At 45.4% G+C, this 57,671-nt stretch carries 44 protein-coding genes, 1 tRNA gene and 1 riboswitch (1 of these 46 running past the window's edge); of the genes, 18 read left to right on the top strand and 27 right to left on the bottom strand.

Annotated features, from left to right (window positions below):
• The 3 genes from AC6R0R_RS00225 to AC6R0R_RS00215 form a co-directional block, all read right to left on the bottom strand.
• Nucleotides 1-271: the 5' portion of a putative urea ABC transporter substrate-binding protein gene (locus AC6R0R_RS00225; protein ID WP_500625255.1), read on the bottom strand. It extends 803 nt beyond the left edge of the window; the window shows 271 of its 1,074 coding nt (coding positions 1-271); the start codon lies at nucleotides 269-271; its stop codon lies off the left edge, out of view.
• A gap of 64 nt (nucleotides 272-335) precedes the next feature.
• Nucleotides 336-433, bottom strand: a riboswitch (guanidine-I (ykkC/yxkD leader).
• Between the two features lie 209 nt (nucleotides 434-642).
• Nucleotides 643-1,137 carry a P-loop nucleotide/nucleoside kinase family protein gene (locus AC6R0R_RS00220; RefSeq protein WP_500625254.1) on the bottom strand — a complete coding sequence of 165 codons (495 nt, stop codon included), beginning with the start codon at nucleotides 1,135-1,137 and terminating at the stop codon, nucleotides 643-645.
• Nucleotides 1,138-1,521: 384 nt separating this feature from the next.
• Nucleotides 1,522-1,596, bottom strand: a tRNA-Gly gene (locus AC6R0R_RS00215).
• Nucleotides 1,597-1,834: 238 nt separating this feature from the next.
• Here AC6R0R_RS00215 and AC6R0R_RS00210 point away from each other — a divergent pair.
• Nucleotides 1,835-2,356, top strand: a complete 522-nt coding sequence (locus AC6R0R_RS00210) for a DUF2058 domain-containing protein (RefSeq protein ID WP_500625253.1) — start codon at nucleotides 1,835-1,837, stop codon at nucleotides 2,354-2,356.
• Nucleotides 2,357-2,398: 42 nt separating this feature from the next.
• Here the strand turns inward: AC6R0R_RS00210 and AC6R0R_RS00205 are convergent, their stop codons facing one another.
• From AC6R0R_RS00205 to AC6R0R_RS00195, 3 genes are all read right to left on the bottom strand, one after another.
• Nucleotides 2,399-2,527 (bottom strand): hypothetical protein, encoded by a 129-nt coding sequence (locus AC6R0R_RS00205; protein ID WP_500625252.1) that lies wholly within the window; start codon nucleotides 2,525-2,527, stop codon nucleotides 2,399-2,401.
• Between the two features lie 154 nt (nucleotides 2,528-2,681).
• A complete protein-coding gene (locus AC6R0R_RS00200) occupies nucleotides 2,682-4,682 on the bottom strand; it encodes a methyl-accepting chemotaxis protein (protein ID WP_500625251.1) in 2,001 nt (666 codons plus the stop codon).
• Nucleotides 4,683-4,909: 227 nt separating this feature from the next.
• Nucleotides 4,910-5,449, bottom strand: a complete 540-nt coding sequence (locus AC6R0R_RS00195; protein WP_500625250.1) for a DUF3332 domain-containing protein — start codon at nucleotides 5,447-5,449, stop codon at nucleotides 4,910-4,912.
• Between the two features lie 429 nt (nucleotides 5,450-5,878).
• Here AC6R0R_RS00195 and AC6R0R_RS00190 point away from each other — a divergent pair, with 429 nt between their 5' ends.
• From AC6R0R_RS00190 to AC6R0R_RS00160, 7 genes are all read left to right on the top strand, one after another.
• Nucleotides 5,879-7,111, top strand: a complete 1,233-nt coding sequence (locus AC6R0R_RS00190; RefSeq protein ID WP_487903392.1) for an L-lactate MFS transporter — start codon at nucleotides 5,879-5,881, stop codon at nucleotides 7,109-7,111.
• Nucleotides 7,112-7,195: 84 nt separating this feature from the next.
• Nucleotides 7,196-8,833 (top strand): VRR-NUC domain-containing protein, encoded by a 1,638-nt coding sequence (locus tag AC6R0R_RS00185; RefSeq protein ID WP_500625249.1) that lies wholly within the window; start codon nucleotides 7,196-7,198, stop codon nucleotides 8,831-8,833.
• 64 nt (nucleotides 8,834-8,897) lie between these two features.
• Nucleotides 8,898-11,255 (top strand): fatty acid cis/trans isomerase, encoded by a 2,358-nt coding sequence (locus AC6R0R_RS00180; RefSeq protein WP_500625317.1) that lies wholly within the window; start codon nucleotides 8,898-8,900, stop codon nucleotides 11,253-11,255.
• Between the two features lie 38 nt (nucleotides 11,256-11,293).
• Nucleotides 11,294-11,482 (top strand): hypothetical protein, encoded by a 189-nt coding sequence (locus tag AC6R0R_RS00175; RefSeq protein ID WP_487903389.1) that lies wholly within the window; start codon nucleotides 11,294-11,296, stop codon nucleotides 11,480-11,482.
• A 259-nt stretch (nucleotides 11,483-11,741) separates the two neighbouring features.
• A complete protein-coding gene (locus tag AC6R0R_RS00170; RefSeq protein ID WP_500625248.1) occupies nucleotides 11,742-13,490 on the top strand; it encodes a formate--tetrahydrofolate ligase in 1,749 nt (582 codons plus the stop codon).
• A 141-nt stretch (nucleotides 13,491-13,631) separates the two neighbouring features.
• Entirely contained in the window at nucleotides 13,632-15,521 is a 1,890-nt protein-coding gene (locus AC6R0R_RS00165; RefSeq protein WP_500625247.1) for a putative nucleotidyltransferase substrate binding domain-containing protein, read from the top strand.
• A gap of 8 nt (nucleotides 15,522-15,529) precedes the next feature.
• On the top strand, nucleotides 15,530-16,249 hold the full coding sequence (locus AC6R0R_RS00160) for a 3'-5' exonuclease (protein ID WP_500625246.1): 720 nt from the start codon (nucleotides 15,530-15,532) through the stop codon (nucleotides 16,247-16,249).
• 94 nt (nucleotides 16,250-16,343) lie between these two features.
• On the opposite strand, the gene AC6R0R_RS00155 is transcribed toward AC6R0R_RS00160, so the two are convergent.
• Nucleotides 16,344-17,921, bottom strand: coding sequence for a BCCT family transporter (locus tag AC6R0R_RS00155; protein WP_500625245.1), 1,578 nt, complete (start codon nucleotides 17,919-17,921; stop codon nucleotides 16,344-16,346).
• 426 nt (nucleotides 17,922-18,347) lie between these two features.
• On the opposite strand from AC6R0R_RS00155, the gene AC6R0R_RS00150 reads away from it, so the two are divergent.
• The gene (locus AC6R0R_RS00150) at nucleotides 18,348-18,824 is read left to right on the top strand and encodes a MarR family winged helix-turn-helix transcriptional regulator (protein ID WP_500625244.1); all 477 of its coding nucleotides are present in this window, start codon (nucleotides 18,348-18,350) and stop codon (nucleotides 18,822-18,824) included.
• A 34-nt stretch (nucleotides 18,825-18,858) separates the two neighbouring features.
• Here the strand turns inward: AC6R0R_RS00150 and AC6R0R_RS00145 are convergent, their stop codons facing one another.
• Complete coding sequence (locus AC6R0R_RS00145) at nucleotides 18,859-19,314, bottom strand: Lrp/AsnC family transcriptional regulator (RefSeq protein WP_500625243.1); 456 nt, start codon at nucleotides 19,312-19,314, stop codon at nucleotides 18,859-18,861.
• Between the two features lie 142 nt (nucleotides 19,315-19,456).
• Between AC6R0R_RS00145 and AC6R0R_RS00140 the strand changes: the two genes are divergently transcribed.
• A complete protein-coding gene (locus AC6R0R_RS00140) occupies nucleotides 19,457-20,410 on the top strand; it encodes a DMT family transporter (RefSeq protein ID WP_500625242.1) in 954 nt (317 codons plus the stop codon).
• Nucleotides 20,411-20,430: 20 nt separating this feature from the next.
• Here AC6R0R_RS00140 and AC6R0R_RS00135 read toward each other — a convergent pair whose 3' ends face one another.
• Complete coding sequence (locus AC6R0R_RS00135; RefSeq protein WP_500625241.1) at nucleotides 20,431-20,688, bottom strand: hypothetical protein; 258 nt, start codon at nucleotides 20,686-20,688, stop codon at nucleotides 20,431-20,433.
• A gap of 124 nt (nucleotides 20,689-20,812) precedes the next feature.
• Here AC6R0R_RS00135 and AC6R0R_RS00130 point away from each other — a divergent pair, with 124 nt between their 5' ends.
• The 6 genes from AC6R0R_RS00130 (at nucleotide 20,813) to AC6R0R_RS00105 (ending at nucleotide 25,489) form a co-directional block, all read left to right on the top strand.
• Complete coding sequence (locus AC6R0R_RS00130; protein WP_500625240.1) at nucleotides 20,813-21,130, top strand: DUF1289 domain-containing protein; 318 nt, start codon at nucleotides 20,813-20,815, stop codon at nucleotides 21,128-21,130.
• Between the two features lie 297 nt (nucleotides 21,131-21,427).
• A complete protein-coding gene (locus AC6R0R_RS00125) occupies nucleotides 21,428-21,619 on the top strand; it encodes a hypothetical protein (RefSeq protein ID WP_500625239.1) in 192 nt (63 codons plus the stop codon).
• 302 nt (nucleotides 21,620-21,921) lie between these two features.
• Nucleotides 21,922-22,866: a ribosome biogenesis GTPase YlqF gene (gene ylqF / locus AC6R0R_RS00120; RefSeq protein ID WP_487903378.1), complete on the top strand. Its 945-nt coding sequence runs from the start codon at nucleotides 21,922-21,924 to the stop codon at nucleotides 22,864-22,866.
• A gap of 13 nt (nucleotides 22,867-22,879) precedes the next feature.
• Complete coding sequence (locus AC6R0R_RS00115) at nucleotides 22,880-23,872, top strand: CobW family GTP-binding protein (RefSeq protein ID WP_500625238.1); 993 nt, start codon at nucleotides 22,880-22,882, stop codon at nucleotides 23,870-23,872.
• A 131-nt stretch (nucleotides 23,873-24,003) separates the two neighbouring features.
• Nucleotides 24,004-24,423 (top strand): Zn(2+)-responsive transcriptional regulator, encoded by a 420-nt coding sequence (gene zntR, locus AC6R0R_RS00110; protein ID WP_500625237.1) that lies wholly within the window; start codon nucleotides 24,004-24,006, stop codon nucleotides 24,421-24,423.
• Nucleotide 24,424: 1 nt separating this feature from the next.
• Nucleotides 24,425-25,489, top strand: a complete 1,065-nt coding sequence (locus tag AC6R0R_RS00105) for an SO_0444 family Cu/Zn efflux transporter (protein WP_500625236.1) — start codon at nucleotides 24,425-24,427, stop codon at nucleotides 25,487-25,489.
• On the opposite strand, the gene AC6R0R_RS00100 is transcribed toward AC6R0R_RS00105, so the two are convergent.
• From AC6R0R_RS00100 to AC6R0R_RS00015, 18 genes are all read right to left on the bottom strand, one after another.
• Complete coding sequence (locus AC6R0R_RS00100; RefSeq protein ID WP_500625235.1) at nucleotides 25,486-26,673, bottom strand: MFS transporter; 1,188 nt, start codon at nucleotides 26,671-26,673, stop codon at nucleotides 25,486-25,488. The genes AC6R0R_RS00105 and AC6R0R_RS00100 overlap by 4 nt on opposite strands.
• A gap of 704 nt (nucleotides 26,674-27,377) precedes the next feature.
• Nucleotides 27,378-28,655, bottom strand: coding sequence for a hypothetical protein (locus tag AC6R0R_RS00095; RefSeq protein ID WP_500625234.1), 1,278 nt, complete (start codon nucleotides 28,653-28,655; stop codon nucleotides 27,378-27,380).
• The gene (locus AC6R0R_RS00090; protein WP_500625233.1) at nucleotides 28,655-29,905 is read right to left on the bottom strand and encodes a hypothetical protein; all 1,251 of its coding nucleotides are present in this window, start codon (nucleotides 29,903-29,905) and stop codon (nucleotides 28,655-28,657) included. The genes AC6R0R_RS00095 and AC6R0R_RS00090 overlap by 1 nt, the downstream gene beginning before the upstream one ends.
• On the bottom strand, nucleotides 29,898-32,990 hold the full coding sequence (locus AC6R0R_RS00085; protein ID WP_500625232.1) for a DEAD/DEAH box helicase: 3,093 nt from the start codon (nucleotides 32,988-32,990) through the stop codon (nucleotides 29,898-29,900). Before AC6R0R_RS00085 ends, AC6R0R_RS00090 begins: the two co-directional genes overlap by 8 nt.
• 5 nt (nucleotides 32,991-32,995) lie before the next feature.
• Nucleotides 32,996-33,820, bottom strand: a complete 825-nt coding sequence (locus tag AC6R0R_RS00080; protein WP_500625231.1) for a serine/threonine protein kinase — start codon at nucleotides 33,818-33,820, stop codon at nucleotides 32,996-32,998.
• Nucleotides 33,811-35,859: a protein kinase family protein gene (locus AC6R0R_RS00075; protein ID WP_500625230.1), complete on the bottom strand. Its 2,049-nt coding sequence runs from the start codon at nucleotides 35,857-35,859 to the stop codon at nucleotides 33,811-33,813. The genes AC6R0R_RS00080 and AC6R0R_RS00075 overlap by 10 nt, the downstream gene beginning before the upstream one ends.
• Nucleotides 35,860-35,887: 28 nt before the next feature.
• The gene (locus tag AC6R0R_RS00070) at nucleotides 35,888-36,772 is read right to left on the bottom strand and encodes a hypothetical protein (protein WP_500625229.1); all 885 of its coding nucleotides are present in this window, start codon (nucleotides 36,770-36,772) and stop codon (nucleotides 35,888-35,890) included.
• Nucleotides 36,772-38,526: a DUF3696 domain-containing protein gene (locus AC6R0R_RS00065; RefSeq protein ID WP_500625228.1), complete on the bottom strand. Its 1,755-nt coding sequence runs from the start codon at nucleotides 38,524-38,526 to the stop codon at nucleotides 36,772-36,774. Before AC6R0R_RS00065 ends, AC6R0R_RS00070 begins: the two co-directional genes overlap by 1 nt.
• A gap of 708 nt (nucleotides 38,527-39,234) precedes the next feature.
• Nucleotides 39,235-39,771 carry a HEPN domain-containing protein gene (locus AC6R0R_RS00060; protein WP_500625227.1) on the bottom strand — a complete coding sequence of 179 codons (537 nt, stop codon included), beginning with the start codon at nucleotides 39,769-39,771 and terminating at the stop codon, nucleotides 39,235-39,237.
• A 161-nt stretch (nucleotides 39,772-39,932) separates the two neighbouring features.
• Entirely contained in the window at nucleotides 39,933-41,480 is a 1,548-nt protein-coding gene (locus tag AC6R0R_RS00055) for a VWA domain-containing protein (protein ID WP_500625226.1), read from the bottom strand.
• Nucleotides 41,473-42,996: an AAA family ATPase gene (locus AC6R0R_RS00050; protein ID WP_500625225.1), complete on the bottom strand. Its 1,524-nt coding sequence runs from the start codon at nucleotides 42,994-42,996 to the stop codon at nucleotides 41,473-41,475. Before AC6R0R_RS00050 ends, AC6R0R_RS00055 begins: the two co-directional genes overlap by 8 nt.
• Before the next feature lie 319 nt (nucleotides 42,997-43,315).
• Nucleotides 43,316-43,975, bottom strand: coding sequence for an amino acid adenylation (locus AC6R0R_RS00045; RefSeq protein ID WP_500625224.1), 660 nt, complete (start codon nucleotides 43,973-43,975; stop codon nucleotides 43,316-43,318).
• An 82-nt stretch (nucleotides 43,976-44,057) separates the two neighbouring features.
• Nucleotides 44,058-44,948, bottom strand: coding sequence for a hypothetical protein (locus AC6R0R_RS00040; RefSeq protein ID WP_500625223.1), 891 nt, complete (start codon nucleotides 44,946-44,948; stop codon nucleotides 44,058-44,060).
• Nucleotides 44,948-46,414 (bottom strand): DUF3696 domain-containing protein, encoded by a 1,467-nt coding sequence (locus AC6R0R_RS00035; RefSeq protein ID WP_500625222.1) that lies wholly within the window; start codon nucleotides 46,412-46,414, stop codon nucleotides 44,948-44,950. Before AC6R0R_RS00035 ends, AC6R0R_RS00040 begins: the two co-directional genes overlap by 1 nt.
• Before the next feature lie 53 nt (nucleotides 46,415-46,467).
• Nucleotides 46,468-47,670 carry a restriction endonuclease subunit S gene (locus AC6R0R_RS00030; RefSeq protein WP_500625221.1) on the bottom strand — a complete coding sequence of 401 codons (1,203 nt, stop codon included), beginning with the start codon at nucleotides 47,668-47,670 and terminating at the stop codon, nucleotides 46,468-46,470.
• Complete coding sequence (locus tag AC6R0R_RS00025) at nucleotides 47,667-49,244, bottom strand: type I restriction-modification system subunit M (protein ID WP_500625220.1); 1,578 nt, start codon at nucleotides 49,242-49,244, stop codon at nucleotides 47,667-47,669. Before AC6R0R_RS00025 ends, AC6R0R_RS00030 begins: the two co-directional genes overlap by 4 nt.
• A 103-nt stretch (nucleotides 49,245-49,347) precedes the next feature.
• Nucleotides 49,348-52,797 carry a DEAD/DEAH box helicase family protein gene (locus AC6R0R_RS00020; RefSeq protein WP_500625219.1) on the bottom strand — a complete coding sequence of 1,150 codons (3,450 nt, stop codon included), beginning with the start codon at nucleotides 52,795-52,797 and terminating at the stop codon, nucleotides 49,348-49,350.
• Nucleotides 52,798-52,859: 62 nt separating this feature from the next.
• Nucleotides 52,860-54,344, bottom strand: a complete 1,485-nt coding sequence (locus AC6R0R_RS00015) for a sigma-54 interaction domain-containing protein (protein ID WP_500625218.1) — start codon at nucleotides 54,342-54,344, stop codon at nucleotides 52,860-52,862.
• 190 nt (nucleotides 54,345-54,534) lie between these two features.
• On the opposite strand from AC6R0R_RS00015, the gene AC6R0R_RS00010 reads away from it, so the two are divergent.
• On the top strand, nucleotides 54,535-55,716 hold the full coding sequence (locus AC6R0R_RS00010; protein ID WP_500625217.1) for a TniQ family protein: 1,182 nt from the start codon (nucleotides 54,535-54,537) through the stop codon (nucleotides 55,714-55,716).
• Nucleotides 55,717-57,639, top strand: a complete 1,923-nt coding sequence (locus AC6R0R_RS00005) for a type I-F CRISPR-associated protein Csy2 (protein WP_500625216.1) — start codon at nucleotides 55,717-55,719, stop codon at nucleotides 57,637-57,639. It begins immediately after the preceding gene.
• Nucleotides 57,640-57,671 lie beyond the last annotated feature (32 nt).

Below are 57,671 nucleotides of genomic sequence, written 5' to 3'. Positions count from 1 at the left end.
TGGCATCGAACTGACCTGTCGTGAACTGGTTGATCGACTCTATATAGTCGTTCACCTGCACGACATCGATGTCAATGCCATATTTGTCTGCCCATTTGTCTATGATCCCAGCATGATCGGCATAATCCCACGGCATCCAACCAACGTAGATGGACCAAGCCAGCGTAAATTTCTCTTTCTCTTGAGCAAGTGCGATAGGTGAAAAAGCGGATGCCAGTAGCGAGGTACCAACAACCGATGCGAGTAGGCTTTTTTTGATTTGAGCTTTCATTTGAATCTCCTCCATGAGGTCACTGAATATCAACACAAGAGACGCAACCAATTAGTTTGGTTCAATCTCCCGGGCTTCTATCCCTCCGTGTGACCTCTTACGAGGTTGACAACTCTTGACCCAGACACTGTTTCAACAGCCGGAACCCTAGATGTCTATTTCCCAAATTGTATGTTAGCCAGACAACGTTACCCGCTAACTATGCGCTCTTGTGAACTGATATAGAGTATTACAAAACTCATGCCAACCATTAAGGTATATAAAATCAACAACTTAAAATCGATTAGCTTCACTCAACCTCTCTAAATGAGATCATGCTGGTGCATAAGCCCTACATTGGTGCATTGACAATCCGGTCACTCTTTAACGCCTTATTCCATGCATGATTGAGTATCCTGATAAACCCAAACAACATTTTCATCCGATAGTGGTATTTCAAACCAAGACCAGAACAACTCCAACATTTCAGGTGTCATTTCATACGACTTGGCATCCAAATTTGAATTGCGCAAAAGCGCCCTTTGCCGACATGTTTCAAAAGGTACGTCAAGGTAATGCACTTCACTCTCAACCCCCTTTTCTGATGCCCAGCGAATAAAAGTATCCCGGTCAAATTTGCGCCAGAAACCAAAATCGAAAATAACTGGTACACCGAGAGTAAAAAGCTGAAGAGCAGAATCTTTAAACAAGTCTTGAAGCGCAGCTAAACGACTGTCGAAGAGTTCACGCTCCATATGCTCACCATATAAAGGAATCATCCATTCATCTATGGAGAAACGAAAAGCCCCATACTTTTTTGCTAGTTCCTTGGAGTAAGTCGTTTTACCTGAGCCGATAAAACCGCATACGAAATAGATCTTGGTCATAATTTCTCTTTAGCTAATAATATCCAACAAAAGTGTGAGGCGCGCGATCGCAACACTCTAGCCGTACGTCCTTACCACTCAACTTGGTCCAGTATGAATAGTAGCTTGCCGATGACCAACATGTTTCCCGACGCTTTCAATTTACGCCGAGGGGATGATTTCCACGCTATCGATAAATGTAAGTAATGATGGGCTGAAGAATATGAGGTTATAGTACCTAAACGACACCTAAGACCTCTTCGCGATAGGGGACACCAAATTGGCCACCATTTGGCCACCGGCATAATAAGCAACGTCCCGAGCTTGAATTTCAGACATGAAAAAACACGCAATAAAGCGCTTAATATTCAATAGATTGGGGTAAAAATATTGTTTGGGAATGATTGGAGCGTACTGCGGGAATCGAACCCGCATCATCAGCTTGGAAGGCTGAGGTAATAGCCATTATACGAAGTACGCATCTTCGGAAAGCGTGTTTACTATGCCATATCCGATGAAAAAGAAAAGCCTAATTTCCAGTTATTTAGCTCGTTCGGACGCTTTTTGTACGTAACGGGCAAACTTTCATCGACGCATCGTCTCTTTGCCCTTTTTCTGCGTTGGGCGGCTCACCCAATTCGGTCGGTATCCTTTATTTGTCGTGTTTTGCTCGCTAGAATAAAGCCAATTTTAGATAGCTATCCGAGAACCGATTGCCATGGCAAAACTCACCCTTCAAGAGCAAATGCTCAAAGCTGGCTTAGTCAATGAGAAGAAACTCAAGAAAGCCAAGAAAGGCTCAAAAAAATCGCGCGTTCAAGCGCGTGAAGTGAAAGCCGCCGTCGAAGAGCAAAAAAAAGCGCAAGTTGAACGTGATAAAGCGCTCAGCAAAGAACAAAACGAACAGCGCTTGAGCAAAGAGATTCGTGCCCAAGTGAAACAACTGATCCAGATGAACAAGCTAGACTTGGGCGATGGTGACATTAAGTACAACTTTACCGATGGCACATTGGTCAAATCTCTCTATGTGACGGAACTGGTGCGAACCCAGCTTAGTAAAGGCATTCTTGCGATTGTACGCGAAGATGAGTCTTACGTTGTGATTCCAAGTAGCGTTGCAAACAAAATTGCTCAGCGTGATGAGAGTGTCATCGTTGATCAAAAAGAAGCGGATGAAGAGACCATCGCAGAAGACGACCCATATGCAGAATTTGTCGTCCCTGATGATTTAATGTGGTAATTAACGCCAACCTAAACAGCGAACTTGCCCATCGTGAGTTCGCTACTCTTGCTCAGTGGTCGACGCCTCTATCGTTCGGCTCACGACACAGTCCTTACCCTTGGCTTTTGCCTCATACATTAAGTGGTCCGCATCGGATAGAGTAATGCCCTTGTGGGTCTTCGAGTACATTACGCAGCCCACGCTCACAGTCACGTGGCAGCGCGCTTTTCCTGCGCCCATCGTGAATTACCCACAAACTTAGCGCAACAATACACATAATTGAGAATTGGATCTCACTAAACAAGTGGGGGCATTACCCCAGCACGTTTGCGCTACGCGTCTATTACTCAGTTTTAAAACGCTGCATCTCGCCATTAAGATCAGAAATGCCTTGCTTGACGGTATCCGTGACCTGTGAGGACGACACAGAAATCGTCGCCACGTCTTCTGCGGATGCGATCACCTGCGCCATGATCGACTGTATCTCTTGCGTTGCTGAAGATTGTCTTTGCGCGGCATCCAACAAGGCATTCATTTGTTGGCTCACCTGTTCGATTTGGTCGGTAGTCTGGCTCAGCGTCCCATAGGCTTGTTGGGTTTGCGCTGCGCCTTGCTGCGCTAGATGGCGGCTTTGTTCTATCTCACTGACCACTTGAGAGGTCGACGTCTGAATCGCATTGACGATAGCGTTGATTTCAGAGGTCGATTCCGTGGTTCTTGAGGCAAGCAAACGCACCTCATCAGCCACTACAGCAAAACCGCGCCCGTACTCACCCGCTCGCGCCGCTTCTATCGCAGCATTCAACGCCAGTAGATTGGTCTGCTCCGCGAGTCCTTCAATCACCTCTGTTACGCGACCAATCGCTTCACTCTCTTTACTCAACTCAGCAACTCGCTGATTGGCCGCTTCAATACGACTATGCAGCTCATCCACTGTGGTGCGATTATTTTCGAGTGCTTCACCACCGAGTCGAATCTGCTGGCGTGATTGCGCCAAACTCTCAGCCGATTGCTGCACTTGAACTGAAGTGGTTTGGGCACTCTCACTGACATCGGCCAGTTGATTGCCAACATCGCTCATTTTCTCTTTTTGCAGCGCCACTTGAGACGCAGTTTTTTGGTTGGCTTTGAGCAGGTCATTCATGCTGTCGTTGACCGACTGAGCCTTGCTTGATACACCATGAACAATCTCATTCAGCGCCGTGTTCATGGTATTGATTGATAGCATCAAGCTCGCGAGCTCATCGCTCCCTTCGATACGCAATGGGGATTGAGAGACATCCCCCGAGGCTATGGCCTGCGCGCGCTTGGAAACAATTTTCAAACGGCGGCCGATGTTATTGCCCATCGCTTGTGACAAGCTCACCGCCACAATCACTACAGCAATGATTGAACCAACCAAAACACTGATGACTGTCGTCACGGAGGTAAATATCCCCTCACCGCTTATGTCCGCTTTTTGCTGTTGTATCTCGATCAAGGCTTCAAGCTGACGGTCTAGATCATCCACCGCGGGAATCAGTTCATTGGCCATCACTTGGTTTGCCTGATTCCAATCGGTGGAGAGTCGCTGAGCAACCACTTGATCCGCTAGTGGATAGTAGAGCTGCTGCATCTCTTTAAACAGCTCCCACAAACCTTGATCACTGCTTGACAGTAAGGTGAGTTTGGATTCGATTTCCTTGACCGGTTTGGCATGCAGGTCAAGCCACTCATGGTACTTGTCTAAGTGCTCTTGTTTACCGTACTGGAGAAAATCTCGCATCGCCGACAGCGCATTTGCAAATGAGGTATAACTGTCTGCATACAAGCGGAATAGGCGCTTGCGCTCTCCGCCCTCTTTATTGCCCGCTTCATCGTTAATCAGACCCTGCAACTGATCCAACGCCACTTCGGCAATCGGCGCCGCTTCATATATAAACAATGAGTGAGCCGGTAAATTTTCGTCACTGTGACTGAGTTGGGCGATACGTGAAAACAGTGCGCTGGTGTTCTGCCAAGCCGCATTGATCTGCTGGTATTGCGCCTCACTCACTAACGGCTCAAGTGTAGGCAAGGCGTTATTAAGTCCCTCCATCGCTTGCTGTAGTTGCTGGGATTGTTGCTCTCCAACACGCTCGTCCCCACCCAATAGCATATAGGCACGTAACGTCGATACGGTGGCTTGAAGTGATTGCTGAATGGAACGCGCAGCATCGACAGTCGGAAGGTCGGTCGATAGCAGCGAATCGGTATGCTGTTCGACAGTGTTAACACTGCGAAAAATAAACAAAGCGGATACGATAAAAAGTACTGCAAGTGACACAAAACTAAGACGTAACTTCCCTGATATCGTGAGTTTCATCCTTAAACTCCTAAAGTTAGTTTCGCTGCAACTATATCCTGTTCAACCGGATTGTTAAACAATAGTGAACAAAAACTTACTACTTTCGTTTTAGGTGGGATTAGTGATGCGCGATCGAAAAGGCGTTAAATCTGAGGACCAGTGTGGCAGGCGTTGACTCGGATAATAGACTTATAGACGTGATAGAACCCAAAAATCGCCCCAGAAGATTCTAAGGCGAGACTCGATTAGATGTGCGTGCTCACCACGTACTGTTCTAATTCTTGGTTTGATACAGTTGTGATCAACTCATCATTCAAGTAAAACGCCACACTCTCATCAACTTTGACGCCAGTAATCGTTTTGCTTGTTCCATCTAGGTAAGCGATGTCCATTTGTACGGTATTGGCGTCAATGGATTGAATCGTTGTGCTTTCAATCTCTTTCGCACTGGAAAGCGGGACATCCGTTAGAGACTTGTCCAACTTATCGTTTACCTTGATGTAGTTGTCGGTTGGCGTATCCACTACCGCAGGAGACTTCCCAGTGATTGGGTTAGTGCCCGTCCAAAACTCCACCGCGTTGACGATAAACAGGTCAGCGACACTGGCAATACCGTAAACCGGTGACAGCAAAACAAACAAACCTTCACGGCCGTAGCGGTTATCTACCGCTTCTAGGTTGAATTTAGTGACAAGCCCAGTTGTCGCCATTTGTCCCATACAACCCGTCAGTGTGCTAACGCCTAACGCGGCAATCACCGCGACTTTTACTTTGCTTGATTTCATTATTGTCGTTCCATTGTTGATGATGGCGCGCATGCTAACGACAGAGTCATCGGTTTGAAAGAGATCGCATCAACTTTTTACCGAATACTGACATGTTAAGTGTCTAATTACTCAGCACTTCTATTATTCCGACAAGATGATTAGTGCTTATCCTACACGTCACACCAATAGCCCACTGACAACTTAGATCATAAACCGCGCAAATTGTAACCAGAACAGTCATCAATTGTTGCGTCATTTTTAACAACAAAACAAACGCTTAACATCTCAATATTTATTTTCTATTTTGTCCCAAAAAGAGATTCCAATCACATATAGATTGGTTATAATTCGCGCCCGTTGCGTCTTATGTTGATAAACGCAAACAAAATTTGAGTATTCCGCCATTAACCCGCCTCTTCCCCCAGAAGAGACTCACAGAGAAGAATAATGAGCAAGATTGATAAAGCATCACGCATCCTGCTAGCAGGTTTCTGTATCAACCTCTGCCTTGGCATCTTGTATGCTTGGAGCGTATTTAACAAGGCACTCGTCACAGAAGCAGGCTGGAGCGCCGCTGAAGCTTCTGCCCCTTATGCCACTGCAACCATCACTTTCTCTATCTGTCTTTTAGTTGCAGGCATTCTTCAAGATCGCATGGGTCCACGTCTGATCCTAATTCTAGGTACAGTACTGACTGGTCTAGGTATGATTGCGTCTGGTTTTGCGACCACCCCGCTGATGCTTAACATCACCTTTGGTGTGATTACCGGTGCCGGTATCGGTTTTGGTTATGCATGTTTGTCTCCATCGGCGATGAAGTGGTTCCACTCGTCGAAGAAAGGTATGGTTAATGGTTTGATCGCAGCAGGCTTTGGCTTGGCAGCGATTTATCTTGCTCCTGTGACGTCTGCGCTGATTGACAGCATGGGCATTCAGACCAGCTTTATGGTGCTTGGTGCTGGCGTACTCGCGATTGCGGTTCCTCTTGCTGCCACCATCAACAACCCACCAGCAGGCTACACGCCAGCAGAACCAAAAGTAAAAGCGGGCGCGGCGCCAAAAGCAGTAAAAACCTCTGAGAACTTGTCTTGGAAAGCAATGCTGAAAACGCCTCAGTTCTACTCGCTTTGGGTTATGTACGCGTTTGCCGCATCTGTAGGTTTGATGATCATTGGTAACATCACCACCATCGCAAGTGTTCAAGCAAACCTGCCAAATGCGGTTTACCTAGCGTCTATCCTTGCGGTCTTTAACTCTGGGGGTCGTGTTGCTGCGGGTATCTTGGCTGACAAAATTGGTGGTGTGCGCACTCTGCTTCTCGCATTCGTGTTGCAAGGCATCAACATGGTGCTTTTCGCCACCTTCAAATCAGAGTTCACACTGATCATCGGTACGGCGATAGCAGCGGTGGGTTACGGTACACTGCTAGCGGTATTCCCAACCTTGACAGCGGAATTCTACGGCCTGAAAAATTACGGTACGAACTACGGCGTACTCTACACTGCATGGGGTATCGGCGGTGCAATTGGTGCGGCAGTCGTTGGTTTCTCTATGACGCACGGCGAAGCATACGGCCTTGCTTACACCATCTCAGCAGTCATGATGGGGGTTTGTATCGTGCTAGCGCTAGTGACCAAACCGCTATCTGAAGCTAAAGTTGCTGAGTTGAAAAATGCCTAAACATTGATTTGTTTTGCAAAAGGCTTACCCTGATCGGTAAGCCTTTTTTGTATTTCAAAGTAATGTAGGACGAGACAGATTGCTATGGACGCTCAACCCACGCTCGCGCCCCATTATTACCTCGACAATTTTATCAAGCTCACTTCGCATGCTCAGCAGTGGTACAGCGACCTGCTACATGAGGACGAGCAAGCGTGGTTGGCTCGCTTTAATATGCAGAGCCGCGATGCTCAGTGCTTGCTGGTTCGATTACTGAGCCGTAAAGGCGAATGGTTTCGCAGTGATAAGTTACACTATCCAGAAATCAGCAGTATCACCGAGGCGTTAAGCACACTCGAGCAACACGGTTTTATCCTTATTAATGGTCCGATTGATAAGCAAACCTTAGCCACGTCATTACTGACCAAACCCGAAATCGTCGCTCTGTTTTCACCGCTCAATAAGCAGCGAAAGAAAGAAGCCTTGGTGGCTGAGCTGCCCCGCGAGCCTTTTCTCACCGCTTCCGCGTTAGATTTTGACTGGATCAAGCTTGAGCATGGCAGCATGCTCGATCTGCTTCTCACGCTGTTTTTCGCCAATACCCACCAAGATTTAAGTCAATTTGTCCTCGATGACTTGGGCCTTCATCGTTACGAACCCTATCCTCTGAGCCGCGAGCGGCGCTTTTTTCCAATCAGAGACGATGTCGATAGTCTGCTGCAACTCAGTCAGTTGAGTGAGCAATACCAACAAGGCGACAGAAAATGCGCCGACACACTGGTCACGCTAGCCGACCAGATCCCCACTTCGCATACTCACCCTTACGTGGAGCGCAAACGTCAGCACCTCATCAACGATATCGCGCGCGATCTTGAGCGCGTCCAGCGTCTTGACGATGCGCTGACGCTGTATCAGCAAACTGAGCTTCCTCCCACCCGTGAGCGACAAGCGCGCATTCTAGATAAGTTGAATAGAGATTTTAGTGACGTTGTCACTAAAATGTTACATACACCAAGAGACCAAGCTGAGTACGAAGTCGCGCTCAAGTTGCAACAACGATTAAAGCGCAAGCAGGGAGAGCGCGTACCCAGGGCGCAAAAGCCTGCGCACGATGCGATGCACGTTGCGCTTGACCTCTCTCGAGAACGGGTTGAGTTGGCGGTGAAAGCTCACTTAGAAGCGCAAGGTTGGCAGGTCTATTTTTGTGAAAATGCGCTCCTCAATGGCTTGTTCGGCTTGGCATTTTGGCCAGTCATCTTTGCGCCCGTCGAAGGGGCATTCATCAATGCTTACCAATATCGCCCGCTTGATCTCTACCATTCAGATTTCGCAAGCAAACGCCGCGAAGAGATTGAGCAAGTGATGCAAACTCTGCAAGGGCGCGACTGGTCAGCACTGCTCACGACCTATCGGGACAAATACGCCACCAACAATGCGTTTGTACAGTGGTCGCTATTGGACGACGCACTGCTTAACCTAGCGTTAAACACCATTCCAACACCCACACTGATCGCTTTGTTTCGCATTTTATTGAGCGATCTTAAGCTGTATCGCAATGGCCAGCCGGATCTGATTGCCTTTAAAGAGGGTCAATATCAATGGATAGAAGTCAAAGGACCCGGTGACAAACTGCAAGATAACCAATGGCGCTGGATTGAACACTTCACACGGCTTGAAGTACCTTTTTCGGTCTGTTATGTCACGCACCAGACGGAACCTTATTCGAGCGAAAATGCGCATTAATTTGCACTATCGCTCAGTTTTTGCTGCAATTCATCTATCACTGACCAGCGGAATCATCCAAATCATGAATCCAAAAAAGATCTTGAGCCTACTTACCGTACTCTTTTTTGCCGGCTGTGCCACCTATGCTGGCCTGAATTACGATCAGCTGTTTGGCATAGAGCAAGTGCGCGAGCGCCGAGTCGACGCGAGCGATACACGACACGATTTCTTTCATGCTCAAGTCAAACCTATTCTTGATAAACGCTGTGTGGTTTGCCACGCCTGTTACGACGCCCCTTGCCAGCTCAAGATGTCATCAGTTGAAGGAATAGAACGAGGTGGCAGCAAAGAACTGGTCTATCAAGGTACGCGACTGACTGCCGCAAGCCCGACGCGTCTGTTTGAAGACGCGCAAACCACACAACAGTGGCGCGAGCTCGGCTTTCACCCGATTTTAAACGAGCGCAATCAAACGCCAACCGCCAACCTAGAGGCGGGCTTGATGGCGAAAATGTTGATGCAAAAAGAGGCGCACCCACTACCCAAACAAGTTCAACTTGAAGGTTTTGATTTTGCTATTGACCGAAGCCAAGTGTGCCCAACCATGGATGAGTTTGAGCAATACCAAGCGGATCACCCAACTTGGGGAATGCCCTACGGCATGCCGAATTTACCCCAACAGGAATACGCGACTCTCATGGCCTGGTTGCAAGGCGGCGCGACGATGAGCGCTCCGCTGCCGCTTAGCCACGAGCAGCAGCAACATGTTGATCAGTACGAAGCACTGCTTAATCTGCCTTCTCGTAAAGGTCAGTTGACTGCGCGCTATCTCTATGAGCACCTGTTTCTCTTCCATCTTTATTTCTCTGAGATAGACGATGCGCAGCCGAGATTTTTCACTATCGTACGCTCAGCAACCCCACCGGGCGAGCCGGTTCAGCGCATTGCCACTCGCAGGCCGTACGATGATCCGGGCGTGGCGCGCGTATACTACCGCTTGATCCCTGAGCAAGGCACTATTGTCGATAAGACGCACATGCCCTATGCGCTTAATCAGCAGCGCTTCCACAACTGGAAAAGCTGGTTTATTGATGCTGAGTATGACGTCGCGACCTTACCCAGTTATGAGCCTGATGTCGCGGCGAATCCCATGACGGCCTTTATCGATCTACCCGTCAAAGCGCGCTTCAACTACTTGCTCGACAGCGCACAAAATACCATCAACGCCTTCATCAAAGGGCCGGTATGCCGAGGACAATTGGCGCTCAATGTCATCAATGACCGATTTTGGGTGTTTTTCTTAGATCCCGATAAATCGGATATTCCGCAAGTGAATGAGTTTTATCGCTCGCAAGCCGACAACCTAAAACTTCCCGCTGAACTGGAAAGCAATACGCTGCCGATTGCCAATTGGGTCAGTTATTCCAAGCAGCAAGCGCGCTATTTGAAAGCGAAATCTGAGTTCACCAATCAGTGGTTTAAAGACGGCAAACACCTGACCACCGATATCATCTGGACAGGCGGTGGCACGAACCCCAATGCCGCTCTCACGGTATTTCGCCATTTTGATAGTGCGTCGGTGGTCCAAGGGTTAGTCGGCACGCCACCAAAAACCGCCTGGGTGCTTGATTATGCCTTGTTGGAGCGCATTCATTACCTCCTTGTGGCAGGCTTTGATGTCTATGGCAACTTTGGCCACCAATTGATGACGCGCATGTTTATGGACTTCCTGCGCCTAGAGGGAGAAAGTAATTTTGTCGCCTTACTTCCTCAAGAGGTTCGTCATCAAGAGCATTCGAGCTGGTATCAAGATCAGAGCGCTCAGTTGAGTGATTTCTTACAACGCAACGTCGAACCCTTCAACCAACCGACGCAAGTGCGCTATGCCAGCGATGATCCGAAAGCGGAGCTGTATGACATTCTCCAAACCCAACTCAGCCCCGTACTGTCTAACCGTTTCAAGATTGAGCAAACAGGTCTAAGCAAGCGCAGTGAAGCAAGCCTGAGACGTATCGATGCAATACAAGGTGAAGGTCTGGTCCATTTGCCACAAAGCCTAATGATCATGGTGCGCGCGCCAAGCGGACAAGAGCAGTTGTTTACTCTGCTACACAATAACGCTCACACCAATATTTCCAGCTTGTTTAATGAGGAGAGTAACCGTGATTTCGCCAATGATGATTTAACCTTAGTGCGCGGAGTGATCGGTAGCTATCCGGCTGCGTACCTATCGTTGGAGGAATCTGAGGTCGATCAGTTGGTCGAATCATTAGAAGCACTGCGAACCGAAGACGATTACATTAAGATACTGGATCAATTCGCGATTCGCCGCAGTTCTGATGAATTCTGGCCGTTCAGTGACCGCGTGCACGAGTGGTATAAAGCGGATCAACCGATCGAATTTGGATTGCTGGACTATAATCGTTTTGAAAACAGATAAACCTTTTAATTGGGTTTAACGTGTTATCGGAGGTAGTTATGGGACTTCAAGACAATATCCGAGCATTGGAGCAACAAATCTATGTCGCGTGCTCCGAAGGTGATTACGACACCGTACAGATGTTAGAGCACCAACTCGACAGCTTGAGAAACCGGTCATCTCACACCCGTGATGACTCCCCTTATGCACCCGAAGGGAAGCTCTATCCGGAAGACGACTGGTACTAACTATAGTTGCTCAGTCAACTGGGCCACCTCACTCGCCCTGCCTTGCAGGGCGTTTTATTTTTCTGCTACTCGCTCTGTTCGTTGCAACATTGTTCGTTGAGTTGTTGGCCTACATGCGCAACCCAATTTGCTTAGGCGTTCTTCGCCCAATCCGCTAAAATATTCCGTCACTAAAAAGCGCTTTACAACGCAAGATTACACGCTATCATTCGTGCGCAAACGTTTGCCTCACTTTTTGAGTCTGTATTTTGAGGGTTTTATGCTGTCCGATATTGAAATCTGTCGCACGACATCACTGCAATCTATCGATCAGGTTGCGCTTAACGCTGGATTAACGGAATCAGAGTTTCACAGCCAAGGAAAATATAAGGCCAAAATCTCACTGAGCACACTGAAAAGGCTCGATGATCAACCTACAGGCAAGCTAATCGTCGTGACCGCGATTACTCCAACCCCTCTTGGCGAAGGCAAAACCGTCACCACGATTGGCCTTGCGCAAGGCTTGAAAAAGTTGGGGCGCTCAGTAATGGCGTGCATTCGTCAACCTTCTATGGGGCCCGTGTTTGGCGTCAAAGGTGGCGCAGCGGGCGGCGGTTACTCTCAAGTCGCGCCGATGGAAGAGTTGAACTTGCACCTCACTGGCGATATTCATGCTGTGAGCGCTGCTCACAACCTCGCGGCGGCCGCCATTGACGCGCGCCTGTATCATGAACAGCGCAACGGCTATGACGATTTCGAAACGCGCAGTGGACTCAAAGCACTGCGTATTGACCCAGAGCGCATCGTGTGGAAACGCGTAATGGATCATAATGACCGTGCACTGCGCATGATCCGCGTGGGTCAGAACGAGCCAGGTAAAACCATCAACGGGTTTGAGCGCCAAGATGGCTTTGACATCTCAGCCGCATCGGAACTGATGGCCATTCTAGCCCTTGCCAGCAACCTGAGCGATTTGCGTCAGCGCATCGGCCGCGTCGTACTAGCTTATGACCTCGATGGGCAGCCCGTGACCGCAGAAGATTTGCAAGTCGCCGGCGCTATGGCGGTCTGCATGAAAGACGCCATCGAACCCACATTAATGCAAACGCTAGAAGGCGTACCGACCTTGATCCACGCAGGTCCTTTCGCCAATATTGCTCACGGTAACTCTTCCATCATCGCAGACAATATCGCCACCAAGTTGGCCGATTTCACGGTCACCGAAGGCGGCTTTGGTTCAGACATGGGCTTTGAAAAAGCGTGCAACATCAAAGCGCAACTCTCTGGCAAAGCCCCTGATTGCGCCGTCATTGTGGCAACGTTGCGCGGACTTAAAGCCAACTCTGGCTGTTACGACTTAAAGCCAGGCCAAGCCTTGCCCGACGCCCTGTTCCATGATGATAAAGACGCGCTGCACGCTGGATTTGAAAACCTCAAATGGCACATCGACAATGTCAACAAGTACGGCGTGCCGGCCGTTGTAGCCATCAACCGATTCCCGCAAGACAGCGAACAAGAGCTCGCTGAGCTGAAAGCGCTGATCGAAGCTCTGCCAAACAATGTCGCCGTTTCTATCAGCGAAGGCTTTGCCCTTGGTGGTGAAGGCACTCGTGAGCTTGCCGCCAAGGTGGTGGAACAAACGCAGACGAACGCGAGCTTTAAGCCACTGTATCAACTCTCCCAATCACTGGAAGAGAAACTGATGGCGGTAACAGAAACAGGCTATGGCGCGGCGTCCATCACGCTCAGTGAGCTGGCGAAAGCGCAACTGGCCCAGTTCAAGCAGCAGGGCTTTGATCACCTTGCCGTCTGTATGGCAAAAACGCCCATGTCCATCTCAACTGATGGCGCAGTCAAAGGGGCGCCTAGTCACTTTGATGTGCCAGTACGGGAACTCAAGCTGTGTGCAGGTGCCGGTTTTATCTACGCCCTGTGTGGCAATGTGATGACGATGCCTGGTCTCCCTGATAAACCGGCGTTTATGAATCTTGATCTCGACGATGACGGCAACATCATCGGGCTGAGCTAAACCTTAGCGAGTTAGAGTTTCATTTTAGTTGTAACCAGGCTTAGGCACTGTGCCTAAGCCTTTATTTTTTAAGCCACTGCGCCACTTTCCACCCTAGATGTTGTACCATTGACATTCAGTCAGCCAACAGTGGATCCCGTCATGGAAGCCGAACTACTCGAAATCAAAAACTTCCTCGCCCAACACCCGCCTTTCGATGAACTCGAAGATGAGGTGCTCAACACCGTCACGAAAAGCATAGAAATCTCTTATTTTCGTGAAGATACGCCTGTCATTCACTTTGGCGATGAAATTCACGACCTGTATATGATTCGCAGTGGCGTCATTGAAGTCTACCGCCGCAAAGGGGAGCTCTATAACCGAATCGATGAGGGCGCCTTATTTGGCCAAATGGGGCTACTGACCAACAACAAAGTCCGCTTCCCGGCGAAAGCGATCACCGACACCCTACTCTATTGCATTCCCGAAGCGGTGTTCCAGCACCTCTACGACAACTATGAATCCTTTGCCGATTTTGTTGAAGTGCAAGACAGTGCACGTCTGCGCCATGCGATTTCCACCTCAACCGAGCAAAACGATCTCACCACATCCAAAGTGCGCACCTTGCTGACCGGTGAAGCACCGTACATCTACAAAACTGAGTCGATTCAAAATGCGGCAATCAAGATGGCCGATGAGAATGTCTCTTCATTGTTGATTTATGATGCTGATATCGTCGAGAGCGATGAAGAAGACACCAACCCATTAGTCGGGATCATTACCGATCGCGATTTGTGCACACGGGTGCTCGCGCAGGGTCTTAACCCCGCAGACCAAGTGGCGGACGTGATGACCACCGAACTCATCTCCCTTGATCACAACGCCTACGTTTATGAAGCCATGCTCACCATGCTGCGCTACAACGTGCACCATTTACCTCTGCTAAAAGACAAAAAACCGATAGGCATCATCGAGGCTACCGATATCGTTCGCTACGAGTCGCAAAACTCTCTGCTACTGGTGAGCACCATCTTCCAGCAACAAAGCATTGATGAATTGACGGTGTTATCCCAACAAGTGAAGGACAGTTTCGTCCGTCTGGTGAACGAAGACGCCAACTCGCACATGGTCGGCAGCGCGATGTCGGTGATTGGTCGCAGCTTTAAGCAACGTATCATCGAGTTGGCGGAAGAAGAGCTCGGCGAAGCGCCCATTCCCTACTGCTTTGTCGCACTGGGATCGATGGGGCGGGATGAGCAGCTATTAGTTACCGACCAAGACAACGCCATTATTCTCGATAACAGTTTCGATAAAAATCTGCACGATGACTATTTTGCACAGCTCGCCAAACGGGTCTGTGATGGGCTTGATCGCTGCGGCTACCAATACTGCACCGGCGACATTATGGCGACAAACCCCGACTGGCGAATGACACGCACCGAATGGGAAGAGTGTTTTGCCGATTGGATTGACGATCCAAACCCTAAGGCGCTGCTCAATGCCTCTATTTTCTTTGACTTAGATGGCGTGTATGGCAGGCTCAAGTTCGCTGAGCAGCTCAATGGTTTTATCGTCCGCCGCGCCCGTAAGAACAACCGTTTTCTCGCGTGTTTGGCGCGCAATGCCATGAACCGCACCCCACCACTTGGCTTTTTTAAAGATTTTGTGATGGAAAAAGACGGTCAGCACAAAAACTCGATCAACTTAAAACGTCGTGGCACCGCGCCACTCGCTGACCTTATCCGTGTGCATGCACTGGCGGTTGGCTCTCGCTCAAGAAATTCATTCGAACGTCTTGATGACATTCAAGAAGCGGGTATTTTGCCAAAAGGTAAAGCGCGAGATTTGCGTGACGCGTTGGAATTTATCTCCATGGTACGTATCCGCCACCAAGCCTATGATGTGGAAAATGAGATTGAACCAGACAACAACATCGAGCCTGAGCACTTGTCTGATTTTGAACGACGCAACCTCAAAGATGCGTTTCAGATATTGAGTAATGCGCAGAACTTCCTCAAGTTCCGCTATCAAGCGAGCAACAACTTTAAGTAGGCGACACTATGCTAAATCGACTCAAATTCGCTGGCAGCATAGACTGGCCGAACAAGTTCCAACAAAAGCTCGCACTGACTCAAGATGAGCGACTGCTGCGCTACTACCAAGCGGGTGTGCCTGCGCTCGACACCCCAATTAGCGAGGTGAAGTTTCTTGCGATGGATTTTGAAACCACCGGCCTTGATGCCAATCAAGATGACATCATCACCATAGGGACTGTGCCCTTTGATCTTAATCGAATCTACATGAATCAGGCCAAGCACTGGACCGTTCGCCCCCGTCAGCAGTTAGCGGAAGAGTCGGTGGTCATTCATGGCATTACCCACTCAGATGTGCTGGACGCTCCGGATTTGTCTGCTGTGTTTGATCAAGTATTAGAGCAAATGGCGGGTAAGATCACCGTGGTTCACTATCAAAAAATCGAACGTGAGTTTTTCGATCAAGCGCTGCGCACTCGCATCAATGAAGGCATTGAGTTTCCAGTGGTCGATACCATGCAACTTGAAATCGAATGGCAGAAGAAACAGACCCAGGGCATCATCAATCGGATTAAAGGCAAAAAACCACAATCGGTCCGTTTAGCGGCCAGTCGCACACGTTACGGTCTGCCACAATACACGCCACATCATGCCCTGACCGATGCGATCGCAACTGCTGAGCTTCTTCAAGCGCAAATCGCCTATCGCTTTGCACCTTCAACGCCCATTGGCAAACTGTGGATTTAATTGGCTTTAAGTCGTGGATTTCGATTTTAGCGAGGCATAAAAAACGGGAGACCTTCGAGTCTCCCGTTTTATTTTCACTTATTGGTGGAATAAGTTACTGGTTGTATTTCTCAGTACGCATACCGAGTATCAAGCTGACACACATCAACAGCAGGACAATCGTGAACGGCAGCGCGGTTGAAATCGCACCCGCTTGGAGCGCTTGAATCGCTTCCGTACCACCAATCCAGAGTAGCGCAACCGCAATCGCCCCTTCCATGAAGGCCCAGAATACACGTTGCAGGACAGGCGCATCCACTTTACCACCAGCGGTAATGCTGTCGATAACCAGTGAGCCTGAGTCCGATGAAGTGATAAAGAACACCAAGACCAGTACCACTGCAATCACAGAGAGCATCGTGCCCATTGGCAGCACATCAAACATCTGGAACATAGCTAGCGACACATCCGTCAAGCCGTTGGCACCTAGCTCACCAATGTTGTTGACCACTTGATCAATCGCAATGCCACCGAAGACCGACATCCAAAGCAAGGTAACGGCGGTAGGGACAAGCAATACTGCGGTCATGAACTCGCGCACAGTACGACCTTTAGAAACGCGCGCAATGAACATACCGACAAATGGCGACCATGAAATCCACCAAGCCCAGTAGAAAACAGTCCAACCTTGGAACCAAGCAACGTCTTCACGACCATGCGGGTTACTTAACGGGATGATGTTTTCAACGTACGCCATCAGCGTTGTGCCGATGTTGCCAAACGTAACCGCATAACCAATCAGAGCCACCAAAATCAGCAGCACGAACGCTACCAACATGTTGATGTTACTGATCACTTTTACGCCACCGTCGATACCACGAACAACCGATACCACCGCCAGTAATGTCACAATAGTAATCACGACAATCTGTAGCCCTAGGCCGGCATCAATACCGAAGACATGGTGAATACCACTGGCCGCTTGTTGCGCGCCAAGACCAAGAGACGTTGCCAAACCAAACAAGGTAGCCAAAACCGCGAGGATGTCCACCACGTGACCTGCCCAGCCCCAAGCGCGATCGCCCAGAAGTGGATAAAAAATTGAGCGAATTGAGAGCGGTAAGCCTTTGTTGTACGCAAAGAACGCAAGTGACAGTGCCACCACGCCATAGATAGCCCATGGGTGCAGACCCCAGTGGAACATGGTTGCGCCCATAGCCAGTTTGGCGGCGGCTTCTGTGTTGGCTTCCACACCCAGTGGCGTTTCATACCATCCGGTGAAGTACGCAACGGGCTCTGCCACACTCCAGAACATCAGTCCGATACCCATACCAGCAGCAAACAGCATAGAGAGCCAGGAGATGAACGAATAGTCCGCCGTCGCTTGTTGACCGCCCAGTCGGATTTTTCCAAGCGGTGAGACAATCAACGCCAGGCAGAAGATCACGAAAATGTTGCCCGACCAAATGAACAGCCAATCAAAGCTGCCAATGATTTGCCACTTTAGGCCATCTAACGCAGATTTAGCCGACTCCGCATCAAGCACTAGCGTCGCTACCAAGAACAACGCGATCAAACCCGCGCTGATCCCAAAAACAGGGTTGTGAACATCAAACCCCCATTTTTGCACATTATCTTGCCCGACGGTGTAGTCGGTGCTATCGATACTGTACTTATCTATACCCTTAGTCATCGTTCCTCTCTTAGATGATTAGTGCGTGTGTTCGAGCTTGTTGACATAAAAATCATTAGTCGTAAAACTAATATCTTGCGCTTTACGACGCATTCCTAACGAAGTTCAAGCTCGTCGCGAACGCACATATTGTACTCACCCATATAAAATGTTCCATTAAACCTCGGTTAAACGTTCACTTTTCACCCAAAAAGGTTAGCAGAAGTTCAATTTTTAAACAAAACCCTTACTCAACGCTGACATGGTTTTGTTTGAATTCTAAACATTTGAACTCTACTAAATTCATCACTACACTTCTTCTTAATGATAATTTACACGATGGGTGGTCAGTCAAACGCCTGAAAGAACGTTGATCTTTACACTTCAAATGATTCACTAATTAAGGTATTTTCCCCGCTCCATCGCGACGTTAATAGAGGTATCAAGTTGGATAAGCACGAAGAAGTCTTGGTTTCACTCCGCCAAATCATGCGCGCTATTGATTTGCACTCGAAGAAACTGAGTAAAGAGTCAGGCCTAACCGGGCCACAATTAATACTTATGCGTTCGATTCGAGAACTCGGTGAAGTGACCATTCGTGAGCTATCTAACCACACTAACATGAGTCAGGCGACGGCCACTACCATCCTTGACCGCCTCGAGCGCAATGATCTGGTTAAGCGCGTGCGCAGCGTGCAAGACAAACGCAAAGTACACGCTCATTTAACTGACAAAGGCCGCCAAGTGCTCAGCGAAGCGCCAATGCCACTGCAACAAAGCTTCATCAATAAGTTTCAAACGCTGGAGGAGTGGGAACAGTCGTTGTTGCTCTCGTCCGTCCAACGCATTTCCGCCATGATGAATGCCGAAGACATCGAAGCGGCGCCAGTGCTAGAGCTAGGTAGCATTATCAAGCCAGAATAATTGCCGCGTTACTTACCGTGATCAAGGGGAGTGGCTAACGGTAGATTGGCCACTCACTCGACGCTTTCACTTGGCGAATCGATAAATGGGTGTGAATGTCTTTCACATGATTGAGAGTCTGTAACTTGCGTGTAAATGCTTCATAGCCACTCAAATCGCGCGCCGCGACCTCAAGTAGATAGTCGTACGCCCCTGACACCACATGACAGCTCACCACCTCTTCCATCTCAATCACATCTTGTTCGAAACTGGAGATAGAGCTCGCCTGATGGTTGTTTAAGCTCACTTCGACAAATACGGTCATTCCAACCCCAATATGCCCCGTGTCTAACTTTGCATGATAGCCGCTGATCACCCCAGTCTCCTCTAAGCGTTTAATTCGCCTCGCACAAGGTGACGGTGACAATCCGACTTTCTCCGCTATTTGCGCCGCAGATTGACGCGAATCTCGCTGCAATAGCGAGAGAATGTGTTTATCAATTCGATCCATACTACGTTGCCCATATCAATCAAAAAATGGTTTATCATTAGCAAAATTTGGCACATATTAAGTAGATTTCTACTCACTTTGCCATCTTTAACCCCATCATACGATTCATACTTAGCAAATGATAATTAAATGTTAAAGCATTATGTTCACAGGCTATCTTGCCATGCTGGCAACCCTCCTGATGTGGTCAGGCTTTTTTCTTTCGCTACGTATGGGCGCTCAATCTACATTGACTCTGGCTGATATTGCGCTGCTGCGTTTTATGCTGCCCGCAATTGTCCTGTTGCCCTTTGTCATCAAACACACAGCGGCAATTCGACATACGCCTTGGAGGCTGAAACTAGGCTTGTTGATCGGTTGCGGCCTTCCCTATCTATGGGTCGCAGGTAATGGAATGCAGCTTGCGCCGGTTTCCGATGGCAGCGCACTCATCCCCGGCACCTTACCGCTTTTTGTCACGGCGCTTGCGGTGTTGGTTTATCGTCAATCACTGAGCCACCATAGAGTGATAGGCTTATGCCTGATTGTGGTTGGCATCGCGATATTTCTGCATTATGGGGCCAGTGCGGGCCACCATCAGCTTAATGGTTACCTTGTCTTGCTTGTGGCGAGTTTCATGTGGAGTGTGTTTACGATTTGCGCCAGAGTCGCCGCGCTCAACGCCTTAGCCGTCGCCGGATGGGTATCATTGTTTTCAAGCTTGACGTTAGCACTCTTAATAGGGACTGGCGTCGCGCCGAGCACCTTAGCCAGTTTCGATGTCACCCTGTGGCCGTACGATGAATTACTCCGCCATCTTTTACTGCAAGGCGTTGGAGCGGGCATTATTGCCGCCTTTACCTACCTTCATGCCATTGCTCACCTTGGCGCTGAACGCAGCGCGGCGTTTGCAGCGACGACACCTGTTATCGCGACGCTCTTAGCTTGGTTTTTCTTGCAAGAAAGTGCTAACGCGGTGAGCTTGCTCGCCCTCGGCTGTATATCGCTTGGCAGTATTATCGGCAGCAACATCTTTTTAAAAAATGATCAGTCGGTCGCTTTTACTGTCAAACCCTATACTGTCAAACCGAAGGCAGCGAACGCCAAGCAACCTTAATGCACCTAAGTGGACAAGCGTTAGACAGAAAGTTTGATAAACGCGGCGGGAATGACCACGCACAGCCCATAGACCCATAAAGGGATCCAACGACCTTTTTGATGAATGAGTACGGGTGAGCATACAAACAAGCCAATCAGTACCAACAAGGCGCTGCCCGGTGCCCATTGCTCAACTAAAGCGATAACCACCAAATAGCCGATAATAAACCATTGCGGTAAGTGCAGTTTTAACCCGAGCGCGAGTGAGAAAAGTAGAGCAGCAAACAAAGACAACATAGGTGACTCTTTATTATGATTTGTCTTAAATATTAATGAGAACCATTATCAAAAACAAGTCATTTTTACGCGCGATTCGAACGTGTTATCCTCTGCGCACCTATCTTCTAACACCTAGCGATTTATGAAAACACCCTGCATTGCAGCATGTAAAAACAATGGCGGAATCTGTAGCGGTTGTCACCGTACTATGGACGAAATCGTTCAGTGGTCTCAGCACTCTGATGAACAACGTGATCACATCATGGACTCAATCAGCGGGCAACAGAGTACACACACGTGTCCTCAGTGTGCTAGCCCTACTCAGTGTGACATTAGCCTAGGAAAATCAACATGTTGGTGCTTTTCGCTCGAAGAACGAGACAAATCGACGCTCAATGACGATACTTCTCGTAATCTTTGCTTATGTCGCCGCTGCCTTAGCGCACTGCCGTTGGCCTAAAAACCCCACATTTTTAGCGGTAAGATAAAAAATCGACCTATCGAACAAAAAAGTTGTAACCAAGCTTGTCATTCACGACATAAATAAATCCACACACTATTAAACAACTTGAACTGAGTTCACAAAAACCGCGTCAATGTATATGAAATTCATCTAAAAGCCTTCAGTAATATTTATTGTCATCATTGATCGATAAATAGACAGCAAACTATGTCAAATTGCTATTTTTTCGTCATTTGAGTCGCTGATTCGCACGCGCTAGGATGACTAAAATAACGACATAATGAGGGCTTACCTATGGAAAAACTCTTCGCTTCAGCACTGGAACTCAAACAGCGTACCCAAGTGACAAGTCTATTTGCCATGAACGGTTTCAAGATTATCAACACCGACTTTGACCAAGTGATCTTCGAACGCTTGGGCACAAAAATTCAAGTCCATTTTGATCGTTCAGCTAACGCGCGCGCACTCGCGGTACTCGATAGTTAAACACTTCAGAGCTCCCCTACCTCCGCCAACGTGTTGACCTCCCCCAGTTAAGCACTCATGCTCTAAAAGTCGCGGTAAATAGGCCGCGACTTTTTATTACATCTCCACATCCCGATTCAGTAAAAAGCTCGCTAGCCATAACGCTCAGTAGAATAAAATGGTAACATCGCGCCAATAGATAAAGTTGTATTGAGCAAGCAGACACATCGTCAGCCCGCGGTATCAGTGCCAAACCTGAGATGAATGGGATGACTCATTTCTCATCTGGCTCAAGCACAAAAGAGTAATTACAAGGTATTCAAATGGTTAACAACACAATTCAATGGTTTCCTGGCCACATGCACAAAGCGCGCAAGGAGATCGAAGAAGCCATTCCGCAAGTGGATGTCATTATTGAAGTGCTCGATGCTCGTATCCCGTTTAGCAGCGAGAACCCGATGATCTCTCAACTACGCGGAGAGAAACCTGTGGTTAAAGTGCTCAACAAGCGCGATCTTGCCGATCCTGAGCTCACTCAATTGTGGATCGAGCACTTTGAGAAAGAGCACAACGTGAAGGCGATGGCCATCACCACACAAAATCCCCAAGAAGTACATAAAATACTAGAGCTTTGTCGTAAGCTAGCGCCACATCGTGAAGAGATCGGAAAAAACGTTCGTACCATGATCATGGGCATTCCTAACGTTGGTAAATCGACCATCATTAACACACTGGCTGGTCGTGTGATTGCGCAAACCGGCAACCAGCCTGCCGTCACTCGACGCCAACAACGCATCAACTTGCAAAATGGCATCGTACTCTCTGACACGCCGGGAATTTTGTGGCCAAAAGTTGAAAACCCGCACAGTGGGTTCCGACTCGCCGCAACGGGCGCTGTGAAAGACACGGCAATGGAATACGATGAAGTCGCATTCTACACCGTTGAGTACTTAGCCAAAGCGTACCCAGAGCGCTTAAAAGAGCGTTACCAAATTGAAGAGTTACCAGAAACCGATATTGAGCTGATGGAAGAGATCGGTCGACGCCGCGGCGCATTGCGCACGGGTGGGCGCGTTGATCTACACAAATGCTCAGAAATCCTTTTGCATGAGCTGCGCGGCGGAACACTGGGTCAATTGACTCTGGAGCGCCCAGAGATGATCACTCAAGAGTTGATCGAAGTCGAAATCGAAGCGGCCCGCAAAGCAGAAGAAAAAGCTAAGAAGAAAGAAGAGCGTCGTAAGCGTTACCTGAAAAACAAACGTTAAGGCGTTTAGGAGAGTGTCGATGAGAGTCCCCACGAATATTATTACCGGTTTTTTGGGCACAGGAAAAACCACTGCCATTTTGAACCTGCTCAAAGAGAAACCGGCAAACGAGCATTGGGCGGTATTGGTCAATGAGTTTGGCGAAATAGGGATTGATGGCGCACTGCTCACAGACCAAGGCGCACTCATCAAAGAAGTCCCCGGCGGCTGCATGTGCTGTGCCGCTGGCGTACCAATGTCAGTGGCGGTCACGGCACTTTTGCGTACCCAACCAGATAGGCTGATTGTTGAGCCTACGGGCCTTGGGCACGCGCACAAAGTACTGGCTACCCTCACCTCTGCGCAGTTTGCTGACTATATCGATTTGAAAGCGACCATCGGGCTGGTCGATCCGCGCAATCTCTCTAAGGATAAATACACCAGCAACCAGAACTTTATTGACCAACTGGCCATTTCCGACATCATTATTGGCAACAAGGTTGATCAATGTCAGGTCAGTGATGTAGATGCCTTCAACGATTGGGTCACGGTTCAGACACCACCGAAAATCTACAGTCAACTGGTGAAACAAGGTCGCTTCCCGATTGAGTTGCTCGATAGCCAGCGCCGTAGTAAAGCACCGTCGAGCGCGCCAATGGACGCTCATCACCATGAACATGCCGAGCAAGAGCCTCAATTCGCCCTTGCCCCCGATCAAGTGATGACTCGCAAAGAAAACCAAGGCCAAGGTTACTACAGCTGCGGCTGGATTTTCGGTGCTGAAGTCACCTTTAATTTTGATGACCTCTTTTCAGTGCTGTCTGATCTCACCGCTGAGCGCGTCAAAGGCGTGTTGAATACCAACAATGGTAGCTTCGCATTTAACGTCAGCAATGGCGTGGTTTCCGTCAATCAAGTCAGTTTGGAGGGATTTGAAAGCCGCCTAGAAGTCATCGACAGCCAGTTATTACCTTGGCAACAACTTGAAGACGTCTTGGTTAGTATCTCAAGCCTCAACCAAGCATAACGAGTCGCTGCCAGTGGTGACGCTGGTGGCCTATCCTCACCGTTTACTCATCCTAGAATAAACCTCTTGACCCTGTAGGCAACTACAGGGTTTATAATCACACCATGATTTCTTCAACATGGTCTATCAACATGGAACGGTTAACCCGCGGTCAGTTGGCCAAACAGCTGAACATCACCATTGAAGCAATACGATTTTATGAACAGCAAGGGCTACTAAAGCCACAACGTTCCGCCAACGGCTATCGTCAATACGATAGTGACTGCGTCGCCAAGCTCTCGTTTATTCTGCACGCAAAAGAGTTGGGGTTCACACTAGGAGACATCCAAGAGCTGCTCTCCATCCATATCAAGCCTGAGCAACATACCTGCCAAGAGGTAAAGAGTATTACGGAAGCTAAGCTGGACGATATTGAACAAAAGATACAGCGCCTGCAACACATGCACGATGCGCTGCAAGTGATCAATCAGCGTTGTTGTGGCGGCGCCCATGCGGCAACACACTGCACCATACTCACAGCACTTGCGCATACAAAGCCCGAGGAGAGATAGCATGAGCCGAATTGATACCTTTTTCATGACGTTGCTTGATTTATGGCTCGACTCCGCCTTTTGGATTATTGTCGGCCTCATCGTCGCGGGCATCCTAAAAAGCTTGATGAACACAGACAAATTGGGGCTGCTATTCAGAGGCCCTGGCTTGTGGCCTGCGGTAAAAGCGACAGTATTAGGCGCGCCATTGCCTCTGTGCTCATGCGGCGTGATCCCCGCGGCTTTGGGCCTTCGACGCGCTGGCGCCTCCAAAAGCTCGACCGTCGCCTTTTTGATCTCGACACCAGAAACGGGCGTTGACTCCATCTCCATCTCTTACGCGTTACTTGGGCCATTTATGGCCATTGTCCGCCCTATTGCCGCAATGAGTTCTGCATTAGTCGCAGCGATACTCGTGCTAGTGACAGACAAAGAAACGCAACCCGCGACACCCTCTCAGCCAAGTAACAACCATTGCTCATCAAGCTGCTGTAGCAGTAAGCCAGTGGAGAGCAGCCCTACTTCATGGACAACTCGGTTTTGGCAAGGTCAGCGATTTGCCTTTACCGACTTGATTACCGATCTCTCTATCTGGTTAATTATAGGGCTAACGATGTCCGCGTTAGTCGTGACCTTTATTCCTCCTGAATCTCTCGGTGAACTTAGCCGCGGCCCTTGGGCGATGCTGGTTATGGCTCTGATTGGCGTGCCTATGTATATCTGCGCGTCAGCCTCAACACCTCTCGCAGCAGGCTTTATGCTTGCGGGTATCTCCCCTGGCGCCGTGCTTGTCTTTTTACTTGCAGGCCCTGCCACCAACATGGCGACATTGGGTGTGGTATATCACCAGCTAGGCAAGCGCGTTCTTGTGAGCTACCTGATCGGTGTTGTGGGCGTGGCAATGGTGTTTGGATATATGACAAACGCGTTAGTGGATACACTCACTATCGACATCCAAGCGCAACTCGACAGCAGCAGTCAGCTTATCCCAGAGAGCCTCGTTTGGTTAAGCGCCATCGTATTATTGATTGCGATCTTCAGAGACATCTACAAGCGGTTTCAGCCGTTAAATAAACGCTTGGCCTAATCCACAACCAAACATCCTTTGCGGGTCGTTAGAAGAGCAAATAGCGCACATAAAAAGGCCGCAAAAGCGATAATGGTGAGTGACAATGACCAGGTTTGAGTCTGTGAGTAAATCATGCCAACAATAGCGGGGCCAACAGCCGCAAGAGCATAACCGATTGATTGGGCCATCCCTGACAACGTCGCCGCTTGTGCTGAGGTCCCGGATATCTGCCCCAAAATCGACAACGCGAGAATAAAGGTAGAACAGTTGCCCAAACCAAACACACCAACCCAGAAGATCGCCCACTGAGGAAATAGCATTAGACCAGTCACACCTACCCCGTTTAAAAGCGCAGCACCGACAAATAAAGGCGCAATACTTTTGCTTCTAGCCATGATAGGAATGAGCAGCAACCCCGGAACCATAGTGGAAAACTGCAAAAAGCCATACACATACCCCGCTTCTAACTCGCTATAGCCTAAAGCTGCGAGAATTTTTGGCAGCCAGCCTGCAAACGTGTAAAAAATAAAAGAGTTCAAGCCAAGCGCAAACGTGAAGTACCAAGCAATAGGCTGGCGCATCAGCTTGTTTAATGGGTAGTAATCTTTGCTACTCGCAGTGCTGCGAGTTTTGCTTTCCGCTAACCTTGGCAACCAAAAAGCCAGAGCGAGCAAAGGAAAAATCAAATTCCCCGCCAATGCGACTCGCCAACCGATAGAGAGGTCATCAATAACGTTGGTGGCAGGCACCATGACCGAAGCGCTCAGTGTTGAGCCAATACCCATCGATATACCATACAGTGCAGTCACTGTCGCAATTCGGCCGGGAAATGACGCCTTGATGATTGCCGGAGCCAACACATTGCCGATTGCAATGCCAAGGCCAATGAGTGTTGTTCCAATGAACAACCAGTAAAAGTGCCCAAAAGAGCGAGATACTACCCCAACCGCGATCAAAACTAACGCAAAACAAATCGACTTCTCTAAACCCAGTTTGCTGCCAAGCTTGGGACACCAAGGAGACGCCAACGCAAACATGATCAACGGCGTTGACGTAATCACACCCATACTGACCGCTGAAATCTGTAACGAGTCCATAATTTGCGAAATGAGCGGAGCTAAGCTGGTGAACGGTGCGCGTAAATTGATAGAAAGCAGCAGCACGCTAATCATCAACAAAGTCGTGGTTTTTGATTTGAACATCGGTTTCAAACTTTTTAGCAGGAGAGGTAACGTTGAAATGTCTTATCTTACGCTTTTAACTGGCAATAGCCAGAAGGCGAACAAAATGCGCATCGAGAATGGCAGCGCACCCTAGATAAAAACTCAAGCCGGAAAGATGGGTCTTCGAAAATGATACTTGTGGTAATGTGCGGCCAATAAACTGGGAAATGGATATTCTGAGAAATGTCTAATAATGCATTGCTCAGAATAAAAAACCATACCTGTGGCAAACATCGTTAAGTGTTGTACACTTTATAAAACGTTTGAAGGTATGGTTGTCTCTATCTCAACGTATGGTTTCGTAAAATCAATGTATGGCTGTTTTTACAAACACTATGTTGAAACAACCATAAATTGATATTGATTATTTATTTCATTTCAATAACTTACTCAAAAAACAACCATATATTGATATCATCTAAAACAACCATAAGTTGATATTTTTGTGTTGCGTCCAATTGATTTTGAATTTTTTTGTAAGAAATTTTCTTACAAAAAAATGGCACAATAGAACCATTTCCTGGTAGATAAAGCCACCAAATTGAGTCGTAAGTGATTTGTGTGATCATAACTCCGCATGACTAATTCGGGCTGTAGAAGCCATCTGGGCATACCTACCAAGCAAAGAGCTCTAGTTGTGTCCGCCTTATAGGCGGATACAAACTAAACAGCGTCAATACGGCTTATAGTTGATCCCGTGCATTCGTTTTTAAATATCGTTTTAGCGGTGGCCAAATCATGACTAATACAGTCAATAAGGTAATAACACCAGACAAAGACCAAAACACTGAGTTCATTTGTTCGTCCGTTAACGCCATAATTGTCGCGATGGAGCTTGCTGGAACAAGAAGCGCAGCAACAAGGGAAACTAATAACAATACCGTATTTGACGACTCCTCTCTCTCTTGTTTCCATAGAGAGTGGTTATGCTCCAGCTCAACAAAGGTGCTTTCTTCTATCTCCGATAGACGAGCTTGGTTGCAAAAATATCCGTATAGTTTTTCTGCAAATGGGTATGTTGATATATGGGCAATTTTGTACTGTCGTCTGAATTTGGAAATGCGTTCATACAAAACTCCTCTGCGCTTATGGCTGCAAAGTATCATTTCATCCTTAAATCTTTTTAATGCCGTTCTCTGACAAACTACCGCAGCGAACAAGTCCAGGTAATAATTGTTGTTAGATAAGTTCCATGTTAGTGATGATTCTTCTGGTGTTTGATCAACGAATACCAAGCGATTCAAATTGAACTGGCATCGCCAATCAGCCCAGTAATCAAATTGAGTTTCTATTAGCCTTTGCTTCTCACTCGCTGAAAGTCTATACCTTGGATCGTTAACGTTTATTCCAGCGCTTAACTCACTAACGCAAATCGTTTCTTTTGATTCAAAGCTGGTGACTTGCTTAACCCAAGTACAATTCACCAATTCATGCCCAAATGCATCTTCTCCATAGTGGGCATCTTGGTCTAATGAAATATCTAAGAGCTCACTAATATGCTGTTTCAATCCCTTAGCTTCCTGCCCAGAGCTCATCCATTGACTTACTTTGTGCTTCTCAGTTTTTGGCTCCCATTGGAATACGCTTCTGTTTAGCTTAGATATACTATCGGCACTAAATGTCAAAGGAGATTCATAGTGTATGTAAAGTAAATATATCTCCCCCAACTCCAGAAGTTGCAATTTGGTGATATTGATCTGATGGCCGCTATCTAATGAAGAACTGTTTGCAAGTGTAAACAGCGGCTCTTCGCCGTTTGTTAATGTAAAACGCCCTGATTTCAAGGGTCTAAGCAAATCAGCACTTGCACGTGTATAAAAACGTCGTACATCTTTGATCTCGCTCGTACTAAGACCTTTTGCCCAATGACTCCAACCTGCTGAACTAATTATCTGAGAAAACACCTTTTTGGAAATGAAAAGGGGCAGCAATCCCCACCCATGCCACTTGTATTCAGTCATTAATCTGTAACCACTTCTTGTTGAGGTAACGTTTTACTTACTCTTGTAATTGAGTAATGTTTAGCCAGCAAATGAAGCTCCGCGACATCCTCGTGAGATATTGTATTCTCAATATACTGAGTAAGTGTTGGATAATCCCTCTTGTCTCTGGGTGTAGCCATATACGCATCGCACATTTCAACATAGCGTCTTAATTTAAGTGCATCGTTTTGCACGGAACCTTCATGCAGATTGTATCGGATAGTTAAGCCCGATAGGTTTGAGGATTTTCCCCAACCCTTTATACCAACAGGCTTAGCACCTAAGTTATCTGTGCCGCACATGAGAATTGCTTTCTGACCTGATTCTAAGTTTTTTGACAGCCACTCTGGGTTGGCTTTAGTGATATTAACAATAGGCAGGCCAAACTCGTCTAACACTACTTGCCCTTCCCCAAAAGAGAGTTTTTCTCTTTGGAAAAGTTCATTCAATTTTGCAACAACGTCACCGTCATTTAATGCTGTGATGGATTCCAATATTTCGTGGAGATTATATTCCAAACAGGTTTTACCAAACGCGACAATGGCTCTTTCCGGCGAATGCCGGCCAATTAAAAATATCTTTGTTTGAAGGTAGCCGGATGAATACCCGACCACGTCACCAAACGCTATAGCTTCATCGGTAATACCGAGCGAACGTTTGGATTCGACTTTAGACAAATCCAAGCCTTTTAAACTGACAAGCTGACTTTCTTCCAAGATATGATTCGACTTAACCTTACGAGTAAAATCATTGCTTCGGATTTTGTCTAACTCCGTATAAGGCAGCTTATACGCTTCTCTGGGAAGGAGTTGTTCTGATACAGCGCAATAGCGAAATGCTCGCTGAACGGTTCTGATGGGAACACCATGCTCTAGCGTTTCTTCACCAAGCTCTGTAAGCTTAAGCCGCTCACCTTCGAAAGCGATGAACGATCTTCCTGACATTTCACTTAGGTGTTTCATCACCAACTTTTCAGCAAGTCCAGTTAAAGTAACTATAGATTTGACTGAACTGATTCCCTGTTCAATGAGTTTAAATATCATCAAATCGATATCACTAAGCTCTTCCCTACTACGCTCTTTAACCAAGATCTTCACATTTAAAATAGGTAAGAGATTATCACGCACATAGAAGAGAGTTTCACCTGGTTGAATGTGAGAGCTCTGCACCTCACCATAACTCTTTAATACGTTGAAATAAGGGTTACTATTCGTATTCTTCCTAGCCATTTTCACTCACCAACGTTTTATTTGTACTGTGATTAATTGTGGTAGTTCGTTTAGTCGAAGATTTGCCGTTTTGAGGACGTTTGACAGTTTTCGCATCTGGCAAGAAACGCACTGCTTGTAGCAGAGCACCTTTTTGATGACATTGTTTTTTCAGCAGGACCATCGCCTGCTTAAAGCCGGCATCATGAGCTCCCTCGCGTTCAGCACCTTTGGTTAAAGTCTGAGAATCGCCTATCATTATCAGCTGTTTTTTTGCTCTTGTTTGAGCAACGTTTAATCTGCGCCAATCAGATAAAAAGCCGACTTTTCCTTGACGATTTGATCGTGTGAACGTGAATATGATGAGATCCCGTTCTTGTCCCTGGAAACTGTCCACTGACGCAACGAGTTCGTTTAATGGCATGGTAAGCTCTGTTAGATTTCCACGCTTTTGCTCTTTGCGTATCGCTTTCTGAATTGCCTTAACATGATTCGCATAAGGAACGATCACCCCAATTTCTCGGTTTTCAGCTAGATCCGGCATTTCTCGGATAGAAGATTTAAGAAGTTCGATAACTAGCTTTGTTTCACAAACATTGTCTTGAACTACAGCTCGACCGTCTTCTGAAGTTGCCTTCTCAGTTTTTTCCTCTAGCCATGTAGTATCTATCCAGATCATCGGTTGCGGGCAATATGAAAGTAATGGTTTCTTTTTATCCATACCAACGCCCGCAAAGTACTTACCTTCATAAAAGGCATCCGAAACAAAGTCACTAATCATTGAAGGGCAACGGAATTGCGTATCCAACATGATTTTTCGATCATCTGGCGCGGCATTCCACAGATGTTCAAACCAACTTAGACGATAGAGATCTTTATAATCTCCAAAGTCTTTCGCTTCAATTTCTTCGAGAACTTCATCGCTAACCACTGGAGGTAGTTGTTTATGATCACCAACCAGAATAGCCTTATTTGCACGAGATAAAGGTACGATTAAATTGTGTAGTTGAATTTGACCTGATTCATCAACAATCACAACATCAAAATCTAACTCTCTAAACAGCGCTTTGGTGTTGATGCCAATACACGTAGCACCAACCACGTTAACGTTCTCTATGAGGATCTTATACAGTGCTTGCTGCCGCTCCGTTTTAAGCTTGTTAAACCATTGGGTTAGATTACTATGAATACTGGAAACCTTACTTAACAGCTCATCAATTTGAACCAAATCTAGTTTAGTTACCCTTTCGGCGGAGTTGCCCGGAAGTTCAATTTCATCAATAAGTGGAGCTACCTTCTTAAAATAGCTATCAACAGTATCATTGCATATATGCAATAAGCTTTCAGTTTCTGCTACTGTTTTTTCAGTATTTGCAATTGACGAGATTGTCTCGATTCTGGCGTTAACCAGTGCACCAGAAGTTTGATTTGCTTTTTCGATCTTTTTCTTGACTAAGTTGGTCTTCTTGGTGTTTAACCAACGCGACACTGATTTGAATATTGGCCATTCTTTTTGTTCGATTTCAGTCAACTGGATGTTCAATCGACGTATAGCATTGTCCTGAGAAAGTATGTCAGACTCGGTTTCTGTTAATCGCTCTTTCAATGTCTTCAGTAAGTTAGCACAATGAATATGATCGCTTTGCGCCTTTTCAGCTCGCTCCATGTGCTCAAGGATTTCATTCCTCTTAACAAGTAGCTCTCTTATATATTCCAACTGCTGTTCGAGATTACTTAGCGTCTCATCCCCAGCTCCAAACATACGTTCCTGAAGTTCGGCAGCTTTGTTGTCTAAAGTAATATCCTCCAGACAAGAACTGATCTTGTTCTCATTGCCAATTCTTAAACATTCAAAGTCATCTTCCTCTGCCAGACGCTCAAGAACATTGTCAACCGCTTTGTTATTTTGCGATGTCACCAATACACGCTTTCCTTGCGCTGCAAAATACTTGACCCATTGAAGGATCACAGTTGTTTTTCCCGTACCGGGAGGGCCTAGAACCATTGTGTAGTCATCACTGCCTGCTCCACTATTTATAGCTTTAACTTGCGAAGGTGTCGGTGGAAATTTACTAGGTGGAACGGGAACACTTACCGGTGTCAGCGATTTATGTTGATATACACCAGCGGCTAATGGTAATAACCACGGATTTTTTGACCCTTCAGATTCCAAAGAATCAACAACCGCATTTCTTACCTTCTTTAGTGTTGGTAGTGCGGCGATGGTAAGTAGAGCTTGAGCCGGGATCTGTGAGTCCAGCGCTTGCTTCTCTATACTGACATGGATGATCGGTTCATTCTCTATAGGGTTCAGATCCGCGATTTCCATCAACACGTCAGTAGGTTCACGCATCTCATTGAGCATTTCGAGTAAAGTCGGTTGTGTCTCAAGTAAACGCGCATAATCAAGCTCATCAATTGTTACTTCATAATGAAGTCGATAGGTCGTCCTCTCACTCCTGGCAGTTATAGATGTCGCTTCAAAGGGCATGCATTGTTGCGCAGCGATTCTTTCCAATTCGTATTCTGAATCAATGAAACAGCGAAGCACATCAACCATCTCTTGCTCTTCAAAAGAGAGAGTGTCTTCTGGCTCTTCTGCTGGTTCAATTTCGTCACCATCAACATTCCATGGAGAATTAATAGCACGAAGAAGCTCTGAGGCATACTCTCCGAACTTAAACCAGCTAGAACTGTTTTCCAGCCCTGAGCCAAATTCTCGTCCGGTTAGGAAATCAACACCCTCAAACTCCAAAAGCGTCCCTTTTTCCAACATACGTTGACGATCCTGATTGTTTGCGAAATACAGTCGACTCAGCCAAAGTCGAGGGTTACTTTCACTTTTTGCAACGTTGATAGTGACCTTATATTTCCCAATTAATAACGTAACGATGACGGAGTCTTTATCTTTCGGTTTAAAAGAAGAGATCCACCCTCGTCTCGCTGTTTTAAGTTGGCTTATCACCGAATCTTGACTGCCACCATTGTCAGGCCAGTTTTTATCTAGGTAGTTATTTTCCAATCTGTAGAGTAATGGCAAGACAGATTGATACTTAGCCATTTTCTCCTCGGGCCAAAAAGGAACCGTTTGGTTATGCACCGACATGACACCTATCCTCTGCTATTAAGTTTCTTTGAAGCCTCTTGTAAGGCTTTAACGATTGAGAATACCTGCTTAGTCCGCTTTCTTGAGTCAAACTGTAAACCATGAATTAAGGTATCTTTAAGTTTTAGTGGCGTGAAATCTGGTAATGTTAATACCACCTCATCCCAATCAGAACCCTCAAAGTTTGGTTGTAGCAACACAGGAGCGCCAGTTATCAAATAATGAATCAATTGAGAAAAAGAAAACACATCTGAGGAATGAGTTAAGCTAACATGCCTTTCGAACTCTTGTTCTGGAGAACGGTAGTGAGCTGTTCCTTCTTCTAGTTGGCGCTTCTGATTTGAAAGACCAAAGTCAATAAGGCTAACGTCCCTTACATTGCCATTCTTGTCACTGTGCACAATTACGTTTTCGGGCTTTAAATCTCTATGAGTTACATTGTAACGATGCAGTTCAACGAGCTTCCAGCCGACCTTCTCAGCCACTTTCAGGCCTTGAGCTAGCTCGCGTCGGTTCTTGGGAGCTGATGGAAAAAATTCATTGAGCGGAGTGCCTTCGATCCAATCCATCAACAAGTAATGCTTGTTTCCTTCTCGCCAGTGTTGATGGCATTTAGCTGCAATGCCGAATGGCAGACGATTTAAAGCAATAATTTCATTTTTGATTTCTTTAACGGCTCTAATATCCGACGCTTCTATTTCTTTCAGGCCATAATATAACCCAAGCTGCGGAAGCTTAACTCGATAGAAAGAGCGTTTGGTTGCATCACATTGATATATCGTCTTTTCAATAGGGTACTGCTTTACGTAGCCGTTTGTTGTCATTTCCATGTCTCTAGGACCTCTAAAACTTGTCTAATGCTTGGTCGGTATTTGGGAGTGATATGTAAAATACGTTGCCAGAACTCTACGTGAGCTTGTGGTATGTCGAGTTGCGTACATAGCTGCTTCCAAAAAGCAGGACGCCGCCCTTTAGTCACTAATTCTTTTGCTGATTGCTCAAATGGGAGTTCACCAGCCAGCGAGTAAAACGTAATAAGGCCAAAACTAAAAACATCAGCAGCAAAAGTTAGAGATTGCCCGGGTTCATTCACTTCAGGAGCTTGGTATTTTTGCTCAAATGTTCTGCGTGCATTTAAAGGCAGAGTTGCTACCATCTCTTGCTGACAAAGCTCAAAGTTAATCAAGACAGGTTTGCCATTCGCATCTATACGAACATTAGACAGATTGATTGCACGGTGGATGACTTCAGGCTCACCGATACTCTGAATTTGTTGAATAGTTTCTGCTAAGGAAATGAGTAAACTAATCCGCTGCTCGCGACTTGGATTTTCCTCTAGCCAGCTGGCAAGATTTTGCTCAGGCGCTTTCTCTACGAATACAAAAAACCTATCGTCAACGAGCTCTTTATCTTGATAACGCTGTACACCGTCGACTCGGCTTAGCCTTTTTAAAACAAGAGCCTCTCGTCCTATGCTCTTTAGCTCACTTTGTCGATGTACAGCACTCAAGTGATCTAAATTGAAGCACTTTGCCCAAACCTGTTCTTTAAACAAACTCGCATTGTAAACCGTGAAGTAATCCGTAGATTCGTTGTCAACCGGTTTTAGTTCAACATCGTAATCACCCACTGTTATTACGTCCTGGACGGTTTCCGACTGTAATGTGGTTAGGTCTTTGACCAAGTGATTAATTTCAGAATCGGTTAACCTTCTTTTTGGCTTTTTGCCAAATCGTGACCGACAAAACGTAAACAATAGGTCACTCAACTGTTCTGATTTTGATACTAGAACTTCTCCTGCCTTCATAAATGGAGAAGGAGTAGATTGACCATCATACAAACACTCAACATTTGCATTGTGCGAGGTAAAGATCACGAGACCAGTATTCTTCAATTCAGGGGGCAAGGCTTTTAGCTGGGGTAAGTCGCCAAAGCGTTTGAGTGCCTCTCTTAATTTTGTAGCAGGATTAGAGAGAAAACTTCGTCCCATGTCGTTATCAACCAATAAGCTGTTTCGTTTATTGGTTCCCATATCAATAATAATCGCTCCATGATGATCTTTTAACTCAAGAGGGATCACACCGAACGGATAGACCAGCAGGCCATCAAACAAGCGAGAAGAGTTTTCACTTAAGATAGGCGGGCAAGAGACAATTCTAAACCCATCAAACGCTTTCTGTTTGAATAACTCCGTCGCGATTTCTGCTAAGCCTCTACGCTCATGAAGTCGTTCTTCTTGAGGGCCTACAAAAGGATTATATGGCCAATTATGATCTGTAAAAGACTGCGAACTAGCCATTGGGAATATTAATGCAGACCAGTCATCATCACATACCGCTGGTAAGAGCTTTTGAAATAACTGCCCGAAGTTTAATGCATCAGATGTGAGCGCTAGAGAGTCCATTATAGAGCTGTCTAACCCATCACTAGTCAAAATGAACTTCGTTGTATGGTCAATGGTTAACGTTTTACGTAGGACAATTGGCGTTGCAGGGCTACCGACCACAGACAAGGGGTGAATCTCGTTTCCTACCTCCTTCATCTGTTCTACGTTTTGCTCTACCTTAAAAAGTCGAAGATTCCCTACTAAATGAAGATCGAATTGACGTTGCCGTTGGGTTATAACACCTAGTGTTGACTGCACATCATTTGCTTTAAAAAGCTCATGCAATTGCTCAATCACATAGCCAGCATCAAAAAGCTCATTCATTTGATTAACCGCTAGCCAGCTACGTAATAAATCGATACCTTTATGGACGTCACACCCAGACACCATATCGGCTATTACTGCCTGGCTCCCTGATTGATGTATCCATGTAAAATCCCCAACGTTGTCTTTTCCAGACACATTTTTAAACTGAATTTCCATGTATTAGTTAAGCCTTTATTATCTTTCTTTAACCCAAAAGTTGGCAACTTTCTGGTTTTTGATGTTGATACTGTTCGATACGAGTTCTTGTATCTTTATATTCCTCCAAACCACATAAGCTAATGCTCAAATGATCTGATTGAAGCCCCTTCTCTGGCGCAACAGCGAAACCCTGCCCTGCTTTAATCGCAGCAATGTCGGTCAGCATGTACCTATCATGAATAAACTGATTCGGCACTCGGACATAAAGTAGCTTTATTTGACCACCAAGCAGTTGTTTATATTCTCGCTCAAATACGCCAGAGAGGTTGCCGCACTCCATCGAAGTAGCAATAGTGATTTTTTTTATGCTGCTCACCTTTGCTTCACTCAAAATCGTTTTGAGCAAGTTATTTCCAGGTAACTTGAAGTAAGGATCGGCGATTGTAAGCTCCCTACCAACCATTAATAACGGTTTAACCACAGACATGATCTCTCGATCAGTTTTATCGATCCAGAGTGTAGGAGGGATTGCCCACGCTTTATCACCTTCAATTATTTGTTCATAGTTGGTATGCGCTACGCCATATTTTTCAGTCACAACAGCATTGAATTGTCTCATTGAACGCTGTGTTTCAACCCATTCAAACCAATTACCATAACCACTCTGCTCTGTTAAACTCGCTCGATCTCTGGGCAATATAATCAGTGGCTGTGCCTTTTCTCTTTGCATCTTATTAAGAAAATTTGTTATGGACTTTTGTTTGTTGGGAGAAATCCCAGAAGCTTTAACGCTTTGATAAGCCTCTCTGACCCATTGCTTGGTTGGGGCAACAACATAGCGACCACTTTCGAATCCAAATGCGCTTTTTAATAAGGCGTAATAGTGAAACTCTGAAAGGCAATGAGGATCAAGCGCTATCTCCTTGTACATCAGAACAGCTCCTCATCCCTTTCATCAAAAAATCCGTCAGGCCAATTGGTTGCTAAGTCACCATCGTCAGTCAACAACGTTCTATGGGAAACAACGCCATGTTCAGATGTTTCAAGATAGATAATCGAAATATCTTCTTTTTTAACGGGTTTTAACCCTCTAGCTAAAGTCCCTTCGGTCGTTTCTCTTATTCGTCTGAGTAACCTTAATATTAAGTGCTCACTATGAGTTTCTATCAAAAACTGATTTTTATCATTAGCTTGGGTTAATAAATCACCAAGCCCTACCTGTGCTTTAGGATGAATATGTAGCTCTGGTTGTTCAATACAGATCAGCCCTTTATTGGACAGTGAAGCAGCCACAACAAGAGGAAAAACCTGAGATACCCCAGCCCCGACATCCGCAGCCGATACTTCAATATCGTTGTGAAGGTCCCAAAGCGTAATATTGTCTTTGTTGTATTCCAATTTCGAAACATATGGCTTAGGTAACGAGTCCTTCCCTCCCGACTCTATTAGCTCTCTAGTGGCTTCACTAAAGCCATCAGGATCATGAATGTATTCTATTTTTCCTTGTTCAGTTTTTCTAACTAGTGCGTAGCCTAGATCCAACTGCTCTTTTCCTGCCAACCAATAGTTGATCTTCGAAAGCAGGTTTTGGTCGGCGTTGAAAACCATATCCCAGCTGGCTTTGCCGTTGTACCAATCTTGCTGCTTAATACTCGCATCAGCTTCAAAGGTTGAATCTGGAATGTGGCGCAATGGCCCTATTGTTAAGCTGTCTTGGAGTAGCTCTCGGAGATTATCTAAGCTGGCAACAAATATATCGCTGAACACTTCTTCTATGCGTTTGGTATTAAGGGCATCATCGGCTTCAATGCTCGTCGTTAACCTTTGCCCCAACTTAGGCAACACTCCTCCAAGCGAGCTAAATTGAAACAATGCATGCTGCTGCTTTTGACCAAGATAGCTAATTTCGGTCAACTCCGATTCAGAGGTTGCTGAGTTCAAAACTAAGTCGTGAAACTCACCGCATGCTCCTGCATCATTAAATATTTGGTCATGTTCAGTCTCAGCATAATCACCCTTGGTCATTTCGCAAAGTGACGAGTCGAACAAAGGATGCAGCTCACCGTCAGCACAGTATGATTCAAACCATTCATCTTGCTGGTCCGTTATCAACAACTTATGTAAATAGTTCACCAAATGAACTTGGGCATTAGGCGAATACTCCGGGTTGACAGTTTCAGCAATAAACTCATCATCGAGCCAAACTGCCTGACGACATACGAATGCCGTGTTGGCGGCATGCGACCATTTGATCTCCAGCTCAATAGCAATGGTATTTGCCCACTCAATTGGGCTGCTAATGGACAATAGTTTGCGCTTAAGGTTGCCTTGAAGCTTGTTTTCTCGCTCTTGGATATCGTCGATAAAAAACAGGCTATCATCATAACTGTGCCCCGACGTTACCTCGGGCTTCTGGTATTCCACTTTAAGGGTAATATTATTTGATAGATCCTTACCATGAACTAGGTTCTTAAAACCACCGACATACTTGTTGGACATGGCCTCTAGGCGTTGCGGGTTACACTGCCCTTTTTCTAGCACTTGTTGCAAATAGAACAACGCCATTAGCACGGTGCTTTTGCCCACACTATTCGGACCAAATAATAAGGTGACAGGTGCAAAATCAATCGTTTGGGTTTGCTTGAAAGAACGAAAGTTGGTTAGAGATAATTTGGTAATCTTCATACTTAACTTTTACTGCCTGTAGTACTCGATATTGATGTGACTCATTAGATCAGCAACTTACATACTGTGATATCACCTTGTCACGCATTTTTACAGCATGGATGTCACAAATATAAACTAAAGAACTATTCGATCTTCATTACTGCTACGCATCATCAAAGTCGCGGTCGTTACTACGCTGCTAAGCTTAAACAAATCATTACTCGTGGGGTGAAGGCATAAAATATTTGATCGGACTGTTCTTTCCTTTTATCGGATTTATTGTTGGTTCTCTCGCCATACCATTGGGCATTGTATTAGGTGTAGCAAGTTATGTGATGCTATCACGCGCTCAGACATCGAATAACTTTGAAACCGAAAACGTACTAAATGAACAATCAAGTCAAGAACCAGACTTGCTCTCAAACGAATACAACGTTTTCAGCTCTGACGGCTTAGACATTTCATCCCTAGGGTCATCTTCATCAATTGATGATGATTTAACAATAACCCCCCATCAGGCCTGCCGATGATTGGCGGTATTGGTGGCTTGGACGCTGAAGGTAACCCTTATGGCATGGATTCATCAGATTCCTTACTCAGCTCATCAATATTCGATGACTCCACTAGCAGTTGCTTCGATGTCTCAAATTTGTTCGATTATAATTTTGGGTGTGGTAGCTCAAGCTTTGACGACCCATTTTCGTAATCTGAAAACCGTAGACAAGTTTACAGTTCCGCCAACCGTTTATCGGTAACAGTAACTAACTCTCGAAAAAACCTAATACATTTGTCCAGTTCTTCACGCTTAACGATGTGAGCTTCAGTTATATCCGTTTGAGCGCGGTGAACTGCCTCTCCTCGTTTTTTTAACCATTTGTTGAGCTGTTCTCTAGCTTCATCAGCGGTTTGAAAATTGTTCCAAATCCAAGCTTCGGTGACATCAATTCCAAAGAACTCAGCAAAAAGTGCTTTGGTCTTTTTTGAACCAGGGTTGTGAAAATACTTTAGATGCTCTTTCAGTCGATTCTCCACAATGCTCCCAAGTTGAGAGCCTTTTACTACCCTATACTTGGCATCAACAAGCTCTTTTGCTATGTCTTCTACATAGGTTTCCCATGCGGTAAGGGCCATTATCAAAGTAGCTCTCTTAAGCACCTCTGGAGGCTGAGAGTTGGAGTGACATCCGTTTAACTGATCGTAACACTCTAATAATTGCTCAGCGTCTGAGATCGCGTACTCAAAATTGGCTTTCGCTTGTGACATCCTTTTTCCTAGTTATCATGACTATATGCATAAAGTGGAATTTACCATATCTAGGACTAAATCAATGACAACTAGGTTCAATAAAGTTGAGTTACTTCAATAAGCTAATGACTTTTGGTTGCTAATCGCGCTGAAAGCAGACTGGCATCACCAACGAGCGGCTAACGCTTTAAATCAACCCACTCCGAAAAGTAATGAATAGGGTCACAAATTTTGCTCATTGATGTGTAGTTAGAATTACCGATTTGTATACCGTGTACCTGTAGCCCCTGCTTCTCTCTTCGGTTGCTAATTTTCCGACTTAACCCCGAAGTCACTGGGAACTCACCATCACTCACTAACAAAACATCGGCTTTATGCCATTCTTCTGAATCACACTTTTCCAGCGCTTTGTTGAGTGGCCCTTCAGCATCTGTACCACCTCCAAAAGACATCGTGAGGAAGTTAAGTAGGTCATTAAACCCCGAAGCATCTAACGTCAAATCAAGCTCACTAACCTCCTTCTTACTTCCAAAGAGATAAACGTAGCAACGCCGTTGCTCTTTGTAGGCCGCTTTCAAGCATTCCAAAACGGTCGCTTTGGCAATGTTTTCTGGTAATCCCTTCATTGAGCCTGAAGTGTCCAAACAAATCACCATCGGACCTCGGTTCTTATTGCTTTTATTGCCCTGCTTTTCACTAACGGATTCTTGCTCTAGTTGCTCTACTGTTTCCAGCACCTCGGTCCCTTCCACTGAGTAAGAAAGTAAAGAATGCTCGGCTCGCTTAGCGTGCCACAGTTTTTTAAGCACAGGATTGGTTAACAGTGACGCTTCTTGGGGTAACATTCTAGAGATCGAATCTGACCGAGTAATGCCTTTAGTCTCCATTGGAACAAGAGGTGTTGCTACATACTTCTCGTGTCTAGTCGCAACACTCATTTTGATCACTATTTCCTCAAGAACTGAGCCATCTGCTTGGTCATCACGCCCTAAATCTCGAATCAAGCTTTCTAACTTAGGAAGTTTTTTTACAAGCTTGTTTAACCGAACAATATCGAGCCAACCATGACTCTGGAAAACGCCTTTTGATAAGTCAAAGCCTAAACCTGTGATCAGCCCAAGTTCAGTAAACACTTCTTCCAATTGAGCCCATACCGCTAGCCTTTCTTGCCATACATCAGGCAAGATACCAACACCATTCTGTTCAGAGAGTAATTGCTGCCAAACTTCTTCAGAGGCAACTTCGGCAATGCTTGCCTGCTGAGCATTAGTCAAAGACTGAGGTTTCGTCGACTTACGCTTGCTCTTTTTCTTCTCTAAAGCTTGCTTGATTTGATTTAACGCTTCATCTTCTAGCTGCTTAATCAAGTCACTTATCATAGGCGATGCCTTAGATTGAAGCTGGTCTATTGCCGGGAGAATGTCAGATAGCAAGGCATCAGTGACCTCTTCATTCTGTGCGCAATATTGGCTTAATCCAGACTCTTCTACCTCTTTGCAAATCGCATTGGTAAGTGGCTGTGGTGTCAAGGGAAATAGACTTGCTGGACTTTCTCCTTGTAGAAGTTCATTTCTGGAATTCACTAAGGACTCGCACCGCGCTACTAGCTCACCATTAGTACTTGTAATAACTGCCGGAAGAAACTTCTCCGGCACATTATCGAGACAAGTGAACTGGCTATCCAAGTTGAACAACGGAGATTGAACCTGATATGACTCTCTAATCACAGAGTTCTCCTTCAATTGCATCACTATTATCTGAGGTTAGGGTTAGAGTTGGCGATTGTTCTAGAGGTAAATTTTTAAATCCTGACTCCAACGAAGAAACCCTTTTAAGTATTTTGTCACCCTCTTTGAGAGAAGTTTGAAGTGCAGTGGATACTTCAGACAGTAAGTTTTTCTCTAACCACAGATGGTTATCAAAGTACCCTGAGACCTCTGCTAGTTCTTTATTCACATTATTATAATGATCTTCAACACTACTTCTTAGATTCCTGATTTCGCTAACTCGACCATCAATATGAGCTTTCGAAAATGAACGATTTAGAGGAATTGGTGTGTTTTTAACTTCCTCTAAAACAGGCTTATTTTCTCCACCTCTCCCGTAGTTGCGTTTCTCAGTAGTCTCTTCTTTATAATAATCATCCCAGTACAACAAATCACCGCAGTTATTTTTCTTGTGATACTGACTAACCTCTTCTACGACTTCGTCACCTTCTCGGTCAAGATATAAGGGACGCCCTTTAGAATCTTGTTTATGAGTAAGTTGATCTTCCTTCAGTTTCGTTTCCCATGCTTTAATAATCTGCATTAAACGCGATGACGGCGTCTTTCCATCAACAGTAACCAAACGTTTGTAAAGCTCTTGTAGGCCTTCAAACTGATCCGGTTGCTCCCATAAACAATGAGGAAGAATCCAAGTATCGTAGATACTGGTTTCATTAAAGCCTGAAGTAAAAGCTGACACTTTCATTAATTTCACGAGTTTTCGCCAACGGCGATCAGAGACCTTAATATCTAGCGATTTCAGGTAGTTTTTGAACTCTTTGCACGCCTCAATCGTAGTTGCGGTTAACTCCACTTTTTCAGCTAACTTCTGTACTTCATCTAGGTCTTCAATCTTCAAGCGAACATTCAACTTAGGATCAAACTCTTTCAAAGCGCCACTTAGAAGTTGTTCAAATGACTCATCTGATACAGGTGAAACATAAGAACGCAAAATAAATCTATCGTATAAAGCGCTGAGCTCTTCCCCTTCCGGTAACTCATTACTTGCCGCCACAACAGAGATCAATGGAACGTTGACTCTTCTATTGCCATTGTCGAACTGGCGTTCATTCAATAGGGTTAGTAGGCTGTTTAGAATGGCGCTATTTGCTTTAAAAATTTCATCGATGAAAGCCACCGATGCTTCAGGCAAGTATCCACTAATAAGCCTGTTATAACGATCCTCTTCCAGTGCTTTGATCGAAAGCGGTCCAAACAGTTCTTCTGGAACAGAGAAACGCGTAACTAATCGTTCAAAGTAATTAGCCTCAACAAAGACACTTTTCAATCTCTTTGCCAGTTCACTTTTAGCCGTTCCAGGAGGTCCAACGAGTAAGACATGCTCACCAGAAAGTGCAGCTAGCATCATAAGTCGAACTTGGTGCTCCCTTTCCAATAATCCATCGCTCATCTGAGTCATCAACGTTTGGAGCTTGTTTTTTCTATTCATCGTTGTTGCAGGCGCTATTGTGGTCACAAAAAATTCCTTCTTTCGGTTTATCGTTAGTAAAAAGAGCAAGTCATCATTATGCACTTAAATGCAATATGGTTGATGTTTGGTCGGAGCTTGTCTTGCCATTCTGTGATCGATATTACTTAGAACTGTACGCTTAAAATGAAAGCGTTCAGAAACGTGCTTATGTGTATCGATATCAATTGCGAATCAACTTATGTGCCAAAATTTATCTTATTGTTTTTATTGAATTTTTTTCGTTAGCTTGCATTTGAATTAGTAAAAAAACACCCAAAAGTAAATTATTTTACTTCTGGGTGTTTGGGAAATAACGATAAATATTTTACCTACGCCTAAACGGAATTACGTTACTCGTATCGCACGTTGGTTGTGGAGCTTGCGTGATTTGTTGAACATAATCGAACAATCGCTCGATTGGGATGAAGCGCTGTTTCTTGTTGTTGACCTTGATACTTTTGGTTTGAGAGTTAATATAGCTAGAAATCTCAAATGCCAGAGGCTGGTTTAAACGATCGAGGTTTCTATCGTCCAAGGTTTGAGTGACCCATTGGGCGGCGTCAGCGATATGGCCGTTAACACTCAGGTCGGTGTTCTTTATCCAGTGCGGCGCGAACTCAATGTCGCTAAGCTGTGATAGCATTGTAGCAATGTCATAACGGCTAACTAAGCCGCTCGTTTCCAAAGCTTCCACAAAGGCAAACTGCCATTCTATTTTTAACCGTTCAGCGAGTTCGTCGGGCGTGAAAATCATTCGATTGAGCGGAATAAAATAGGTGAAGCGGCTGTTGGTTTCACAGACGATGAGCGTTTTTTCTAGCGAACAGTAACGGTTTTCAATCAGGTGCACCTGCCAGCTCATGGTAGTGTCATCCGAGCTCAGTTTATTAACACCTGCTTGTTTACCCTCTCCAACTGGCAAACGCGGGAAGTCAGCTTTCAGCCATTTGTTGAGTGCGTTGGTGGCACTGAGTTGAAGTTGCATAAATGAATCCTAAACTACTCAAAACAATATTCAATAGAGCCCGCCACATGTATCGCATCAAGTTGCAGGCTCCAATTGTTCATTATGGGTGGGAAGACCAAACATCTCTCACTAGCTTAAAGTCTTCATATTGCAAAGAAGTATTGTAAGACATAGATTTCGCTTGTAGTAAGCCTTTAGGCATCGGAAGTATATCCATGAGTTCTTGACGTTGATCTCTATCATTCGGCTCTTCAAAACCACCATCGTAGATCAACCCTCCTTTACTGGTAAAAAGCCCCCTCGCATGCAAAAATCTAGATCCTTCATCATCAGCACAATACCAATATAAATTAATATTGTCTGGCATTGTTTCTTTGAAGCTTTCTAGAGCTTGTCGCGTAACCTGCCATGATGGTTTTCCATCTTCTTCAGAAAATATATGGAAATCTACTGACGCTTTTTTACATAGCTTCATTATTTCAAGTAGTGTTTTTCGATAACCAGGTCTGGTGAAACAGATATACGGGTCGTAAATAGTTACCTTTTCTGCACCAAGTAAAAGTGCTTTTGCTGCTTTAGCAAGAGACACCGCAGTTCGAGGAAATTGCGAAGGATAGGAGAAATCATCATCAGCCAGATCAACAAAAGAACTTACGAACACAGGTATAGAATTGAGTGACTGCTCAACCACTCGATGAAACGGCTCGTTCCCATGGCTCATCGTTGCTGAATTAATCCAGTTTGCCCCTTCGAATGCTCGATTAAAAGCTACCGTTTTATTATCCTTGAACGCTCGAAGTCTTTCTGTAACACGATCTAAAGTATCGCCTTGATGAGTTCTTCTCAATTGGTCTGAAACTTCCCTAAACCAAGCTTTAGGAAAACCAGATAATACTGCGCCGCGATCAAATCCAAGCCTTGCATCCAGCAATGCCAAATCTGCTAAAGAGTTGACTTCTGTAGGCGCTACCGCAAATTCCAAATGCAACATCAGAATAGCTCCTCTCTTCTTTCTTCAAAGAAGCCATTTGGCCACGGTGCATCAAACTCACCCTCGTCAGTTGTTTTGATTGGAATTAAACGAGTTTTACCTTCGGACTGCTCGCAGAAAACTATCTGTACATCACTTTTCTTACAACCAAATGGTTCGTATTCGATCTCTTCATCTGCGGTTTGGCGGCGGCGCTTTAACAACCTCAATAGCAAATGTTCGCTGTGAGTCTCAACCAAGAACATACGGTCAGTATTTTTCTTAGTTGCCTCTAGCATCATATCCCCCAAAGCTAACTGCCATTTCGGGTGAATATGCAGTTCGGGTTGCTCGCACGATACGATAAGATCTTGCTCAATTGAGGTCGCAACTACAAATGGGAATACTTGGGAAACGCCGACACCAACGCTTGATGGCAATAACGGAATGTCAGTATGAGAGTCTTTAAGGATGACTGACTTTTCACTCAAACTAGCTTCACCGTAAGCTGGAGACTCAAAGCGGTAATTAGTGCCAAAGAACTGGCCACTAGTAAACTTTTCATTAGTTTTGGTTTTTACCCTTTCACTCGAAAAGGCGAAAGTCTCCCAGCCAGCTGTGCCGTCATACCAACGCTGAGTGTTCGTGCTTTTGTTTAATACGGTTGCACGTGTTGGCACAATACGTAGCGGACCAATATGAAGCAAGTCTTCAAGTTTTTTCACTAATAGTTTTAGTGGTGCAAACGCTGCTTGAGAGAGTGAAGCTTCAGCAAACAACTGGGCAGCTAACGGGTGACTTTCGAAAACATCAGACCACTCGAACGGAGGTTCTGATAGATCAAGTCTTTTATAGATGTCAGGCAACGCATTTTGACCGTTTATTGAAACATCTTCCCACTGGCCAGAATCAAAGAGATTCTCGACTTTAAATGATTCATCTACTTCCCAATGCGGCAATGGTTGATAGTGAGTAATTTGGCAATCTGGTCGACCTGCTTGAGCGGTTATTTTGAAATACTCAATACCATGGCTTTTACATACATATCGGCTGATGAACGCACGGTTTTTTGTATGATCCCATTTAATGTCTAACTCAAAGGATATAACGTCTGCGTCTGAATCAGGTGTTAAACCCAAGTTAGACTCTAATAGCCAGTGCTCGGACTCCGATAAATAATCATCCCAAATATCCGCAGCACCACCTCTAAAGTCTAGTGTTGCACCCAAAGTGATGGCGCCATCTAAATCTTTTCCGTGAACTAAATTCTGAAAACCGCCAAAGTAGAGTGACTCACCCGCGATTGAACTGTGTTGCGCATCGAAATTACGTTTGGCGACTGCTTCATACAGGTACAGTAATGCATGTAATACTGTGCTTTTGCCTGTACTGTTCGCGCCAAAGAACAAGGTGATGGGTGCGAGTGGAATCGTGGCTTTGTTTTTAATGCCTTTAAACCCGCCAATGGTAAGTGATGTTATTTTCATTTTTTAACCTAACCTTTGATCAAAAAAGAGGCATCCGAAGATACCTCTGAAATTTATAGCTGACCTGAAAAGGCCTTTTGGGCGAGAGCAAAGAAGTTGTTTTGAGCCTCTACTAACTGCTCTTTATAGTTGTCCATTACTTTTTGACTTTGATGAAGAACTTTGACAAACCGCTGTTGTTGATTGCTAGGCGGACAGATTATCGGGAACTCTTCAATATGGTTCTTGTTTAGTTGTCGCTTATCAATTCCGCCAACACATACGGATCTCATATGGTCTCGATACTCTTTCGTAGTAAGTATAAATTCAATAAACTCATGTACGTTATCTGGTTTAAGCCTAACCAAATACACATGCCCATTGATATTCGCCTCGTCATCTTTTCCATAATAAATAGCCGCTCGTCCCAAACTACTGTTTTCAGTATTGATACGGCCAGTTTTAGTTATCAAAATATCCTTGTGTTTCAAACTACTTTTGGACATTTTTGTATGTGTTTCATCATCAAGATAAACGATGTCATCTAGATCAATACGCTTTTTCCACACGTTTTGACTTCTTAAAAATGCAATACCTTTTTCAACATACACATCACTCCCCCCTTTAGGGGTTGTGCCATTAAGAATTTTATCTGATAAAGTCGTTAAGGGAACTTGTTCCCACCCCTTAGGATTCGTTACCGGATCACCAAACATATCCAAAAACACACTGCGTAAGAACTCATCGGCAAGGTCAATGGCTTGTTTGCGTTTCTGGCGAATGGCATCGGCTTTATCCAGAATGGCAGCAATGCGTTTTTGTTCGTCTAGTGGAGGTAGTGGAAATTGCAACTCAGATAGTTTAGTAGCATTTACTCCAGGTAAAGTAGCTCCAGTCGACATACCTTCGATTTGATGCCAATAATTAGGTGATTTAAAAAAATGAGCCAAATATGAAGAACAGACGTTAGGATTTGGTCGCACGCGTATCAAATAGGATGCAAACACAGTATCTTCTGCTAGCTCCCCTATTAAATAGCTTTTTCCTGTAGTTGCGCCTGTGCGAGCAAAAACTATATCCCCCGACCGTAAGAGATTTTTTTGCTTTTTCTTTTCGTCACAGACACAGCGAGGAACTTTCGACCAATCAACACCATTTTCTACAAGGTCAGTAATTCTTAAAAAAAGTGGGCCGTCGCAATCTTTTTGAGCAGAGGCAGTTAAGCCATAGTCAATCACTTCTGTGATTTCTTTTAATTTTACGAGAGGCCAACTCATAGCATCGACTCCAACTCATTTAAGTCAGCTAGAATCTCATTCTCTAGTGCTTTGAGTTTGCCTAGAATCACTTTTGGCTCTTCGTAGCTTTCTTGCTCATACACCACTTCTTTATAGCGGTTGATCGACAGATCATATTTGTTCGACTTGATGTCATCTTTCGTAACCAAGAAGGCTTTTTGGGTTTTGTCTGACCACTGCTCAGTTGACTGACCTTCGGTTACCGCAGCTTGGTACGCTTTGTACTGCTCAACCAAGTCTGGCAGGTCGTTGTCTTTGATTGGGGTACGCTTATCATCCAGCGATTTACCATCGGCTTGCACATCGTAGAACCAAACGTTATCGGTACTGCCACCTTTGGTGAAAATGAGAATGGCGGTTGAAACGCCCGCATAAGGCTTAAATACGCCGCTTGGTAGTGAGATCACCGCTTCTAGTTGGTTATCTTCCACTAGGTGTTTACGCAGAGTTTGGTGCGCTTTAGAACTACCAAATAACACGCCATCAGGCACGATGGTGGCAGTGCGACCGCCCACTTTTAGCATACGTTGGATCAGCGCGACAAACAGCAGTTCGGTCTTTTTGGTTTTGACCACTTTTAGAATCGCGGGGTCGACATCTTCTTCATCTAAGCTGCCCTTAAACGGTGGGTTCGCTAGAATGATATCAAAACCGTTTTTCGCCTCATCAGGATAACGCTCTATGAAGCTTTGGCTTAATGTATCTTGGTAATGGATGTCTGGTTGTTTAACGCCATGCATCACCAAGTTCATTGCTGCCACGCGTAGCATTGTAGAGTCAAAATCAAAGCCGTGGAACATGTCGTAATCGATATGAGCACGGTTTTCTAGCAAATCACCTGCGTATAAGTGATTAAACACAGGGTTACCGTGTACATCTAAAACAGGCTTACCTTCTGTATCAAACGCTTGCTCTTTCTCTACGCCTTCAGGTGAGGAGTATTTCTCTAACAGGTATTCATATGTTGAAGACAGGAAACCACCAGTACCACAGGCTGGGTCACAAACGCGGTGCGTCTCTTCTACATCAAGCATTTCAATCATAGCGCGAATAATGTGGCGCGGCGTACGGAACTGGCCGTTGATACCTGCGGTAGTCAATTTAGACAGCAAGTACTCGTACAAGTCACCTTTCACATCTTTGTTTTCTAGCGGCAGCTCGCTCACCAACTCAACCGCTTTAACCAATAGCGATTGCTTTTGAATCATTAGCTGCGCATCTTTCATAAAATCAGCAAACAGAGTGTCATCAGACGTGAGTTCTTTGAAATACGGAAAGAGTTCATCTTTTACTAATGGGTATAACTTTTCTGCGCCAAGATGACGGAAGTTTTCCCAACGGATGTGCTGCTTATTGTCTGTAAAGCGCCGATTAAATGGTTTGCCCGTTCGTGCGCTACGTTTTTCGTCGTTACGCTCGTTCATGTCTAGCATGCGGGCGTACATCAAATAGGTAATTTGCTCAACTACGGTTAACGGGTTGGTGATCCCGCCCGTCCAAAACTCTTCCCATAGTTTGTCAATTTGGCTCTTTAATGCGCCTGATGTAATCATTATCTATTCTCTATATTCTTTTATGGCAATTGACGCTGCTGAAAAAATCAGCGTCAATCGTAATGGGTTGTAGTTTACTTAGCCGGTAGCCATTGCCAAAGGGTTAATTCACCACTTTCTCGACACTTGCTTGTTTCTCACCCAAGTGGACACTAAAGCGGCGAACAAACTGTTCCACCACATCCGCTTGAGCAGGGATTGGGAATACGCCATCTAAGCCAGCATCATCAATTTGATTGAATGGCGCGTCGTACAACTGTTCAATATCAACGCTACCGTAGCGGCAAAGGTGATTTTTGAGCATGCCGATAAAGCGCTGTTGTCTTGAGTTAAGATGGGTATGTACTTGCTGTACAAAGGCGGTAAACTCATTTTCAATCGCCTTTGCATCCATGCCAACAATGGTACGCAAAATCTGGTCGAGCCCAGCGGTTGATTCCGGGAAGAATTCTTTCAAAATCGAAAGATCGACACTTGGGTTTTGTGTATGCACCAGCGCATTGAGCGTCTCTAAATCCGCTTCTGTTACTGATTGCCCTGCGCGTATCTTTTGCAATACTTCATTCGATTCAAACAGCGGCGACAGGGTTTTTTCGACCTCTTGCTTGTAGATCTGGTAGTCCACCGTCACAATATCGGTTTTCACCTCTTCAGTGCGATATTCAGCCGCATCCTCTTTCACATCTAATACGGGTGTTGGCTTAGGAGGCGGTGTCGCGCCTTTATCACGCAAATGGATTACCGTTCGAAGCTCGCTTCGGCAAGCTTCTAGTTCATGGTGATCAGCATCATTCCAGAAGTTCGGCTGCTGCACTTGCTTAATAGTACTAGCCTTACTGCGCACTTCGTTAAGGTGCATAGAAAGTGTGGTGACCTTGTCCATAATCGGCATCGCAACAATATCGACCTTGGAAGGTTGTTTGAGTTTGATAAGCTCAAGCTCTAAGAACTGAAGATCGAGGCGTAACGCTTCGCTCTCGCCAGTAATCGGTTTCCACTGCATTAGCGGAGCCATCGTAGAGCGCAGTAGCTCCTTGGTATCCGGAGCCATTTGGTGCAAGGTTTTCTCATCACTTAGTCGCGCTTTAATTTGCCAGTTTTCACGCACTTCGATGGTTTTATCGTTAAGCGATTCGATATCGGCTTTAATCTGTGGCACCACCGAATCGAAGATATCCATTTCTGCACGTTTAAGTGCCTCATCAGCCAAGTTTAGCCTCGCTTCAAATACCTTTTGCGCAAGAGACTTACCTTTTGCACCATCATCTTCATCTGGGTTCATTTTGAAATATTCAAAGTTGTTCCAGTGATCGAAGATCAAGAAATGTTTTTTATGTTCGCCCGGGCCAAACAAGTTCTCACACAAACGGGTACCACGACCTACCATTTGCCAAAACTTCACTTTCGATTTAATCGGTTTAGCAAACACAAGGTTGATACATTCCGGAACATCAATACCGGTATCGAGCATATCGACAGATACCGCAATAGTGATTTCGTCTTTGTTGCCTTCGGCACTTTTGAAGCTGTCGATCAGCTCATCGGCACGTTCATATTTCGAGTGAATCACTCGGCAGAAGTTACCACCCAGATCGGGGTACATTTCAGCAAACAGATCAGCAATAAGCTCTGCGTGTTTGATGCTACGAGCAAAGATGATGGATTTTCCTGGCAATTGATTGTCGGCATCTTTAAGACCACGTTCCATAAGATTGCGGATGATCTGGCGGTTAGTGTCTTTGTTAAAGATCGCTTTATCAATCAGCTTTGAATCGAAATCGAGCTCATTCGGGTCAATACCTTGATCTTCAAGTTCAGCTATCTGCTCATCAGTGAGCTCATTACCTTTAATACCATCACGCAAGAACTTGGTGGTATGAGAGACAACTTTGAAAGGAACAAGGTTTCCCTCTTCAATCGCTTGTTCTAGCGGATAATTCGCCGTTGGCATTTTGTAGTCACAACCAAACAGCTGGCTGGTCGAGCGGGAGATCATCTCAACAGGCGTTGCGGTCAAGCCCACTTGCAATGCATCAAAATACTTAAACAGCTCACCATACTTGTTGTAGATGGAACGGTGCGATTCGTCGGCAATAATAAGGTCAAAATGACCGACATCAAACTCTTCGAAGGTTTGCATCATGCCTGGGTAAGTCGCGATCACGATACGCGCTTTGCTCGCGAGATCTTTCTTGCTTTTACCTTTTACGAATAACGGCTCTTTAGTGAACTCATTGAATGCGTTGGCCGCTTGCTTGCGTAGCTCTTTACGGTCACATAAAAACAGCACTCGCTTTGCCCAACCTGCATCAAGTAAACGCTTGGCTAACGCAATAGAAACGCGCGTTTTGCCCGTGCCTGTTGCTTGCACAATCAGCGCTTTACGATGCTTGTCGCTAAATCGTTCACAGACACGAGTGATTGACTCCATTTGATAGAGTCGGCCTGCTACGTCGGTATCAATCGGAGTGCTGTTAAGATCTCTTTTCAGCGCACGCTGCTGGATAAGGTGTTGCAGACTGTCTTTAGAGTAGTAACCAAACAGTTTGCGAGGTACGTAGCCCTGAGCGTCATCCCACAGCCAGATATCGTAGCCATTGGTGTAGAAAATTACTGGTCGTTGGCCTGTTTGTTTTTCTAACGCATCAGCGTAAAGTTTGGCTTGTTCTTGCCCTGCTCGCGCATCCACTCTGGTTTTCTTCGCTTCGATAACCGCCAGTGGTTTACCGTTGTCATCCCAAAGCACGTAGTCACAACGACCTTTGCCAGTTTGAGTTGGCTGACCATCAACTTCGTACTCTTTGGATACTTGTTCAGTGCTGACTTCTGCCAGTGCCACGTCCCAGCCTTCACTTCTTAGCTCAGAATCGATTAGACGTTTACGAGTTTCCGCTTCGTTAAGGTCAAAGCTGTTCTTCAACTCGAGGGTGTTGCGTTTTAGCTTGTCTGCTTTGGTTTGATCAACTTCCAACTTGAGCTTACTGGCAGTCTGCTGGGCCAACAACTGGGCTTGTTTCGCCTCTTCAAGCTCTTTTAACGCCTGTGCAAGCTGCTCACTATTCTGGGCAAGCTTTTGCTGTAGCTGTTTGTTTTTTCGCTTAAAATCTGCTTTGGACTCACCCTCTAACGGAGCGTTATCAGGCTGTATATAGCGAGGGCATTCTTCTTGGGAGCCATCGCCGTAGGCGATAAAAAGCCAGCAACCAATTAGGTAGGATTCTTTAAGTAACCAGAGTGCGTCATGCTGATTGACATATCCGTCATGGGCGGCTTTGTTACCACCTTTGCGCACAGCATGAAATTTATCGAGAATATCTTTATGAATAATGGCAGTAAACGAGGCACTGGTCAGCTTGTCGTGAACCGAGGCATTTGGTAATACAGGTAAACGTAGCTCTCGATATAGGTAACCTACAATCTTTTCGACATAGCAACGAAGTTTTACCATCGAGCTTTGAGGATCAGTCACCGCATAAGCTTCAGCAAATACGCCCAGTTCAGCCAGTTCTGGCCAGTCTTTTCTTAGATGTTCAAAGTTCACTGACGTTTTCACTCTTTTTGTTCTCCTGACCTCAATGAGCAATGGTTATGCCAACCGTGTTCTAGCCTACTCGTTTACTCTTCAATACCTAATTTTGTCATCCATCCACTTAACGTTTGATGACTCTTTAGACCTAGTGCTTCCGCCGCTTTGGATTTATTATTACGACTATACTCTAAAGCTGATTGGACCGCATCTTTCTTAATATTATCAATGTATTGCTGTATATCTCCAGGTACAGAAAATTCACCCTGTGAAGATTGGTTTTTGCCTGCACTTAACACTGACGATTGAAGGTCTTCGACAGAAATGGTGGTCGATTCAGACCATAACACTGCTCGATTCAGTGTATTCCAAAGCTCCCTGATATTTCCGGGCCACGAGTATGATTGTGCAAAATTAATTGCATCGGTGGAAATTTTCTTACTTTCAAACAGAGGATGTTTTTCGGCCTGTTGATTGATGTCGTTCATCAGAGTTGATATGAGCTCTGGAATGTCTTCCGATCTCGCTCTGAGCGGTGGCATTTCAATTACCCCAACGGCAAGTCGGTAGAATAAGTCTTCCCGAAAGGCTCCTTGCGATGTCATCTGAAACAGATCTTGGTGGGTAGCCGCAATAATGCGAACATCAACTACGTGAGATTTCACGTCACCGACTCTCGTAACTTCTTTTTGTTGCAACGCTCTAAGTAGTTTAACTTGGACATTGAGTGGCAGCTCGCCCACTTCATCTAGGAATAAGGTGCCACCGTTTGCCTGTTCAAATAGCCCTGAATGATCTTTATCTGCTCCAGTAAACGCACCTTTAACGTGGCCAAAGAGAATTGAGTCCACCAAGTTTTCTGGTAATGCACCGCAGTTAACGGCTCTGAATGGTTTATCTGAGCGAGAGCTTGCGTTGTGAATGGCTGTTGCCATGACTTCTTTTCCTGACCCGCTTTCACCAAGCACAAGTGCAGGCAAATCAGATAAAGCGAGTCTGTGAGCTTTTTTCACTAGAAGCTGCATGATATTTGACTTTGCTGTTATAGCATCAAAAGCCGAGCTTAATTGAGGGGTATCTGATGTCAGGGACTGTATAGCGCTAGTAGAGGATTTGGTATATTCCGTCGCGAAATCAACGGGGATATCCACTTCAATTAGCTCACCTTCGGGCGATGTTTGAAGTAACTCGCACTTCCCAATGCCCTTACCGAGTAAGACAGAAACAACCGTCATTGCTGGCGTTCCGGATGTGAGGTTCAAGTATATGTGTTCAGAACCAGCAGAAACCTTACTCAGCTGTTTTTGCATCACTTTGGTTATCGCCGAATAATCTATTGGTGATGCCAATCGAACTCGTTGGATAGTCACTGAGGTCTTAGAGCGCCCCACGCAAGCGAGCTTTTTCTCCAACCACTCTTGATACTCGTGCCATTCATCTTCCCATGCACTGGCAAGGATAATAATACTATCGAGAGTTTTACCTTTCAGAGCAATCGTTGCAATTGAAGCAGGCTTGTCCAGCTTCATTTGATCAAGGTCTGTTCTACCGAGCCAACTGAGTAAAGTTGCCATTTTTACGTCCGTAACTATTTTTACTTATGGGAATGGAGTTTACCTTAGAAAGCAGAGGACAAACATTTAAATCCGTTCAAAGTGCTATGCACTACCATTCAACTCTAAAAACTGTGTCAGGTATCTCAATCCCAAACAAAACACTCTTAATCATACTGTTAGCTCCTATATTGAATTCAGGAGGAGCTCTATGTTTTTACAAAGACCCAAACCTTACAGTGATGAAAGCTTAGAAAGCTTCTTTATCCGAGTGGCTAACAAAAATGGCTATGATGTTCATCGCTTTCTAGAAGCCACAAAACGCTTCTTACAAGACATAGACGATCACGGCTATCAAACCTTTCCTACGGATATCACCCGGATAAACCCATGCTTCGCTAACAATAGCTCCAGCTCTCGGACTGCCTCATTCCTGAAACTTGCGCAATTGACGTTTAATGAACCGCCCGAGTTGCTTGGATTGGCAATTAACAGAACAAACTTGAAATACTCGCCGTCAACTAACGCGCTTGTTAGAGGTGCAGAAGTCTTTCCTCGCAGTTTACTTCGGACTAAATCCATACTCTGCTGCCCATTGTGCCTACAAGAAAATGGCTACGCCTCCTACCTTTGGCACTTTCAGGGGTACGAGTACTGCCACATCCATAACGTACCTTTAATTACCACTTGTAGCTGTGGTAGCGAGTTTGACTACCGAATATCTGGGTTAAAAGGCATTTGCTGCAAATGCAAGGAGCCTATCAGCGTAACCAGCAAGGATAATGGTCATAAGACGGCATGTACTGTTTCAAACTGGCTTGCTGGCAATGAATCAAAACCTCTGCCAAATCTTCCTAAAAGCTACCGATGGGGTTTAGTTCATTGGTGGATGGGAATCAAAGATAGCGAATTTGATCGCTTTTCGTTCGTTCAATTTTTCTCAAACTGGCCAAGGTCATTTCACTCGATAATCGAAGATGAAATAGAGTTCAACCTTGAGCATGCGGTTGTCAGTACGTCTGAATTACGGCTAAAAGATCTTCTTGGTCGGTTATTTTTCGGGTCAGTTAGGTTACCTGAGCGGAACCTTCAACATAATATCATCCTTAGTGAGCTGCTCTGCTATTTAGAAAAACGTTTATGGCAAGACAAGGGATTAATCGCTAACCTCAAAATGAACGCGTTAGAAGCGACTGTAATGTTAAATTGTAGCCTCGATCAGATAACATCAATGGTTGAACAACGCATCTTGAAGCCAAATCGAAGAACCAAGCCCAACAGCCCTCTTGAAGTCACCGATTATCTATTTCATTTCGGCGATATTTTCTGTCTTTGGTTAGCTGAATTCCAAACCGATGAGTTTAACCGCTCGTTCTATGTGTCGAGGTGGTAAATGCAAACTCTGAAAGAGCTAATCGCATCCAATCCTGACGACCTAACGGCTGAACTTAAGCGAGCATTTCGTCCACTCACACCACATATTGCAATTGATGGTAATGAACTTGATGCACTGACGATATTAGTCAATTTAACCGATAAGACAGATGATCAGAAAGACCTGCTCGATAGAGCCAAATGCAAGCACAAACTTCGAGATGAAAAATGGTGGGCTAGCTGCGTAAATTGCGTTAACTATCGACAAAGCCATAACCCCAAATTCCCAGATATCCGTTCTGAAGGCGTTATTCGAAGCCAACCCCTCGGTGAGTTACCGAGCTGTCTACTCTCGTCTTCAAAAATGCCACCATACCATTGGTCATACAGCCATGATTCAAAATACGTCAACAAAAGCGCATTCCTCACCAATGAGTTTTGTTGGGATGGGGTCATATCGTGCTTGGGTGAACTTCTTAAAGATGCAGAGCATCCACTTTGGAATACTTTGAAAAAGTTGGGTTGTTATCAAAAAACTCGTAAATCAATGGCAAAACAACTAGCTGATATTACTCGCACGACCATCAATGTGACACTCGCACCAAATTACTTGACGCAAATCTCTCTACCCGACAACGATGGGTCCTATATTTCCCTGTCACCTATTGCATCTCAGACGATGCAAAGCCACTTTAATCAAGGGCTCCAAGATGAATATCGGCATAGCGCGATAACGCGGTTCAGCCGAACCACCAACATGGGTGTCACTTCAATGACATGTGGCGGAGCATTTAGAATGTTAAAATCTAGCGCTAAGTTCTCCAGTACCTCTCATCATCGATTAAACAGTAAACAAAGTTGGTTGACGTCAGAACATGTTCAATCATTAAAACAGTACCAGCGCCTTAACAAACGCCTCATCCCTGAAAATGCGCGAAGAGCGCTCCGCAGACAATACAAAATCGAGATTCAAAATATGGTCCGCGCTTGGTTGGCAAAGCAAGACCACACCCTTGATTCAATCATTCTTGTTCAACGCTTGAATCATGACTTATCTTGCCTTGGAGCCACCAAGGGTTTTGCTTACGATCCAGCGATGACCAAACTCTTTCTTGAGCTTTTGAAACGAGAGTTATCAAGTTCAATCAATAATGGTGAGCAACACACTAATGGATCGTTTTTAGTCCTACCGAATATCAGGGTTTGTGGCGCAACAGCTTTAAGCTCCCCTGTAACGGTGGGGGTTCCATCACTTACCGCTTTCTTTGGCTTCGTTCACGCATTTGAACGGAATATAAATCGCACCACCTCATCGTTTCGTGTTGAATCCTTTGCGATATGCGTCCATCAACTACATGTCGAAAAGCGAGGTTTGACACTAGAGTTTGTGGAAAAAGGCAACGGGACTATATCCGCTCCCGCGACCCGGGATAACTGGCAGTGTGATGTCGTATTTAGCCTTATTTTGAACACCAACTTTGCTCAACATATTGACCAAGATACGTTAGTTACATCACTACCAAAGCGATTGGCTCGAGGTTCAGCAAAAATTGCAATTGATGACTTTAAACATATCAACTCCTTCTCCACATTAGAATCAGCGATCGAATCTCTGCCAATAGAAGCTGGTAAGTGGTTGTCACTTTACGCACAGTCAAACAATAATCTAGGTGATCTATTAGCAGCCATGACAGAGGACCATCAGCTCATGGCAAGCTGCGTCGGTTACCACTTGTTAGAAGAGCCCAAAGATAAACCAAACTCCCTCAGAGGTTACAAACACGCTTTCGCCGAGTGCATTATTGGCCTTATCAACTCAATCACCTTTGATTCAGCGACCGATGCCAACACAATCTTTTGGTCACTAAATAACCATCAAAATTACCTAGTGGTACAGCCAAGGAGTATCAACGATGAAACTACCGACAAATCTAGCCTATGAGCGCTCTATCGACCCATCAGATGTCTGTTTTT

This window comes from Vibrio sp. R12-SW3-ISO1, assembly GCF_059834005.1.
This window is presented reverse-complemented; position numbering and strand designations above follow the sequence as displayed.

Bases quoted from the DNA above. Each gene is read 5' to 3' on its own strand.
- AC6R0R_RS00105 (WP_500625236.1), top strand. From the start codon at position 24,425: ATGAGCCGAATTGATACCTTTTTCATGACGTTGCTTGATTTATGGCTC.
- AC6R0R_RS00145 (WP_500625243.1), bottom strand. From the start codon at position 19,314: ATGGATCGAATTGATAAACACATTCTCTCGCTATTGCAGCGAGATTCG.
- AC6R0R_RS00030 (WP_500625221.1), bottom strand. From the start codon at position 47,670: ATGAGTTGGCCTCTCGTAAAATTAAAAGAAATCACAGAAGTGATTGAC.
- AC6R0R_RS00165 (WP_500625247.1), top strand. From the start codon at position 13,632: ATGGAAGCCGAACTACTCGAAATCAAAAACTTCCTCGCCCAACACCCG.
- AC6R0R_RS00205 (WP_500625252.1), bottom strand. From the start codon at position 2,527: ATGTACTCGAAGACCCACAAGGGCATTACTCTATCCGATGCGGACCAC.
- AC6R0R_RS00085 (WP_500625232.1), bottom strand. From the start codon at position 32,990: ATGTCGGTGCATAACCAAACGGTTCCTTTTTGGCCCGAGGAGAAAATG.
- AC6R0R_RS00060 (WP_500625227.1), bottom strand. From the start codon at position 39,771: ATGTCACAAGCGAAAGCCAATTTTGAGTACGCGATCTCAGACGCTGAG.
- AC6R0R_RS00170 (WP_500625248.1), top strand. From the start codon at position 11,742: ATGCTGTCCGATATTGAAATCTGTCGCACGACATCACTGCAATCTATC.
- AC6R0R_RS00140 (WP_500625242.1), top strand. From the start codon at position 19,457: ATGTTCACAGGCTATCTTGCCATGCTGGCAACCCTCCTGATGTGGTCA.
- AC6R0R_RS00195 (WP_500625250.1), bottom strand. From the start codon at position 5,449: ATGAAATCAAGCAAAGTAAAAGTCGCGGTGATTGCCGCGTTAGGCGTT.
- AC6R0R_RS00125 (WP_500625239.1), top strand. From the start codon at position 21,428: ATGGAAAAACTCTTCGCTTCAGCACTGGAACTCAAACAGCGTACCCAA.
- AC6R0R_RS00005 (WP_500625216.1), top strand. From the start codon at position 55,717: ATGCAAACTCTGAAAGAGCTAATCGCATCCAATCCTGACGACCTAACG.
- AC6R0R_RS00210 (WP_500625253.1), top strand. From the start codon at position 1,835: ATGGCAAAACTCACCCTTCAAGAGCAAATGCTCAAAGCTGGCTTAGTC.
- AC6R0R_RS00010 (WP_500625217.1), top strand. From the start codon at position 54,535: ATGTTTTTACAAAGACCCAAACCTTACAGTGATGAAAGCTTAGAAAGC.
- AC6R0R_RS00015 (WP_500625218.1), bottom strand. From the start codon at position 54,344: ATGGCAACTTTACTCAGTTGGCTCGGTAGAACAGACCTTGATCAAATG.
- AC6R0R_RS00185 (WP_500625249.1), top strand. From the start codon at position 7,196: ATGGACGCTCAACCCACGCTCGCGCCCCATTATTACCTCGACAATTTT.
- AC6R0R_RS00070 (WP_500625229.1), bottom strand. From the start codon at position 36,772: ATGTACAAGGAGATAGCGCTTGATCCTCATTGCCTTTCAGAGTTTCAC.
- AC6R0R_RS00075 (WP_500625230.1), bottom strand. From the start codon at position 35,859: ATGGAAATTCAGTTTAAAAATGTGTCTGGAAAAGACAACGTTGGGGAT.
- AC6R0R_RS00080 (WP_500625231.1), bottom strand. From the start codon at position 33,820: ATGGAAATGACAACAAACGGCTACGTAAAGCAGTACCCTATTGAAAAG.
- AC6R0R_RS00025 (WP_500625220.1), bottom strand. From the start codon at position 49,244: ATGATTACATCAGGCGCATTAAAGAGCCAAATTGACAAACTATGGGAA.
- AC6R0R_RS00065 (WP_500625228.1), bottom strand. From the start codon at position 38,526: ATGAAGATTACCAAATTATCTCTAACCAACTTTCGTTCTTTCAAGCAA.
- AC6R0R_RS00045 (WP_500625224.1), bottom strand. From the start codon at position 43,975: ATGCAACTTCAACTCAGTGCCACCAACGCACTCAACAAATGGCTGAAA.
- AC6R0R_RS00040 (WP_500625223.1), bottom strand. From the start codon at position 44,948: ATGTTGCATTTGGAATTTGCGGTAGCGCCTACAGAAGTCAACTCTTTA.
- AC6R0R_RS00155 (WP_500625245.1), bottom strand. From the start codon at position 17,921: ATGACTAAGGGTATAGATAAGTACAGTATCGATAGCACCGACTACACC.
- AC6R0R_RS00130 (WP_500625240.1), top strand. From the start codon at position 20,813: ATGAAAACACCCTGCATTGCAGCATGTAAAAACAATGGCGGAATCTGT.
- ylqF (WP_487903378.1), top strand. From the start codon at position 21,922: ATGGTTAACAACACAATTCAATGGTTTCCTGGCCACATGCACAAAGCG.
- AC6R0R_RS00180 (WP_500625317.1), top strand. From the start codon at position 8,898: ATGAATCCAAAAAAGATCTTGAGCCTACTTACCGTACTCTTTTTTGCC.
- AC6R0R_RS00100 (WP_500625235.1), bottom strand. From the start codon at position 26,673: ATGTTCAAATCAAAAACCACGACTTTGTTGATGATTAGCGTGCTGCTG.
- AC6R0R_RS00095 (WP_500625234.1), bottom strand. From the start codon at position 28,655: ATGACTGAATACAAGTGGCATGGGTGGGGATTGCTGCCCCTTTTCATT.
- zntR (WP_500625237.1), top strand. From the start codon at position 24,004: ATGGAACGGTTAACCCGCGGTCAGTTGGCCAAACAGCTGAACATCACC.
- AC6R0R_RS00190 (WP_487903392.1), top strand. From the start codon at position 5,879: ATGAGCAAGATTGATAAAGCATCACGCATCCTGCTAGCAGGTTTCTGT.
- AC6R0R_RS00200 (WP_500625251.1), bottom strand. From the start codon at position 4,682: ATGAAACTCACGATATCAGGGAAGTTACGTCTTAGTTTTGTGTCACTT.
- AC6R0R_RS00035 (WP_500625222.1), bottom strand. From the start codon at position 46,414: ATGAAAATAACATCACTTACCATTGGCGGGTTTAAAGGCATTAAAAAC.
- AC6R0R_RS00220 (WP_500625254.1), bottom strand. From the start codon at position 1,137: ATGACCAAGATCTATTTCGTATGCGGTTTTATCGGCTCAGGTAAAACG.
- AC6R0R_RS00135 (WP_500625241.1), bottom strand. From the start codon at position 20,688: ATGTTGTCTTTGTTTGCTGCTCTACTTTTCTCACTCGCGCTCGGGTTA.
- AC6R0R_RS00160 (WP_500625246.1), top strand. From the start codon at position 15,530: ATGCTAAATCGACTCAAATTCGCTGGCAGCATAGACTGGCCGAACAAG.
- AC6R0R_RS00175 (WP_487903389.1), top strand. From the start codon at position 11,294: ATGGGACTTCAAGACAATATCCGAGCATTGGAGCAACAAATCTATGTC.
- AC6R0R_RS00090 (WP_500625233.1), bottom strand. From the start codon at position 29,905: ATGGCTAGGAAGAATACGAATAGTAACCCTTATTTCAACGTATTAAAG.